The organism is Atlantibacter subterraneus (genome assembly GCF_007570865.1).
Taxonomy (GTDB): Bacteria; Pseudomonadota; Gammaproteobacteria; order Enterobacterales; family Enterobacteriaceae; genus Atlantibacter; species Atlantibacter subterraneus.
On record NZ_VLPS01000011.1, the window covers coordinates 1 to 57671 of the forward strand.

The following is a 57671-nucleotide window of genomic DNA, read 5'->3' on the forward strand; positions in this document are numbered from 1 at the left end:
CCCACACAGATTGTCTGATAAATTGTTAAAGAGCAGTGCCGCTTCGCTTTTTCTCAGCGGCGCGGGGTGCGTATATTACGACTTCCCGCTTCAGAGTCAAGCGTTAATTTTCGCTTTTCCCTGCCGAACTCCCCGGAGGGACTTCGCTGACCGGCCGGCTTATTTGCCGTTGTTCCGTGTCAGTGGTGGCGCATTATAGGGACTTCTCTGACGGTGACAAGCCCTGTTTTCAAAAAATAAATCAACCGTCTCTTTTTTGCCCAAATTGCCTTTAAAGTGGCAGTTTTTCGAGCTTTGCGAAGCCGTATCGTTGCAGAACGGGTAATAATTGCGCAGTTTCCGGGCTGAGCGCCATGCAGTACGCCACATTTTCATCGCAAGATTTTGCATCAGGCGCTTCATGCTCAAGCAACCAGACGGTTCGTCTGGCTATCGCCGCGCCGGAATCCACCAGCCGGGTGCCATCCGGCAGTACGCTGAGCAGCTCATCCTGCAATAAAGGGAAATGGGTGCAACCCAGCACAACCGTATCCGGCGGCTCCGGCATCCGCAGCCAGGGCTTCAGGATGCGACGCAGCTCGTCGAGGGAGACCGGCTCACCATGCAGCTTCGCCTCAGCCAGTTCCACCAGCTCCGCCGATCCCAGCATTTCAATCCGGCATTCGTTAGCAAAGCGGGAAATCAGTTCGTGAGTATAAGGACGGCGCACCGTCGCGCGGGTCGCCAGTAGCCCCACCACGCCGTTCGCCGTTAAGCGCGCAGCGGGTTTAATCGCGGGAACCACGCCCACGACCGGGAACGCGAATTTTTCGCGCAGGGCCGGAAGGGAAACCGTACTGGCGGTATTGCAGGCAATAATGGCAATCGCCAGGGGATAACGCTGCTGAACCGCAGTGACGATGTCTACCACGCGCTCAACGATAAATTCTTCGGTCTTTTCACCGTACGGGAACGCGACATTATCGAACGCGTAGATGTAATGTAGATCCGGCAGCAGTTGCCGGATCTCATCATAGACAGACAGCCCACCGACACCGGAGTCAAAGACCAGTACGGTGGGACGCGCATCAGAAGGTGTAGCTGCCTGACAAGGTGTATTCTCGTCCAGCAGTTTGGTAGCCATAAGCCGTCTCGTAATCTTTATCCAACAGATTACCTATTTTACCACGAACTGTGAGGTGAGACGTTACCGGATATGATGCGGAAATATCGACAGTGCTGTAGCTCGGTAATACCCGCTGCTCAGGATTATATCTTGACGAGCGGTTATCATAGCGGCGGCCAAAGTACTGCCATGCGATATCCATATCCACATCAAACATCGTCCAGTCGAGCTGATACTTTGCCTGGCGTTTAGCGCGGCGCGGCAGCACTTCATCGGTTTCATCGTCACGCGGGTCGATGTACTGCAACGTTACGCGATGAGAGAAGATGCCGGTATCCACATTACCCGTCCACTCCACGCCCTTAATAGTGGCGGAGTTGATGTTGTAATACGCCGTCTGGCTGTAAGTCACCAGATTATCGATCTCATAGCGATACGCGGAGAGACGCCAGTCCACCGGGCCGGTCAGGCCTTCAAGCCCGGCTTCCCACTGTTTCGACTCTTCCGGTTTGAGATTCGGGTTAGAGGCGATACCGAAACGCTCTGCGCCGTACTGCTGCCCCAGAGACGGTGCCAGGAAGCCGGTGCCGTAAGAAACGGTCACGCGATAGTCATCGACAAACTCCCAGCCCGCGGCAGTCTGCCAGGTTCCGTGCCAGCCGAATTCGTCATCATGGTCTTCACGGCCAGACGCTTCCAGGGTCACATCGCCAAACTGCTGCTGACCGGTGAGATACAGGCCGGTGTTTTCACGTTTATACACGTCGCGCGCGTAGTTATCTGAGGAGGTCAGACGCTCCTGCTTCCAGTCAACGCCTGCGCTCACCGAGCCGTGGCCGACCACCACGTTATTGCCCCACTGGATATAACGCTGTTCCATATCGTCCAGCGTGGTGCCGTCGTTATAGCGGCCATAAATGCTGCTGTAGTTGTAATCTTTACTCTTCTGATAATTGGCGATCAGCTGAGAAGAATAGATGCCGGAGTTAAAGCGCAGGCCGGTATCCCAGTTCTGGCTATACAGCTGGCGTTCATCGCCGCCCGCGTCGTAGCCGTAGTTACCCTGATCGTAATCGACGTTATTGGTAAAGCTGTAGCCGCGGAAGAAGCCGTCAAAATTATCATTGAATTTATGTTGCAGGCTGCCCCAGAAGGTTTTGTTGCGATAGCCGTCGCGATCGTCGTCACGCGCCCAGGAAGAGTCCGGCTGAACGTTGAATCCTTTGGTGCTGGTATAGGCACCTGCAACCGTCGCCACCGTATCGCCAAAACGCTGATGCAACGCGCCGTCATAGGTCTGATAGCTGTTAGAACCCACGCTGGCGTTAATCTGCGATTTCTCATCCCCGGTTTGGGTAATGATGTTTACCACGCCGCCAATCGCGCCGGAGCCATACACCGCCGAACGTGGGCCGCGGATAAACTCGATACGCTGCACTAAGGAAAGCGGAAGTTGATTCAGTTCGGGATCGTTAGAAATACCGGAACGCGCCACCGGCACGCCGTCGATCAGCATCAGCAGCTGTTTGGCTTCGGTACCACGCACGTACACGGAGGCGGACTGACCCATTCCGCCGTTCTGCGCGATATCCACGCCAGGGAGACGGCGCAGCACATCCACCACCGTGCGCGCCTGCCATTTGTCGATCTCTGCGCGAGTCACCACGTCGGTGGGAGCAAGTACGGTATTGACGGGCTGTTGGAAACGGTTGGCGGTCACCACCATGGTGTCGGCACTGCTTTGCGCCCAGACGGAAAACGCCGTAACGGAAAGGCCCGTCAGCAGCGCGAGTTTTTTTATCATCATTATATAAAGCATCCAGCTAATAAAAGGATGCCGCACTCACGACCGATAGCACGCGATGATCGTGAAAATTGCGACGTATTCCGGCAGGTCTTCGGGCTTGGAGGCGTTTACTGGACGAAGACTTCCCACTTTATTAAGCAGTGTCTGCACGAATGCGTTCGTCCCACCTGTCTTTACCGCTGCGCGTCAGCTCCAGATTTTCACTGGATTCCCATTTTTATCTTTTCGAACCGGAACGCGAATGCTACCTGCATCGCCATATGGATGTCCAGACTTCCATGCGTAAACAGCCATACAAGGCTGGACATCACGGCTGCAATCCCTACAATCCCCTGCGTAAATTTTTATCACCAGGAACGCATGATGACGCCAGAGCACCTCCCCACCGAACAGTACGACGCGCAGCTGGCCGAGAAGGTAGTCCGTCTGCAGGAAATGATGACGCCTTTTAACGCCCCTGCGCCGGAGGTGTTCCGCTCGCCGCTCAGCCATTACCGGATGCGCGCCGAGTTCCGTATCTGGCACGATGGCGACGACCTGTATCACATCATTTTCGATCAGCAGACTAAACAGCGAATCCGGGTAGATAGCTTCCCTGCCGCCAGCGAGCTGATTAACGCCCTGATGAGCGCGATGATTGACGGCGTGCGCAATAATCCGGTGCTGCGCCATAAGCTGTTCCAGATTGACTATCTCTCCACGCAAAGCGATCAAGCCGTGGTGTCGCTGCTGTATCACAAGAAGCTCGATGAAGAATGGCAGGCGCAGGCCACCGAGCTGCGTGATGCGCTGCTCGCTAAAAATCTCAATGTGCATCTGATTGGCCGCGCGACTAAAACCAAGATCGCACTCGACCAGGATTTCATCGACGAGCGCCTGGTGGTGGACGGCAAAGAGATGATTTACCGCCAGGTAGAGAACAGCTTTACCCAGCCGAATGCCGCCATGAACGTGCAGATGCTGGAGTGGGCGCTGGACGTTACCCGTGGCTCACAGGGCGATTTGCTGGAGCTGTACTGCGGCAACGGTAACTTTTCGCTGGCGCTGGCGCGCAATTTCCGCCGCGTGCTGGCCACGGAAATCGCCAAGCCGTCGGTAGCTGCCGCGCAGTACAACATTGCCGCCAATCATATCGACAACGTGCAAATTATCCGCATGGCGGCGGAAGAGTTTACTCAGGCGATGAACGGCGTGCGTGAATTCAACCGCTTGCAGGGGATCGACTTAAAAAGCTACCAGTGTGAAACGATCTTCGTCGATCCGCCGCGCAGCGGGCTGGATGACGAGACGGTGAAGATGGTGCAGGCGTACCCGCGTATTCTGTACATTTCCTGCAATCCGCAGACGCTGTGCCAGAACCTGGAAACCCTGTCGCAAACCCACAACGTGGAGCGGCTGGCGCTGTTCGATCAGTTCCCTTACACCCACCATATGGAATGCGGCGTACTGCTCAGCGCGAAAAGCCGCTAAAAAGACAAAACCCCAAAACGTGTTTTTGGGGTTTTTTGCATCTGGCCGGATTATTCAGTGACGTGGTTCGGGCGATTACGCAGGCGGTAACCAATCCAGAACAGCAGCGCCACCGCCAGCACGGACGGCAGAAAGTTGGAGCCGATGGCCGGGTATTCCGCACGCACCACCGCGCTGTAAACCAGCACGCCCAGAATGAAGCAACCAGCGGCAAGGCTCGGCAGGCCCACCGGCATGGTGCGATCCTGGTAACGCTGATGCAGGCAATACACCGTCAGAACCAGTGCGATAATCGGGAAGACAGAAAACGGCACTACGGAGCTGAACAGCGCCGCGAATGTGCCATTAACAGAGAGGCCGGCGATTAATGCCAGCAGTAAGGTGCCTTTTTCTTGATATGACGGTTTCATTGCTCGTCCTTCACTAGTCGGAATGTTGCGCTAACTTTTCTTGTTCGCGGCGATACCAGTAATACGCGCCTTTGGAGATCATCCGCAGTTGCAATACCAGCCGCTCTTCGAGTTGACGACGCTGCTCGGGGCCAACGTCGAGGGCTTCCGCGCCGGCGCTGAACACGATGGTGACCATCGCTTCGGCCTGCGCTTCAGTAAAACTTCGCGGCATGTGACTTTCGAGTTCCAGATAGTCGGCAAGTTCCGCAATAAAATGCTGGATTTCCCGGGCCACCGCGGCACGAAACGCCGCCGAAGTACCGGAGCGCTCGCGCAGCAATAAGCGAAACGCGTTAGGGTTGTTGCCGATAAACTCCATGAACGTGGACACAGAGGTGCGGATCACGCTGCCGCCTTTGGCGATGCGCTGGCGCGCCTGGCGCATCAGCTGGCGCAGCATCAAACCGCTTTCATCCACCATGGTCAGCCCCAGTTCATCCACATCTCTGAAATGCCGATAAAAGGAGGTGGGCGCAATACCCGCCTCACGGGCGACTTCACGCAGGCTCAGACTGGCAAAACTTCTTTCAGCGCTCAGTTGGCTGAACGCCGCTTCTACGAGCGACCGCCGGGTACGTTCTTTCTGTTGCGCTCTTACACCCATCACGTTGCCTGAATCCTTCCTGTCGAATGGCACACTGCCAGCCAATAAAATTACCGGGTTTATACTGGATTGTGAATGACTGTTTACGCGAGCTGTCTCGCGTTCCTCAGGAAAAAGCACAGTAACAATTGGGTTATCGTCCCGATAATGTTACCATTCTGTTGTTTTTATGTATAAGAACAGGTCTGCCTTACCATGCCACACACCTACGATTATGACGCAATAGTGATTGGTTCCGGCCCCGGCGGCGAAGGCGCTGCTATGGGACTGGTTAAGCAAGGAGCACGGGTCGCGGTCATTGAGCGCTACCACAACGTCGGCGGCGGTTGTACCCACTGGGGCACCATCCCGTCGAAAGCACTCCGTCATGCCGTCAGCCGCATTATTGAATTTAACCAAAACCCGCTTTACAGCGATCACACCCGATTACTCCGTTCATCCTTTGCCGATATCCTTAACCACGCCGACAGCGTGATTAACCAGCAAACCCGCATGCGACAAGGCTTTTACGAGCGCAACCGCTGCGAGATTTTGCAGGGTGACGCCCATTTTGTGGATGAACACACCCTCGCGCTGGTATGCCATGACGGCACGGTGGAGAACCTGACCGCCGCGCAGTTCGTCATTGCCTGCGGGTCGCGCCCGTATCACCCGGAAGATGTCGATTTCACCCATCCGCGCGTCTACGACAGCGACTCGATCCTCAGCCTGCACCACGAACCTCGCCACGTGATTATTTATGGCGCAGGGGTGATCGGCTGCGAATACGCGTCGATTTTCCGCGGGATGAACGTCAAGGTCGATCTGATTAACACCCGCGACCGGCTGCTGGCGTTCCTCGATCAGGAGATGTCCGATTCGCTCTCCTATCACTTCTGGAACAGCGGCGTGGTGATTCGCCACAACGAAGAGTACGAGCGCATCGAAGGGCTGGACGACGGGGTGATCATGCACCTGAAGTCCGGTAAAAAAGTCAAAGCCGACTGCCTGCTGTATGCCAACGGACGCACCGGGAATACCGATTCGCTGGCGCTGGGTAACATCGGTCTTGAAGCCGACGGGCGCGGGCTGTTGAAGGTCAACAGCATGTACCAGACCGCACTGCCGCACGTGTATGCCGTGGGCGATGTGATCGGTTACCCGAGCCTGGCATCAGCCGCTTACGATCAGGGCCGCATCGCGGCGCAGGCGATGATCAAAGGCGAAGCCAGCGCGCATCTGGTGGAAGATATCCCGACCGGTATTTACACCATCCCGGAGATCAGCTCAGTGGGTAAAACCGAGCAGCAGCTCACCGCGATGAAAGTACCGTATGAAGTGGGCCGGGCGCAGTTTAAGCACCTGGCGCGGGCGCAAATCGTTGGGATGAACGTGGGCACGCTGAAGATCCTCTTCCATCGCGAGACGAAAGAAATTTTGGGTATTCACTGTTTTGGCGAGCGCGCGGCCGAAATTATTCACATCGGCCAGGCGATAATGGAGCAAAAAGGTGGCGGCAACACCATCGAATACTTCGTTAACACCACCTTTAACTACCCGACCATGGCGGAAGCCTATCGGGTAGCGGCACTGAACGGCTTAAACCGCCTGTTTTAACGCCGGGTCGAAATGGCCATCCATTTTTGAGCGGATGGCCTCCGCCAGCTGTTCGTAGCGGTTACGCAACGGCGAGCCTGGACGGTAAACCAGACCCACGGTGCGACGCGGCTCCGGCTTAAAGCATTGCAGATACACCACGCCGTCGCGGCGGCGCTCGTTGGGCACCGCCAGCGCGGGCAGTAAGGTGATCCCGCTGCCCGCCGCAACCATGTTACGCAGCGTTTCCAGGCTGGTTGCCCGGAAGTGGGTATCTTCATCCGCGCCTGCTTCAAAGCAGAAGCCCATCGCCTGGTCGCGCAGGCAGTGGCCGTCTTCCAGCATCAGCAGCTTTTCACCCGCCAGTTCGGACATCGGCACGCGTTCGCGCCCCGCCCACGGATGATCTTCATAGACCGCCAGCAGCATCGGCTCATCAAACAGCGGCACCTCGATAAAGGCTTCGCTCTCTTTCACCAGCGCCAGGATCGCACAGTCGAGCTTGCCGCTATCCAGCTGCGCCAGCAGCTGATGGGTCTGCGCTTCATGCAGGTACATTTCGAGTTTCGGGAAAGTCTGGTGCAACATCGGAATGATGTGCGGCAGCAAGTACGGGCCTACGGTCGGGATTAAGCCAATATGCAGCGGGCCGGACATCGCCTCGCCCTGTTGGCTGGCCATTTCCTTTAGCACTTTGACTTCGCGTAATACGGTGCGCGCCTGATCCACCAGCAGCAAGCCAGCCTGAGTAAACAGGACTTTTCGGCTGGTGCGCTCAAGCAACATCACACCCAGTTCGTCCTCCAGCTTGCGGATTTGTCCGCTTAAGGTCGGCTGGCTGACATGGCACGCATCGGCGGCACGTCGAAAGTGACGGTGCTCGGCCAGTGCGACCAGGTATTCAAGATCACGAATATTCATTAATCATCCTCCGCCGCCACGATAGCCCATGGCGATAGATAGAATAGCAACCAACGATTATCCCTATCAAGCGAAATGACAAATAATAGCCAACAACGAAGCGACACTGCCTTACCCCGCAATGTGAGCTGAAAAACCCTCAACGGAATAACTAAAGCCAACGTAAATTTTTAGCGGACTTGATGTCCGCTTTTTTTTTGCAAAAAAAAGCCTGGCACCACGCCAGGCCGAGTGGAGCAAAATACGATTACGCTAAACGCGCTTTCGCTTCGCTAATTGCGGTTGCGACCTGCTGCGGCGATACGCCGCCTTTTGCCGAGCGCTTATCAAGACAAGATTGCAGCGACAGGATCGGATACACATCGTCGCCAATCACGGTACTAAATTTCTGTAAATCGGCCAGCGGCAGGGCTTCCAGCGCTTTGCCCTGGCGAATGGCTTCTACCACGGTTTCACCCACGATATGGTGCGCTTCGCGGAACGGTACGCCTTTGGCGACCAGGTAATCGGCCAGTTCGGTGGCGTTGGCGTAGCCCTGCTCTGCTGCTTCCTGACAACGCGGGCGTTTCACCTGAATGCCGTCCAGCACCAGGGTTGCCATCTGCAGGCAGTCAAACCAGGTGTCGAGCGCATCAAACAGCCCTTCTTTGTCTTCCTGCATATCTTTGTTGTAGGCCAGCGGCAAGCCTTTCAGGGTCATCATCATGCCGGTTAACGCGCCCTGCACGCGGCCACATTTGCCGCGAATCAGCTCCAGCGCATCCGGGTTTTTCTTCTGCGGCATCAGGGATGAACCCGAAGTCACGCGATCCGACAGCTCAACAAACGCCGCTTCGCCGGTATTGAAGAAAATCAGGTCTTCAGCAAAACGGGAAAGGTGCACCATGCCGATAGAGGCATCGGAAAGCAGTTCCAGCACGTGGTCGCGGTCGGACACGCTGTCCAGACTGTTGCGGGTGGCGGAGGCAAAACCCAGCCAGCCAGCCAGCTGTTCACGGTCGATATCGTAAGCGGTGCCTGCCAGCGCGCCGCAGCCCAACGGGCTGACGTCCAGACGTTTCAGCGTATCCTGCAAGCGGCTTTCATCGCGGGCCAGCATTTCAACGTACGCCAGACACCAGTGAGCAAACGTCACCGGCTGGGCGCGCTGAAGATGGGTGTACCCCGGCATTACCGCGTCCTGGTTACTGGCGGCGGTTTCCACCAGCGCGCGTTGCAGTTCGCGGGTCGCATTCAGCAACTCGCCCACGGTCATCTTGCACCACAGCTTCAGGTCGGTGGCGACCTGATCGTTACGGCTACGCCCGGTGTGCAGCTTTTTACCCAGCTGGCCGACTTTATCGATCAGCTTGCCTTCCACCCAGCTGTGGATATCTTCGGCATCGCTCTCAAGAATTTGCTGCGGGTTCGTCTGCACTTCTTCCAGCAGCGTTTGCAGCGCCTGCTCAAGCTGCACCTGCTCATCGGCAGTGAGAACGCCCACGGTCACCAGCGCTTTAGACCAGGCGACAGAGCCCACAATATCCTGCTCCGCCAGGCGATAGTCGAATCGCAACGAGTCGTTGAACTGTTTAAACCGCTGATCCGCTGCCTGAGTAAAACGCCCACCCCAAAGTGCCATAACCCGCTCCGTAAATGTTAATCCAGTCGATAAAATCAAGGCGGATATCGCTACCCGCCAGGTTTGCTACGTTAACGCTTAAGACAACACGTCTGATTATTTCTTTTGCTCGTTCAGCGCACGGATACGTGAAGAGAGCGAGAACAGACGGATAAAGCCGCCCGCGTGGCTGTGGTCATACACTTCGTCTTCGCCGAAGGTCGCGAACTCTTCGCTGTACAGGCTGTTAGCGGATTTCTTCTGGATCGCCGTCACCTGGCCTTTGTAGAGTTGCAGTACCACTTCACCGTTAACGCCTTCTGCCAGCGATTCTGCCGCTGCCTGCAGGGACTGGCGCAGCGGTGCGAACCAGCGGCCATCGTACACCACGTAAGACATCTCCAGGCCAACCTGCTCGCGCCATTTGAAGCTATCGCGGTCCAGCACCAGTTGCTCAACGCCGCGCAGCGCCGCCATCATGATGGTGCCCCCCGGGGTTTCGTAGCAGCCGCGGGATTTAATGCCCACCAGGCGGTTTTCCACGATATCGATACGGCCCACGCCATGTTTCGCACCGAGTTTGTTCAGCACTTCCAGGCACTGGAACGGGCTCAGGAACTCGCCGTTTACGGCAACCACTTTGCCTTTCTCAACGGTGACGGTGACCTGCTCAGGCGCGTCCGGGGCTTCCTGCGGATCGACGGTCCAGACCCAGCAGTCTTTGTTGGAGGCATTCCATGGGCTTTCCAGCACGCCGCCTTCAGTAGAGATATGCCAGGCGTTCTCATCACGGCTGTAGATTTTTTCCAGCGTCGCGGTGGTCGGGATATCGCGCTCTTTCAGGTAATCCAGCAGCGCTTCACGGGAACGCAGGTTCCACTCGCGCCATGGGGCAATCACTTTCAGGTTCGGGACCAGCGCCGCCCAGGCGGATTCAAAACGCACCTGATCGTTGCCTTTACCGGTCGCGCCGTGGCACAGCGCATCCGCGCCGACTTTCATCGCCACATCCGCCAGCGCCTTCGCGATCAGCGGGCGCGCCATGGACGTCCCCAGCAGATAGCTGCCTTCGTACAGCGCGCCGGTTTGCAGTACCGGATAAACGTAATCTTTGATGAACTCTTCACGCGCATCGACCACATAGCACTCGCTCGCGCCGGTGCGCAGGGCTTTTTGCTCAACGCCTTTCAGATCGTCACGGTCCTGGCCGATATCCACCACGCAGGCCACCACTTCGCAACCTTCATAGTTTTCTTTCAGCCATGGAATGATCGCGGAGGTATCCAGGCCGCCGGAGTAAGCGAGAACAACTTTTTTGATGCCGTGGTTTTGCATTTTCTTTTTCCTTTATGAAGCTTTAATTAGGCTAAGATCCGGGTGCCGATGGCTGTCCCGTTAAACAAAGAGGGTAACTGCTCGGCATGGCGCCAGGAGGCGATATCCACCGGGCGGCCCAGCGTGCGCGCCGCATCCAGCGCCGCATTCACTTTCACCACCATACCATCGGTGATGATGCCCTGGGCAATCAGCTGTTCGGCTTTTGCGGCAGTCATCTCAGCAATGCGCTGCCCTTTGCCGTCCAGAATGCCGCTGACGTCGGAAAGCAGGATCAGATCCGCACCGAGGGTGGCGGCCAGCGCCGTAGCGGCCTGGTCAGCGTTGACGTTCATCAGTTCGCCCGCATCGGTCACGCCGATAGAGCTGACCACCGGCATAAAACCAGCGTCCAGCAGGGTAGTAATCAGTTTTGCGCAGCCCGGTTCGGCTTTGCCGACGTGGCCAAGCGCATCATCCAGCTGGCTCACTTTTACGCTGTCGCCGTCGCCAAGATACAGGCCCACCGCCGGCAGCTGATGTTTCTTCGCCCAGGCCAGCAGCGTTTTGTTGGCGCTGCCCGCCAGCGCGCCGGTGATGATGTCAATCTGATCGGCAGGCGTGACGCGCAGGCCGTTTTTCTTTGTCACCGGCAGATTGAGCTTCTTCATCAGCTCGTCCACCACGCAGCCGCCGCCGTGGACAATCACCAGCGGGCGCTGGTGGGTCTCGCGGTAGTTAACCAGCGCGGTGAACAGACGCTCCAGCGCCTCTTCGCTATCCAGCAGTACGCCACCTAATTTGATAATTAATGGATTCATCATTGCACCGTTAAATAAGTGACTGAGTTTCAGCGAAGCCGAAACGAATATTGGCACACTGCACCGCCTGCGCCGCAGCGCCTTTCAGCAGGTTATCTTCCGTGGCCACCACAATCAGATGCTCGCCCTGAACAGCAAAACCGATATCGCAGAACGGCAAGCCCACCACATTTTTCAGCGCCGGAACGCCCTTCTGATACAGACGCACCAGCGGTTTATCGCCGTAGGCGTCGCTGAACGTCTGCGCCACCTGTTCAGCCGTCACGCCCGGTTTCAGGCGGCAGGTGATGGTTTCTAAAATCCCGCGTGGGAAGTTGCCCAGATGCGGGGTAAAAATCACCTGTGCGCCCAGATGGGTCGCAATTTCCGGCTGATGGCGATGGGTAAATACGCCGTAGGGTTGCAGGCTCACTTCGCAGAAGCTGTTGGACATCGCCGCCTTGCGCCCTGCACCGCTCACGCCGCTGGTGGCGTTGATCACTGGCCACTGGGCCAAATCCAGCAAATTGTTGTCGATCAGCGGCTTAAGCGACAGTTGCGCCGCCGTCGGGTAGCAACCCGGTACGGCAACCAGTTTGGCTTCTTTCAGCGCGTCGCGGCTCCACTCCGCCAGACCGTACACCGCCTGCTCCAGCAGTTGCGGATGCTGATGGGAGAACCCGTAGAATTTTTGGTAAAACGCCGCATCGTTCACCCGGTACGCGCCGGATAAATCGAACACCACGCAGCCTGCGTCGAGGAACTGCGGCGCCAGGTCGTGACTCACTTCGTGCGCCGTGGCCAGAAACACCACGTCAACGCCCTGGGTGAACTCGCTGATATCGGACATCGGCATCAGCGGCAAATCGACAATGCCTTTCAGTTGAGGATGCAAATCGGAGAGTAATTTTCCTGCATCATTGCTTTGCGCTGAGACCGTCAATGCGGTTATGTTCATATGTGGATGGCGATTGACATAGGTCGCGAGCTCTGCGCCGGTATAACCACTGGCACCAACAATCAGCGTATTCAACATCGGGGCTGTTCACCTTCTTTATCGTCACGAGAAATTACCTGGGGCAAAAGCGTCTGCTTTTGCCACGTTAGCGAGCGTTTTCAGGAGGCTGCGCGATGCGGTTCCTTTTTGCTCACCGTTAATGTATTTTTATTCACTTAATTTGCATGAATATTGATACTATCACGACCTAAGGTATGTCAACAGTGAAAATGAAATTACCGCCGTTTATCGAGATTTACCGCGCATTAATCGCGACTCCGTCCATCAGTGCGACCGAAGCCGCGTTAGATCAGAGTAATGCGTCTTTAATCAATTTACTGGCGTCCTGGTTTGGCGATCTGGGTTTTAACGTTGAAGTTCAGCCGGTTCCGGGAACTCGCAACAAATTCAATATGTTGGCGAGTATCGGCCAGGGCGCGGGCGGATTACTGCTGGCAGGCCATACCGACACGGTGCCGTTTGACGACGGGCGCTGGACGCGCGATCCCTTCACCCTGACCGAGCACGACAACAAGCTGTACGGTCTGGGCACCGCCGACATGAAAGGTTTTTTCGCCTTTATTCTTGATGCGCTGCGCGATGTGGACGTGACGCAGCTGAAAAAGCCGCTCTACATTCTGGCGACGGCGGACGAAGAGACCAGCATGGCGGGGGCGCGCTATTTTGCCGAAACCACCCAGCTGCGCCCGGACTGCGCGATTATCGGCGAACCGACCTCTTTGCAGCCGATCCGCGCGCATAAAGGGCATATCTCCAGCGCGATCCGGGTGCTGGGCCAGTCGGGCCACTCCAGCGATCCGGCACGCGGCGTAAACGCCATCGAACTGATGCATGACGCTATTGGCCGTATTCTGGCACTGCGCGATAACCTGAAAGAGCGCTATCACTATGAAGCCTTTACCGTGCCGTATCCGACGCTCAATCTCGGCCACATCCACGGCGGCGATGCGGCCAACCGAATTTGCGCCTGCTGCGAGCTGCATCTGGATATTCGCCCGCTGCCGGGGATGACCCTTAACGATCTTAATGGATTACTGGAAGAAGCCCTGGAACCGGTCAGCAGCCGCTGGCCTGGCCGTCTGAACGTGGCAGAGCTGCACCCGCCAATCCCTGGCTACGAATGCCCGCCGGATCATCAGCTGGTGAAGGTGGTGGAGGAGTTACTCGGCGCGCAAACCGATGTGGTGAACTACTGCACCGAAGCGCCGTTTATTCAGACGCTCTGCCCGACGCTGGTACTTGGCCCCGGCTCCATTAACCAGGCACATCAACCGGACGAATACCTGGAAACCCGGTTTATTAAACCGACCCGTGAACTGATTACCCAGGTTGTTCATCACTTCTGCTGGCACTGATCTGCATCACCCTCCCGTTACGTCGGAGGGTGACTTTTGTCACATTTCCATAAGTAATGCTTATCTGGCGCGAAACGAATTAAATTTCGTAAATTGTCGCGATTTATTCGTTTGCTGAAGCGATTTCGCCGCAATTGACGAATGGTGGTTTACGTGGCTTTATAAAAGAAAAGACGTAGTTCAAGTCCGAAAGATTTCGGGGGCGCTGCCAACGCGGCTGTGGTTCGAAATATTGAGGACATATACATATGAGATGGGGTGTCTGGGTTTTATGAACGAACAATATTCCGCTTTGCGTAGTAATGTCAGTATGCTCGGCAAGCTGCTCGGGGATACCATCAAGGATGCACTCGGAGAGAACATTCTTGACCGCGTAGAAACAATCCGCAAATTGTCGAAGTCCTCACGTGCTGGCAATGAAGCAAATCGGCAAGAACTGCTGACCACGCTGCAAAATCTGTCCAACGATGAGTTACTTCCGGTGGCCCGCGCCTTTAGCCAGTTTCTGAACCTGGCCAATACCGCCGAGCAATACCACAGCATCTCCCCCAAAGGAGAAGCCGCCAGCAACCCGGAAGTGATTGCCCGCACGCTGCGTAAACTCAAAGACCAGCCGAACCTGAGCGAAGCGGCGATTAAACAGGCCGTTGAGTCGCTTTCCCTGGAGCTGGTGCTGACCGCACACCCCACCGAAATTACCCGTCGCACGCTGATCCATAAAATGGGCGAAGTGAATAACTGCCTGCGTCAGCTCGACCATAAAGACATCGCCGACTACGAACGCAACCAGATCACCCGCCGTCTGCGCCAGCTGATTGCCCAGTCCTGGCACACCGATGAAATTCGTAAAAACCGCCCTTCCCCCATCGACGAAGCGAAATGGGGTTTTGCGGTGGTGGAAAACAGCCTGTGGGAAGGCATTCCCAGCTATCTGCGTGAACTGAACGAACAGTTGCAGGAGCACCTGGATTACAAACTGCCGGTGGATTTTGTGCCGGTGCGTTTTACCTCCTGGATGGGCGGCGACCGCGACGGCAACCCGAACGTCACCGCCGATATCACCCGCCACGTGCTGCTGCTGAGCCGCTGGAAAGCCACCGACCTGTTCCTGCGTGATATTCACGTCCTGATTTCCGAACTGTCGATGGTGGAATGTACCGACGAGCTGCGCGAGCGCGTCGGCGAAGCGGGGGCATCTGAGCCGTATCGCTATCTGCTGAAAGGCATTCGCAGCCAGCTCACCGCCACTCAGGCCTGGCTGGAAGCGCGCCTGAAAGGCCAGAAACTGCCGAAGCCGCAAGGTTTGCTGACCCAAAATGAGCAGCTGTGGGAGCCGCTTTACGCCTGCTATCAGTCGCTTCAGGCCTGCGGCATGGGCATTATCGCCAACGGCGAATTGCTTGATACTCTGCGCCGCGTGAAGTGCTTCGGCGTACCGCTGGTGCGTATCGATATCCGCCAGGAAAGCACTCGTCATACTGAAGCGCTGGGTGAACTGACCCGCTACCTCGGCATTGGCGATTACGAAAGCTGGTCAGAAGCCGACAAACAGGCGTTCCTGATCCGCGAACTGAACTCCAAACGTCCGCTGCTGCCGCGCCAGTGGGAGCCGAGCGAAGAAACCCGTGAAGTGCTGGACACCTGCCGGGTGATCGCCGAAGCGCCGCAGGGCTCTATCGCCGCCTACGTAATTTCGATGGCGAAAACCCCGTCCGACGTGCTGGCGGTACATCTGCTGCTTAAAGAAGCGGGCATTGGCTTTGCGCTGCCGGTTGCCCCGCTGTTCGAAACCCTCGACGACCTGAATAACGCTAACGACGTGATGACCCAGTTGCTGAATATCGACTGGTATCGCGGCTTTATCCAGGGCAAGCAGATGGTGATGATTGGCTATTCCGACTCTGCAAAAGACGCAGGCGTGATGGCAGCCTCCTGGGCGCAATACCAGGCACAGGATGCGTTAATCAAAACCTGTGAGAAAGCGGGTATCGCCCTGACGCTGTTCCACGGACGCGGCGGCTCCATTGGTCGCGGCGGCGCGCCTGCCCATGCGGCGCTGCTGTCTCAACCCCCGGGCAGCCTGAAAGGCGGCCTGCGCGTGACCGAACAGGGCGAGATGATCCGCTTTAAATACGGCCTGCCGGAAATCACCATCAGCAGCCTGTCGCTTTATACCGGCGCGATCCTCGAAGCTAACCTGCTGCCACCGCCGGAGCCGAAAGCCGAATGGCGTCACATCATGGACGAGCTGTCGACCATTTCCTGCAACATGTATCGTGGCTACGTGCGTGAAAACGCCGACTTCGTCCCCTATTTCCGCTCCGCAACGCCGGAACTGGAGCTGGGCAAACTGCCGCTGGGTTCGCGCCCGGCGAAACGTCGCCCGAACGGCGGTGTGGAATCCCTGCGCGCCATTCCGTGGATCTTCGCCTGGACGCAAAACCGCCTGATGCTGCCCGCCTGGCTGGGCGCAGGCGCGGCGCTGCAAAAAGTGGTGGAAGACGGTAAGCAGGGCCAGCTGGAAGCCATGTGCCGAGACTGGCCGTTCTTCTCGACCCGCCTCGGCATGCTGGAAATGGTGTTCTCCAAAGCCGACCTGTGGCTGGCGGAATACTACGATCAGCGCCTGGTGAAGAAAGAGCTGTGGCCGCTCGGCAAAGAGCTGCGTGAGCTGCTGGAAGCCGACATCAAAGTGGTGCTGGATATCGCCAACGACTCCCATCTGATGGCGGATCTGCCGTGGATTGCCGAGTCGATCCAGTTGCGCAATATCTACACCGACCCGCTAAACGTTCTCCAGGCCGAGCTGCTGCACCGCTCCCGCCTGACGGAAGAAGCAGGCAAAGAACCGGACCCGCGCGTTGAACAGGCGCTGATGGTCACCATCGCTGGCGTTGCTGCCGGTATGCGTAACACCGGCTAACGCTCCTCCGCCCCGGCATCGTCCGGGGCGTTTATTTCTCGCCGCTGGCGACTCCACACCCCATACGTAGATGCGCCAGAAGCCTTCTTCCATTATTTAACTCATTTGTTGGCGCACCGCTGCATTATCTGGCGGCTCATGATATTTGGGATACGGCTATTGAAAAAGCGCTGGCGGGATATGATGAACGACATGCCCGGCAGCGTTATGCGCCGGGCATGCTTTGAGGAGTTTATACTGTCGGGCGAACGCCCAGGGTATGGCAAATGGCGTAGCTCATTTCCGCGCGGTTCAGGGTATAGAAGTGGAAGTCCTTTACTCCTTCGCGGCTGAGGATTTTCACCATGTCCATGGCGATATTCGCGCCCACCAGCTTGCGGGTTTCCGCATCGTCATCCAGGCCAGAGAACATCTGCGCCATCCACGCCGGAATACGCACGTTGGTCATATCAGCGAATTTTTTCGCCTGCTTGAAGTTAGATACCGGCAGAATGCCCGGAATGATTTCCACATCGATACCGGTCGCCGCGCAGCGGTCGCGAAAGCGCAGGTAGCTTTCCACATCGAAGAAGAACTGGGTGATGGCGCGGTTGGCACCCGCGTCAATTTTGCGCTTCAGATTCAGTAAATCCGCCTGGGCGCTTTTCGCTTCCGGATGCACTTCCGGGTACGCCGCCACGGAAATATCAAAATCCGCCACTTCTTTCAGCAGGCCCACCAGATCGGCGGCATACATGTCCGGCTTTCCGCTGCCCGGCGGTAAATCGCCGCGCAGGGCCACGATGTGGCGAATGCCGTTTTCCCAGTAATCACGAGCGATAGTGCGCAGCTCATCACGGGTGGCGTCGATGCAGGTCAGGTGCGGTGCCGCTTCCAGACCGGTGCGATCTTTAATGCCTTTGATAATGCTATGGGTGCGGTCGCGCTCGCCGGAGTTTGCGCCATAGGTGACGGAAACGAATTTTGGCTTCAAGCTGCTCAAACGATCGATGGAATTCCACAGGGTCTGTTCCATTTCACTGGTGCGCGGCGGGAAAAACTCAAAGGAAACGTTAATACGCCCGGCTACTTCGGCCAGACTCTGATTCAGTGCTTCCCGCTGGTTGGCGTGAAAAAAGCTCATACCCTTACCTCATCACTCGCTTGTCATTATTGGCTGTTGTGTTTTTTTGACTTCTATACGTTTAGACGTCCAGATGTAAAAATGACGGAAAAGCGCCATCGCGTCAACTGAAAAATCACCAGAATGAATTGAGGAATATTCAGCGAACGTGAAAAAAATTCAGGATGAGACGTCACAGAAAGGGAAAGCGCCTTTTGCCAGCGGGGGCGGAAGGCGCATATCAGGTTACAGCAGCTGGGCCAGGCGGTTGAGATCGGACTGAATCGCCCCGGCGGTGACGTCGCGTCCGGCACCCGGGCCACGGATCACCAGCGGGTTATCGCGATACCAGCGGCTTTCGATGGCAAACACGTTGTCGCACGGCAGCAGTGACGCCAGCGGATGCTCAGGACGCACCGCCTCCACGCCGACGCGCGCTTTGCCGTTGGCATCGAAACGCGCCACATAGCGCAGCACCAGGCCCATTTCCCGGGCGGCTTCCAGGCGTTGCACCATCTGGTCGTTCAGCGCATCGCCGTTTTCAAAGAAGTGATCCACCGACCCATCTTCGCAACCCTGCGGCACCAGCGACTCCACGCGCACCTGGTCAGGTTCGATGTCGTAGCCCGCTTCGCGCGCGAGGATGACCAGCTTGCGCATCACGTCTTTCCCGGACAGATCGACGCGCGGGTCCGGCTCGGTTAAGCCCTGCTGCCAGGCCTGATCCACCAGGTCGGTAAACGGCACGCTGCCGTCAAATTGCAGGAACAGCCAGGAGAGCGTCCCGGAAAAAATGCCGCTGATGGCCAGAATCGAATCGCCGCTGTCGCGCAGATCGCGCACGGTATGGTTGACCGGCAGCCCTGCGCCCACGGTGGCGTTGTACAGCCAGTGACGGCCCGTTTTGGCGAACGCATCGCGGATTTGGCGATACTTGTTGCTGGTGCTGGCACCCGCCAGCTTGTTGGCGCTGATCACGTGGAAACCGTGGCTGGCGAAGTCCAGATACTGATCGGCCAACTCTTCGCTTGCCGTGACGTCCAGCACCACCAGATCGTCATACGGATGGTTGCGCATCCACAGGAACAGCGACTCTTCATCGTGATCCTGGGCTTCGTCATTAAAGAAAGCTAAGGCGCGGCTGGCGTCCAGCCCCTGATAACTCAGCAGGCTGCGGCGGCTATCCACCACGCCCGCCAGCACAAATTCAAAACCAGTGCGGGCGGAAAGCGTTTCCTGCTCGCGGGCGAACAGTTCCAGCCAGCGGGAGCCGATATTGCCTTTGCCGAACAGCATCAGGCCGATACGTTTCTCGGCGCGGAACAGCGTCTGGTGCAGGCCCTGAATCAGGCTTTCGGTAGGGCCGACGCGCAGCACGGCCACCAGGCTGATGCCCTCTTCCGATTGCCAGATAAACTCCACCGGCTGATCTTTCAACTGCTGCCAGAAGCGGTGGCTGTGCAGCGGGTTGCGGCACACGCCCGCGCCCACCATCGCCACCAGCGCTAACCCTTCACGCAGGCGCAGTTCGCCCGGCAGCGCGGCGGCTTCCAGGGTACTGAACGCGCTGCCCACGACTTCCGAGGTGTAACACAGTTGCAGTAAACGGCGGTCGGGATGAACGCCAATCGACAGCGGGCGGATCTGCGCACGCTTCAGTACGTTCAGCGTGTCCTGATGCGCCAGTTTGAAATCCTGATCCGGGGCCACCAGCAGTTCAATCAGGCACACATCGTCATGGCTGGTGACAATGCGCGCACCGGTGCCGGAAGCCAGCACACGCTCAATGCGCGTGGAGCCCTGCTCCGGGTTGTAGCTGCAACGCAGCTGCAAATCGATATCGCTGCCGGAAACCGGCTGAAGGGTACGGGCGTGGAGCACCGGGGCGGCAAGGCGCGCCAGTTCGCTGGCTTCATCCAGCCGTAGTAACGGCAGCAGACAGGCGTCTTTCACTTTACGCGGGTCGGCGCTGTATACGCCCGCCACGTCGCTCCATATAGTGACGCGGGAAACACCGCCCAACGCGCCAATTTGGGTTGCAGAATAGTCAGAGCCGTTACGCCCCAGCAGTACGGTTTCACCCGCGTTATTGCGGCAGATAAAGCCCGTCACCACTACGCGTTTGCCGGGATGCTGGACCAGAAGCTGCTGCAATAAAGGATAAGAGAGGCCTTCATCCACCTGCGGCTGCGCGCTGCGCTCGGCGCGTAAAAATTCGCGCGCGTCCAGCCAGGTGGCGTCAATGCCCTGGAGATTCAGCACGGCGGACATCAAACGCGCCGACCAAATCTCGCCGTGGCCCACCACTTCGGCATACACCGCATCGGTAATGGTGCCGTCGAGCAGCGCCGCCAGGCGCTCCAGATCGTGGATAAAGCCGCTAATCAGATCGTCCGCTTTATCGGCGGGCAGCAGCCCGCTAATTAATTCGCTCTGGTAACGGCGCAGCGCCTGCTGAACCTGATGGGCGGACAGGCGATCCGTCTGGCTCAGTTTCAACCAACTGATCAACTGGTTAGTCGTGCTGCCTGCGGCGGAAACCACCATCATGTCGTCCGGCTGCGAATACTCGGCCATAATGCCGGCCACACGCTGGTAACACTTCACATCCGCAAGGCTACTACCACCAAATTTATGCAGCTGACGACCTTTCGCCCCTGCAGGCGCTGAAACACTCATGCTTACCCCTTAGCCGCTGCCCGGAAGCCATTTTCCAGGTCAGCAAGTAAATCTTCACTGTCTTCAATACCGGTCGAGATGCGCAGCAGCGTCTCGGAAATACCTGCGGCGGCGCGCGCTTCAGGTGCCATGCCCGCATGGGTCATGGTCGCGGCATGGGAGATCAGGCTTTCCACCCCGCCGAGCGATTCCGCCAGTGTAAACAGCTCAAGCGCGCCAAGGAAGCGGCGCAGCGTCTCTTCGTCGCCGTCGATTTCAAAGCTGAGCATCGCGCCAAAACCTTTCTGCTGGCGAGCCGCGATCTCATGGCCCTGGTTTTCCGGCAGAGAAGGATGATACAGCTTTTTCACCAGCGGTTGGGTCTTCAGATAGTCGACAATCGCCAGCGCGTTACGCTGCGCGATATCCATACGCGGCACCAGCGTGCGCAGGCCGCGCAGTAATAAATAGCTGTCAAACGCCGCGGCGGTGACGCCAACATTATTCGCCCACCAGGCCAGATTAACGGCGGTCTCTTCATCACGGGAAATCACCACGCCAGCCACCACATCGGAATGGCCGTTGAGGTATTTGGTGCAGGAGTGCAGCACTAAATCGGCACCGAGCGACAGCGGATTTTGCAGCGCCGGGCTCAGGAAAGTATTGTCCACCACGCTTACCGCCCCGGCTTCGCGGGCCAGGCGGCAGATTTTTTCGATATCCACCACGCGCAGCAGCGGGTTGCTCGGCGTTTCGATCAGCACCAGCTTCGGTTTTTCCGCCAGCGCCGCTTTCAATGCCGCGTCATCATTTTGATCGACAAACAGCACCCGGTAGCAACCGCGTTTCGCCAGGCTATCGAACAGGCGGTAGCTGCCGCCGTAGCAGTCGTGCGGCGCAACCAGCAGATCGCCCGGGTTCAGATAAACCGTGGTCACCAGATGGATTGCCGACATCCCGGTATTGGTCAATACCGCCCCTGCGCCGCCTTCAAGTTCCGCCAGTGCGCGCTGGGTCACATCACGCGTCGGGTTACCGCGGCGAGAATAGTCATGGGCGCGCGGCTCGTTAAAGCCGGTGAAGTTATAGGTGCTGGAAAGATGAATGGGCGGGACAACGCAGCCGTACTGTTCGTCATCGTTTAATCCACTGCGTACTGCGATGGTGGCCTGTTTACGTGTCATGTTGAGCGGCTTCCTGGCTGAAGGACTGATCCCGGCCTTTTCGCGGGATAATCGGGAATCGGTTCAAAGTCTGCCCACAGAGTAACCACAGAAGAAATGGACGTCAATACATCTGGACATCTAAACTTCTTTGCGTATAGATTGAGCAAAACCGAATTAGCCGTTAAAATTGTGTGTTTAGAGCAGTCGTGCGACGGAATTCCCTGTGCGCGGCACTATCGCGTTTATGGCTGTGGCCCGCCAGACCGGCCCCGGTCCACTATCAATATTGAGAGGATGAAAGGTATAACATGGCTGAATGGAGCGGCGAATATATCAGCCCATACGCTGAGCACGGTAAGAAGAGTGAGCAAGTAAAAAAAATTACGGTTTCCATTCCTCTGAAGGTGTTAAAAATCCTCACTGATGAACGTACCCGTCGTCAGGTGAACAATCTGCGTCACGCCACCAACAGTGAACTGCTGTGTGAAGCGTTTTTGCATGCTTTTACCGGCCAGCCGCTGCCGAACGATGAAGATCTGCGTAAAGAGCGCAGCGATGAAATCCCGGAAGAGGCGAAAGTGATTATGCGTGAACTGGGTATCGACCCGGAGACGTGGGAATACTGATCGGCAAACAGAGACAAAAAAGGCGCCTTGCGGCGCCTTTTCTTTCCGTGGTGCTTATTTAGCGCCCGGGATGCTGAAACGCTTGTTGAAGCGGTCAACACGGCCACCGGTAGCAACGTCACGCTGTTTGCCGGTGTAGAACGGGTGGCATTTGCCACAAACGTCCAGGTTCAGATCGTGGCCCACAGTTGAGTGAGTCTTGATCACATTACCGCAAGAACAAGTTGCAGTAATTTCTGCGTAATTCGGGTGAATACCTTTTTTCATGGGAAACCTCAGTGAAGGCCGCGTCGCTCTTCCGGCCCTAACGCCAGACACCACGCGAAGTTGATAAATTCTCCGTCTCATGCCGTCCTGCTGGTGTGCTCACTGCAGGGCGACGCGCCGGGGAAATACGTCGATTTGACTGCACGCTTTGTGCATCAAAGGCGGCGAATCATACAGAAATTAATCACTGTATGCAAACTGATCCGCAAATTGTCCTTCTCACAGTGTACACTATGCCGTCATTTTCTCAGCCGGGAGCCCGGATGTCTGTTGCCCATATAGCCCTGGCGGTGCCGCTGCCCCGCACTTTTGATTATCTGCTTCCCTCCGGAATGCAGGTGGCGGCAGGCTGTCGCGTGCGGGTGCCGTTCGGCAAGCAGCAGCGCGTCGGGATTGTGGTTTCCGTTAGCGAACACAGCGAGCTGCCGCGCGAAGAACTGAAATCGGTGCTGGAGTTGCTCGATGACCAGCCGTTGTTTTCCCCTTCATTATGGCAACTGCTGCTCTGGGCGGCGGAGTATTACCACCATCCGATTGGCGATGTGCTGTTTCATGCGCTACCGGTGCTGCTGCGCCAGGGCAAGCCCGCCAGCGGGACGCCGCTCTGGACCTGGTACGCCACAGAAGATGGCCAGACCATCGACATCAATAGCCTGAAACGCGCCCCGAAACAGCAACAGGCGCTGGCGCTGCTGCGCCAGCAGCCGATTCTGCGCCACCAGCTTAGCGAGATGGAGCTGAGTGACGCGCCGTTTCAGACGTTACGCACCAAAGGATTGTGCGATTTACGGGCGCAACTGCCTGAGCAAACCGACTGGCGGCCTGGCTTTAGCGTGTCCGGCGAGCGGCTGCGGCTCAACACCGAGCAGGCCACCGCCGTGGGGGCAATCCACAGCGCGTCCGATCAGTTTTCCGCCTGGCTGCTGGCAGGCGTGACAGGCTCGGGGAAAACCGAGGTTTATCTCAGCGTGCTGGAAAACGTGCTGGCGCAGGGCAAACAGGCGCTGGTGCTGGTGCCGGAAATCGGCCTGACGCCCCAGACCATTGCGCGTTTCAGGGAGCGGTTTAATGCACCGGTGGAAGTGCTGCACTCGGCCCTGAACGACAGCGAACGACTGGCGGCCTGGCTGAAGGCGAAAAGCGGCGAAGCGGCGATTGTCATCGGCACCCGCTCGGCGCTGTTTACGCCGTTTAAACAGCTGGGCGTGATTGTTATCGATGAAGAACACGACAGCTCCTATAAACAGCAGGAAGGCTGGCGCTACCATGCCCGCGACCTGGCGGTGTATCGCGCCCACCGCGAGCAGATCCCGATTATCCTCGGCTCGGCGACGCCCGCGCTGGAAACGTTACACAACGTTCGGGTGAAGAAGTACCGCGAACTGAAACTTACCCGCCGCGCGGGCAATGCGCGTCCGGCGATGCAGCATCTGGTGGATTTGAAGGGCCAGCCGGTGCAGGCGGGCCTCGCCCCGGCGCTGATCGCCCGGATGCGCCAGCATCTTCAGGCCGATAACCAGGTCATCTTATTTCTTAACCGACGCGGTTTCGCCCCGGCGCTACTCTGCCACGACTGCGGCTGGATTGCCGAATGTCCGCGTTGCGACCACTACTACACGCTGCATCAGGCGCAACACCAGCTGCGCTGCCACCACTGTGACAGCCAGCGCCCGGTGCCGCGCCAGTGCCCACAGTGCGGCTCTACCCACACCGTGCCCGTCGGCCTGGGCACCGAACAGCTGGAGCAGGCGTTAAGCCCGCTGTTCCCGGGCGTGCCGCTGTCGCGTATCGACCGTGACACCACCAGCCGCAAAGGGGCGCTGGAGCAGCATCTGGCGGACGTGCATCGCGGCGGCGCGCGCATCCTGATCGGCACCCAAATGCTGGCCAAAGGCCATCACTTCCCCGATGTGACGCTGGTCGCGCTGCTCGACGTAGATGGCGCGCTGTTCTCAGCGGATTTCCGTTCGCCGGAGCGTTTCGCCCAGCTGTATACCCAGGTCGCCGGACGCGCCGGACGTGCGGGTAAACAGGGCGAAGTGATCCTGCAAACCCATCACCCGGAACATCCGCTGCTGCAAACGCTGCTCAGCCAGGGCTATGACGCTTTCGCCGAAGAGGCACTGCGCACCCGCAGCCAGGTCTGGCTTCCGCCTTACAGCAGCCATGTGATGATCCGCGCGGAAGACCACAACAACCAGCAAGCTCCGCTGTTTTTACAACAGCTGCGTAACCTGTTGCAGGCCAGCCCGCTGGCGGATGACAAGCTGTGGATCCTCGGCCCGGTGCCAGCGTTGCAGCCGAAGCGTAGCGGGCGCTTTCGCTGGCAGATCCTGTTGCAGCACCCGTCCCGCCTGAAGCTGCAACATATTCTCAGCCAGAGCCTGGCGCTGGTAAACACGCTGCCCGAGGCGCGCAAAGTCAAATGGACACTGGATGTCGATCCCATCGAAAGCTAAATCTTCAGCACAATGCGGCAGAGATCGAAAAATAAAATATTGATCACATTTCCTATGCAATATTTGTAACCGCAGGCTGTAAATATCTGATAAGAATGATCGGTCAAGCCAGACCACAGGATGTGGTCTGCGCCCGCGATAGTTTGCGAGGAGAAGAAGTTGAACCCGAAGAAACAGGTTGTAGCCGCAACCATGAAAGATGTTGCCGAGCGGGCAAATGTCTCAACCGCCACGGTATCCCGAGCATTAATGAATCCTGAAAAAGTCTCTCAGGCTACCCGTAACAAGGTAGAGCAAGCCGCCATTGACGTGGGTTATTTGCCTGGCTCTTTGAACCGCAATTTAAAACGTAACGAGTCGCGCACCATTCTGGTGATTGTCCCGGATATCTGCGATCCCTTTTTCAGTGAAATTATTCGCGGTATTGAAATCACCGCTGCCGACCAGGGGTATCTGGTGCTGATTGGCGATTGTGCGCACCAGAATCAGCAGGAAAAAACCTTTATTGACCTGATTATCACCAAGCAGATCGACGGCATGTTGCTGCTCGGCTCGCGCCTGCCTTTCGATGCCAGCAAAGAAGAGCAGCGCAATCTGCCGCCGATGGTGATGGCTAACGAATTTGCGCCGGAGCTGGAACTGCCGACGGTGCATATCGATAACCTGACCGCCGCCTTCAACGCCGTGAACTACCTTCACGAACTGGGGCACGACCAGATCGCCTGTATCGCCGGGCCAGAAGAGATGCCGCTGTGCCATTACCGGCTGCAGGGCTACGTCCAGGCGTTGCGCCGCAGCGGGATGCAAGTCGACCCGCACTATATCGCCCGGGGTGATTTCACCTTTAACGCTGGCGCACAGGCGCTGGATCAGCTGCTGAATCTGCCCAATCCGCCGACGGCGATCTTCTGCCACAGCGACGTGATGGCGCTGGGCGCGCTCTCTCAGGCCAAGCGACGTGGCTATCGGGTGCCGGAGGATTTGTCGATTGTCGGCTTCGATAACATCGCGCTCGCGGAGTTCTGCGACCCGCCGTTAACCACCATTTCGCAGCCGCGCTTTGAAATTGGCCGCGAAGCTATGCTGCTGCTGCTCGATCAGCTTCAGGGCCAGGTCGTGAGCAGCGGTTCACGTCTGCTGGATTGCGAGCTGAAGGTACGCGGCTCCACCCGCGCCCGCAAGGCGGCAAAATAGTTTCGATTAGGACTCACCTTACTGGTCAAAAGCCCGTCCCTTAAGTAACATGACGGGCTGATAAACGAATAAATACAGCGAAACGATAGTGGCACAACGAGATTATGTACGCCGCGGACAGCCGAGCCCCGCGCGGCGGAAGAAACCGACTACCCGCAAAAAGCAACGTAACCTGCCTGCTGTTTCCCCGGCCATGGTCGCTATCGCAGCGGCTGTTCTGGTGACCTTTATCGGTGGCCTGTACTTTATTACCCATCATAAGTCTGAAGAAGCCGAGGTCATCCCGGGTCACAAAGTGACGGGAAATGGCTTACCGCCGAAGCCTGAAGAGCGCTGGCGCTATATTAAAGAGCTGGAAAATCGCCAGCCGGGCGTGCGTACCCCAACTGAGCCCTCCGCCGGTGGGGAGATCATGAATCAGGATCAGCTGACTAACGAACAGCGTCAGTTACTGGCGCAAATGCAGGCGGATATGCGCCAGCAGCCCACGCAGCTCAACGAAGTGCCGTGGAACGAGCAAACGCCTGCCCAGCGCCAGCAAACGCTGCAGCGCCAGAAACAACTCCAACAGCAGGATACCGTTGCGCAGCAACAGCGTACCCCGCCGCGCGTCGAACAGCCGTACCAGCAAACCCAGCCGGTGCGCGCCGCCACGGTCCAGGAGCAGCCGGTACGCAGCGCGCAAACGCAGAAGCCTGCCGCGCAGCAGACCAACCGGACAACCACCAGCCAGCAGCCTTATCAGGATCTGCTGCAAACGCCGCCGCACACCGCGCAGCGTGAGCCCGCGCAGCCGAAGGCCACCGCCCAGGCCGCGCCGGTCACCCGCGAAACCGTGCCGGAAAAACCAGCCGCCGAGAAAAAAGATGAACGCCGCTGGATGGTGCAGTGCGGTTCATTTAAAGGTGCTGAGCAGGCGGAAACCGTGCGTGCACAGCTGGCGTTTGAGGGCTTTGATTCACGCATTACCGCCAATAACGGCTGGAACCGCGTGGTGATCGGCCCGGTGAAAGGCAAAGAAAACGCCGACGGCACCCTTACCCGCCTGAAGCTCGCCGGTCACACTAACTGCATTCGTCTCGCCGCTGGGGGTTGAAACCCCCAAAACACCCCCCATCTATAATTGCATTCTGCCCCGCGCCTGGCGCGGGGCCTGTATTCAGCTATCGAAAAGGGGTCTGTCAGTGACAACAATAGTAAGCGTACGCCGCAACGGACAGGTGGTGATTGGTGGCGATGGACAGGCCACACTGGGCAACACCGTAATGAAAGGCAACGTCAAAAAAGTGCGTCGTCTTTACAACGATAAAGTCATTGCGGGTTTCGCGGGCGGTACGGCGGACGCCTTCACGCTGTTTGAACTCTTCGAACGCAAACTGGAAATGCATCAGGGCCATCTGGTGAAAGCGGCGGTTGAGCTTGCCAAAGACTGGCGTACCGACCGGATGCTGCGCCGTCTTGAAGCGCTGCTGGCGGTGGCGGATGAAACCGCATCCCTGATCATCACCGGTAACGGCGATGTAATCCAGCCGGAAAACGACCTGATCGCGATTGGTTCCGGTGGCCCGTATGCCCAGGCCGCAGCGCGCGCGCTGCTGGAAAACACCGAACTGAACGCTCGTGAAATTGTTGAGAAGTCGCTGGGGATTGCAGGTGATATTTGCATCTACACCAACCACTTCCTGACCATCGAAGAACTCTCCTCTAAAGCGTAAGGATTTCCCATGTCTGAAATGACCCCACGCGAAATTGTCAGCGAACTCGACAAACATATTATCGGCCAGGACGCAGCGAAGCGTTCTGTGGCTATCGCGCTGCGTAACCGCTGGCGCCGTATGCAGCTTGATGAAGAGCTGCGTCACGAAGTGACACCGAAAAACATTCTGATGATCGGCCCGACCGGCGTGGGTAAAACCGAAATCGCCCGTCGTCTGGCAAAACTGGCCCATGCGCCGTTCATCAAAGTCGAAGCCACGAAATTCACCGAAGTGGGTTATGTCGGTAAAGAAGTGGATTCCATCATCCGCGATCTGACCGATGCCGCCATTAAAATGGTGCGCATGCAGTCCATCGAAAAAAACCGCTATCGCGCCGAAGAAATGGCGGAAGAACGTATTCTCGACGTGCTGATCCCACCGGCTAAAAATAACTGGGGCCAGGCGGAGCAGGCGCAGGAGCCTTCCGCGGCGCGTCAGTCCTTCCGCAAGAAGCTGCGCGAAGGCCAGTTGGATGATAAAGAGATTGAAATCAATCTCGCCGCTGCGCCGATGGGCGTAGAAATCATGGCACCTCCGGGCATGGAAGAGATGACTAACCAGCTGCAGTCCATGTTCCAGAACCTGGGTGGACAAAAGCAGAAGCCGCGTAAGCTGAAAATCAAAGACGCGATGAAGCTGCTGGTGGAAGAAGAAGCCGCCAAGCTGGTGAACCCGGAAGAGCTGAAGCAAGACGCGATTGATGCGGTTGAACAGCACGGCATCGTGTTTATCGATGAGATCGATAAAATCTGTAAGCGCGGCGGCAACGTGTCCGGCCCGGACGTGTCCCGTGAAGGCGTGCAGCGCGACCTGCTGCCGCTGGTGGAAGGCTGTACGGTCTCCACCAAGCACGGCATGGTGAAAACCGACCATATCCTGTTTATCGCTTCCGGCGCGTTCCAGGTGGCCAGCCCGTCTGACCTGATCCCGGAACTACAGGGACGTCTGCCGATCCGCGTGGAGCTTCAGGCGCTGACCGCAGAAGACTTTGAGCGCATCCTGACCGAGCCGAACGCGTCTGTCACCGTTCAGTACAAAGCGCTGATGGCGACCGAAGGCGTGAATATCAACTTCACTGACGATGGCATCAAGCGCATCGCCCAGGCGGCGTGGCAGGTTAACGAAAGCACCGAAAACATCGGCGCGCGTCGTCTGCATACCGTACTGGAACGTCTGATGGAAGAGATCTCCTACGACGCCAGCGATCTCAACGGCCAGACCATCATCATTGATGCGGAATACGTTGGTAAGCATCTGGATGAGCTGGTTGCGGATGAAGATTTGAGCCGCTTCATTCTGTAATTGCCTGTTTGTTGGCGGTATACCCAAAAGAGGTAGGTCGCACGCCTCGCTTAACAGAGTTCGGCGACACCTCTGCAACTTAGTGGTTGTTGTGGTTATAATCGCGCTCAGTGCAATTTCATCCTTTACGATGGGGGCAATACGCCCCCATTTTTTATTGGTTCGCTTACTATGACTGACTCACAATCACTGAGCCGTACGCAAGCCTGGCTGGAAAGCCTGCGCCCACGTACTCTTCCCCTCGCGTTCGCCTCCATTGTGGTGGGTAGCGCGCTTGCCTGGTGGCAGGGCGTCTTCGATCCGGTAGTCGCTTTCCTTGCGTTACTCACGGCGGGCCTGCTGCAAATCCTGTCCAACCTCGCCAATGACTATGGCGATGCGGTAAAAGGCAGCGATAAGCCGGACCGCATCGGGCCGCTGCGTGGGATGCAAAAGGGCGTGATCACCCAGGCTCAGATGAAACGTGCGTTAATCATCACCGTGGCGCTGATCTGCCTGTCCGGCCTGGCGCTGGTGTGGGTCGCCTGTCGCACCTTCAGCGACTTTTTAGGATTTTTGCTGCTGGGGTTGCTGTCGATCATCGCCGCCATCACCTATACGGTAGGCACTCGCCCTTACGGCTATCTCGGCCTTGGGGATATTTCGGTACTGATTTTCTTCGGCTGGCTGAGCGTGATGGGCACCTGGTATTTGCAGGCGCATACGCTGATCCCGGCGATTTTCCTGCCCGCCACCGCCTGTGGCCTGCTGGCTACCGCCGTGTTGAACATCAACAACCTGCGCGATATCGACAGCGACCGAATCAACGGTAAAAACACCCTGGCGGTACGGCTTGGCCCGGAGCGCGCCCGCCGCTATCACGCATTTTTGCTGATCGGCACGCTGGTGTGCCTGGCGCTGTTTAACCTGTTTTCACTGCAAAGCCCATGGGGCTGGCTGTTCATTCTGGCGGCACCGATGCTGGTCAGACAGGCGCAATATGTGGTGCGGGAACGCGATCCGCTGGCGATGCGTCCGATGCTGGAACGTACGGTTAAGGGCGCACTGCTCACTAACCTGTTGTTTGCAATAGGCGTTATTTTGAGTCAGGCCCATTTTTAACTGACAAATATCAATTAACAATTGATGATTTTGCCAACAATCGCCTGAAAGCGATATACTGAAAATTCTCGCAGCAACGAAACCTTAAGCCTATGAAATACGATACTTCTGAGCTTTGTGACATTTATCATGAAGAAGTCAATGTGGTGGAGCCGCTGTTCTCCAACTTCGGTGGGCGCTCATCTTTTGGCGGACAGATCATTACCGTGAAATGTTTCGAGGACAACGGGTTGCTGTACGAGCTACTCGAGCAAAATGGCCGCGGACGCATTTTACTGGTGGACGGCGGCGGTTCCGTTCGTCGCGCATTGCTTGACGCCGAACTGGCGCGTCTGGCGGTGCAAAACGAATGGGAAGGCGTGGTCATCTACGGTGCGGTGCGTCAGGTGGACGATCTGGAAGAGCTGGACCTCGGCATTCAAGCCCTGGCCGCCATTCCGGTTGGCGCATCCGGCGAAGGCATTGGTGAAAGCGACGTGCGCGTCAATTTCGGCGGTGTGACCTTCTTCTCCGGCGACCACTTGTATGCCGATAACACCGGTATGATCCTTTCCGAAGATCCGCTCGATATCGAATAATCCTCATTCAGGCCATCCCGTAGCGGATGGCCTGATTGTTTCTGTTACCAGCCAGGCACCGCCCCGCCGTTAAAGATTTTCTCCGCCGCTTGCGCCACTTCCGGCGACTGATACGACTGAATAAACTTCTTCACGTTTTCCGCGTCTTTATTATCTTCACGCGTCACGATGATGTTCACGTACGGCGAGTTTTTATCTTCGATAAACACGCTGTCATGCACCGGCGACAGGTTCAGCTGCTGAATGTAGGTGGTGCTGATGATCGCCACGTCGACTTTCGGGTCGTCCAGCACGCGCGGCAGCTGTGCGCCTTCCAGCTCCATGATTTTCAGATGGCGCGGGTTATCGGTAATATCCAGCGCCGTCGGCAGCAGGCCGGTATCCGGCTTGAGGGTAATCAACTTCTCTTTCTGTAACAGCAGCAGCGCGCGGCCCAGGTTAGTTGGGTCGTTAGGGATCGCAACGGTTGCGCCCTCTTTTAATTCATCAACCGATTTAATCTGGCGGGAATAACCGGCCATCGGGAAGACAAAGGTATTGCCCACCGCCACCAGTTTGTAGTTGTGCGCGTTGTTGTCCTGTTCGAGGAAGGGACGATGCTGAAACACGTTAGCATCCAGTTCGCCCTGATTGGTGGCATCGTTCGGTAGCAGCGACCCGCTGAAGCCCACCAGCTCTACATCCAGATCGTATTTTTCTTTCGCGACCTTTTTGGCCACTTCCGCCACATCCTGTTCCGCGCCGTTAATCACACCGACTTTAATGTGTTTGGCGCTATCGCTTTGTTGGTCGCAACCTGCCAGCAGCAGGCCGGTCAGCAGTACCGCAGCGGCCATCCGGCCACGAGACATCCCCAGTTTCATTTTTGTTATCCTTGTTTACGCATCAATTCCGCCAGAAAACGACTATAGCGAGATTAGCGAAGCGGGATAAAAAACGAAAAGGAATGGGCAAGAAGAAAAAAGCATAAGCGGGATGAAACAACAAAAAAGGCACCGAAACGGTGCCTTTTATGCGGGAGAGGTAATTACACTTCTTCCATGCGGCCCAGCAGCGCCTGCAGACGTTCCTGCCACACGTGCTGTTGCTCTTTCAGCTGGTGGTTTTCACGCTCCAGCTCTTCACGGCTGCCCTGCGCGTGTTGAACTTCCTGCGCCAGGCTGTTGTTCTTTTCTTTCAGCTCTTCGATTTCCATCTGTAACAGGGTGATGGTATCAACAGCCTGCTGTACTTTTGCTTCCAGTTTCTCAAACACTTCAAATGACATCGTCATACCTCTCCAGAATTGCAAGGCGTTGATAGAATGCTATCCCTACCGTCTCCGGTGACGCCTTATTAATACGTGCGCACCACATGAGTCCGATTGTATGGAGCGTTGCCGCCAGTGTCCAGCAGCACACCATGCTGTTTGCGAAATGCAACACTTTTCAGCTTATGCCGAATGCGTTACAACCCTCTCCCCGGCAAATGTTAACAAATGACGCCAGATGACGAGGTGGAATTTCGTGCGCGCCCCCAGCAAAATTCGCGCGAAAACGCGCGTTTTATTGACGCGCTACACACATTTTAATTTCGATATTTCTCGTTTTTGCTCGTTAACGATAAATTAACACCATGTCTACAGGACATAACGGGTGATATCGCACCCGGAATAACAATAATCATCACTTTTACCTTCAGGACCCGATTATGAGTCAAACATCAACCTTAAAAGGCCAGTGCATCGCCGAGTTCCTCGGTACCGGGTTGTTGATTTTCTTTGGTGTGGGCTGCGTCGCCGCGTTGAAAGTGGCGGGTGCCAGCTTCGGCCAGTGGGAAATCAGCGTGATTTGGGGGTTAGGGGTAGCCATGGCTATTTACCTGACCGCGGGCGTATCCGGCGCTCACCTCAACCCTGCCGTCACGCTTGCGCTGTGGCTATTTGCTTGCTTTGATAAACGTAAAGTCGTCCCCTACATTGTGTCTCAATTTGCAGGTGCCTTTTGCGCCGCCGCGTTGGTTTACGGGCTTTATTACAATCTTTTCTACGATTACGAACAGACTCACAATATGGTGCGCGGCAGCGTTGAAAGCCTTGATTTGGCTGGCGTGTTCTCAACCTATCCTAACCCGCACATCAACTTCTTCCAGGCCTTTGCCGTCGAGATGGTGATCACGGCAATTCTGATGGGACTGATCCTGGCGCTCACGGATGACGGTAACGGCATTCCGCGCGGCCCGCTCGGCCCGTTGTTGATCGGCCTGCTGATCGCCGTGATCGGCGCATCCATGGGGCCGCTGACCGGCTTCGCGATGAACCCGGCGCGTGATATCGGACCGAAAGCCTTCGCCTGGCTCGCCGGCTGGGGCAACGTCGCCTTTACCGGCGCGAAAGATATTCCTTACTTCCTGGTGCCGCTGCTTGGCCCGGTGGCAGGTGCAGCATTTGGTGCCTTCGGTTATCGTAAACTGATTGGCCGCCACTTACCTTGCGATGTCTGCGCTGTGGAAGATGACAAAGATTCGGCAACCTCCAGCGCGCAACAAAAAGCTACGCTGTAATAAGACTGAAGGGACAAGAAACATGACTGAGAAAAAATATATCGTTGCGCTCGACCAGGGCACCACCAGCTCCCGCGCCGTGGTCATGGACCACAGTGCGAACATCGTGAGCGTGTCACAGCGTGAATTTCAGCAGATCTACCCGAAAGCCGGCTGGGTTGAGCATGACCCGATGGAAATCTGGGCTACCCAAAGCTCGGTATTAGTCGAAGTGCTGGCGAAAGCCGATATCAGCTCTGATGAAATCGCCGGCATTGGTATCACCAACCAGCGTGAAACCGCCATTGTCTGGGAGCGCGAAACCGGCAAGCCGATTTATAACGCCATCGTCTGGCAGTGCCGCCGTACAGCGGACATTTGCGAGCAGCTCAAGCGCGACGGCATGGAAGAGTACATCCGCAAAAACACCGGCCTGGTGGTGGACCCGTACTTCTCCGGCACCAAAGTGAAGTGGATTCTGGATCACGTTGAAGGCTCCCGCGAGCGCGCCCGCCGTGGCGAACTGCTGTTCGGCACCGTAGATACCTGGCTTATCTGGAAAATGACCCAGGGACGCGTTCACGTCACCGATTACACCAACGCCTCCCGTACCATGCTGTTCAACATCCACAACCTGGACTGGGACGACCGCATGCTGGAAGTGCTGGATATCCCGCGCGCCATGCTGCCGGAAGTGCGTAAATCCTCTGAAGTTTACGGCCAGACCAACATCGGCGGTAAAGGCGGTACCCGTATTCCTATCGCCGGTATCGCGGGCGACCAGCAGGCGGCGCTGTTCGGCCAGCTGTGCGTTAAAGAAGGCATGGCGAAAAACACCTACGGCACCGGCTGCTTTATGCTGATGAATACCGGCGAAAAAGCCGTGGCATCGGAAAACGGCCTGCTGACCACTATCGCCTGCGGTCCGAGCGGCGAAGTAAACTATGCGCTGGAAGGCGCGGTGTTTATGGCGGGGGCGTCCATCCAGTGGCTGCGCGACGAGATGAAACTGATCAACGACGCGTTCGACTCTGAATACTTCGCTAACAAAGTGAAAGACACCAACGGCGTCTACGTGGTTCCGGCGTTCACCGGGCTCGGCGCGCCGTACTGGGACCCGTATGCCCGTGGCGCGATTTTCGGCCTGACGCGCGGCGTCAACTCCTGCCACATCATCCGCGCGACCCTGGAATCTATCGCCTTCCAGACCCGCGATGTACTGGAAGCAATGCAGGCAGACTCCGGCATTCGTCTGCACGCCCTGCGCGTGGACGGCGGCGCGGTCGCCAACAACTTCCTGATGCAGTTCCAGTCCGACATTCTGGGCACCCGCGTTGAGCGCCCGGAAGTGCGTGAAGTCACCGCGCTGGGCGCGGCGTACCTCGCCGGTCTGGCGGTCGGCTTCTGGCAGAATCTGGACGAGTTGCAGGAAAAAGCGGTCATTGAACGCGAATTCCGTCCGGGTATCGAAACCACCGAGCGTAACTTCCGCTACGCGGGCTGGAAAAAAGCCGTTAAACGCGCGCTGGCGTGGGAAGAGCACGACTAACCCCTCCTCAGGGACGCCGCTGGCGTCCCTTTTTCTTTCCCTTCCGCGCGCAAATTTCAGCCTTATCCCCCCTGTGCTACACTCCGCAACAATTTCATTTGTCAATGAGTGAGCTATGAGACGAGAACTTGCCATCGAATTTTCCCGCGTAACCGAAGCCGCCGCCCTGGCGGGTTATAAATGGTTAGGCCGTGGAGATAAAAACACCGCTGACGGCGCGGCGGTCCACGCCATGCGCATTATGCTCAACCAGGTCAATATCGACGGGCAGATTGTGATCGGCGAAGGGGAAATCGACGAAGCGCCAATGCTGTATATCGGCGAACGCGTGGGCACCGGCCAGGGCGACGCGGTGGATATCGCGGTCGACCCGATTGAAGGCACGCGCATGACGGCGATGGGCCAGGCCAACGCGCTGGCGGTGCTGGCGGTGGGCGATAAAGGCACATTTCTTAACGCCCCGGATATGTACATGGAAAAGCTGATTGTCGGGCCGGGCGCAAAAGGCGTTATCGACCTCAACCTGCCGCTCGCCACTAACCTGCAAAACATCGCTCAGGCGCTGAATAAGCCGCTCAGCGAGCTGACCGTCACCATTCTGGCGAAACCGCGTCACGATGACACCATCGCGCAGATGCAGCAGCTTGGCGTGCGCGTTTTCGCTATTCCAGACGGCGACGTGGCGGCCTCGATTTTAACCTGCATGCCCGATAGCGAAGTGGACGTGCTGTACGGCATCGGCGGCGCGCCGGAAGGCGTGGTTTCCGCAGCGGTGATCCGCGCGCTGGATGGCGATATGCATGGCCGTCTGCTGGCGCGTCATCAGGTGAAAGGCGACAGCGAAGAAAATCGCCGCATCGGCGAACAGGAGCTTGAGCGCTGTAAAGCGATGGGCATTGAAGCCAATAGCGTGCTGCGCCTCGACGATATGGCGCGTAGCGATAATGTGATTTTTTCAGCGACCGGTATCACCAAGGGCGACCTGCTGGACGGCATCAGCCGTAAAGGGAATATCGCCACCACGGAAACCCTGCTGATCCGCGGTAAATCGCGCACCATTCGCCGCATTAAATCCATTCATTATCTCGATCGCAAAGACGCCAACGTACAGGCGCATATACTGTAATCGTTTGTCTGAATGAGCTTTCCGGCCCGTCAGGGCTGGAAATCTGCGGCTTATCTCAGCAAGATTAACGGGTATTCATCGGTGGAGTAAATCATGGCGGAATGGGTAAAAGGCAAAGTCACACAGGTACAACACTGGACTGACGCACTGTTTAGTCTCACCATCGACGCACCGGTCGCCCCGTTTACGGCCGGGCAGTTCGCCAAGCTGGGGCTGGAGATCGACGGCGAACGGGTACAGCGCGCCTATTCCTACGTGAATGCGCCCGATAACCCGGCGCTGGAGTTTTATCTGGTCAACGTGCCAGAAGGTAAACTCAGCCCGCGTCTGCACGTCATGCAGCCTGGCGATGAAATCAATATCGTCAGCGACGCGGCGGGGTTTTTCGTGCTGGAAGAAGTGCCAGACTGCGACACGCTGTGGATGCTGGCCACCGGCACCGCCATCGGCCCTTATCTGTCGATTCTCCAGTACGGCAAAGATCTGGAGCGCTTTAACCACATCGTTCTGGTACACGCCGCGCGTTACGCTGCCGATTTAAGCTATCTGCCGCTGATGCAGGAGCTTGAGCGGCGTTATGAAGGGAAACTGCGGATCCAGACCGTGGTCAGCCGGGAGACCGTGCCAGGCTCGCTGACCGGGCGCGTTCCGGCGCTGATCGACAGCGGCGAGCTGGAAAACGCGGTGGGCCTGACGATGCGGCCCGAAAACAGCCATGTAATGCTGTGCGGTAATCCACAGATGGTGCGGGATACCCAGCAATTGCTGAAAGAGACCCGGCAGATGACCAAACACCTGCGTCGCCGCCCGGGCCATATGACGGCAGAGCACTACTGGTAACTCAGCGGTACTTCACGTCCAGGGTGTCTTTACCGTATTTATTCTCGCCGGGGGTGCCGATAAACGCCCCCAGGTCGAGCAGCAGCATCACCAGAATCAGCGTGGGAACAAATCGCCCCACTACCCACTGCCACATGCCGCCCAGCACCGCCCAATTCCCGGCCAGCAGCATCCACGCCAGAATCATAAACAGAGCCCACAGGCCGGATTTCCCGCGATCGTGCAGGCGTTTCACCACCACGGCAGAGGTCGGCCACAGCAGGCACACCAGCACGAACGCGCCGGTTTGCGCGTCCAGAATGCCGTTGGCGACCAGAATAAACAGCAGCGCCATCGCAACTATCCATAAACCAATCCAGATCCAGAAATCGCGACGCCCGATGCGCCCCTTAAATGAGAACAGCCATTGCTGTAGGGTCATAAATTATCCTTATCATCATCATGCCGCGTAGTTTACCCTGAACCTGGTCAATTTTGACAAGCCGCCTCGTTATCGTTTTAATCGCTGTAACCAGTTATCGGGAGCCAGGTTTGATAAAGTCACTGTTCGCCATTGTTTTACTTTGCCTGCCGCTTGCAGCAGGCCTTGCCGCGCCGGAAAACGACGAGGCGAATCAGCCGGGAAAAGCGCCTTATCTGCTGCCTGGTGCGCCCTCTTTCGACCTGACGATTACCCAGTTCCGCGAGAAATTTAATCAGGATAGCGCCCCGCTGGCGCTCAGCGAGTTCCGCGCCATTACTTCAAGCCAGGATAAAGACGCCATTACCCGCGCCGCCACCAAGATCAATGAGAATCTGTACGCCTCCAGCGCCCTGGAGCGCGGGACGCTGAAGATAAAATCCATGCAAATCACCTGGCTGCCAATTCAGGGGCCGGAACAAAAAGCCGCCAAAGCCAAAGCGCTGGAGTACATGGCGGCGGTGATGCGCGTTTTTGCCCCTTTCAGTAAAGCGCAAAGCCAAAAAAAGGTAACAACGCTGCTGACTGCCGCGAAAAACAAACGTTACTATCAGCAGACTGAAGGGGCCATTCGCTATGTGGTAGCAGATAACGGCGAAAAGGGGCTAACTTTCGCCATTGAACCGATTAAGCTGGCGTTATCTGAAAGCCTGGAAGGAAACAATAAATGACAAAAAGCAAAGCCATTCCAGGCGTGAATCTCTATACTGTTTGACAGACCGCGCTGCCGGAATGGCAGCAATCTTCCTTAATTCGCTTGACCGCGTGGAGAATTGAAATGCGACATCCATTAGTGATGGGTAACTGGAAACTGAACGGCAGCCGCCATATGGTAAACGAGCTGATCGCCAACCTGCGTAAAGAGCTTTCTGGCGTGGACGGCTGCGGTGTGGCGATTGCCCCGCCGGCAATCTATCTGGATCAGGCTAAACACGCCGTATCCGGCAGCCACATTGCCCTCGGCGCGCAAAACGTTGACGTTAACCTGTCTGGCGCATTCACCGGCGAAACTTCTGCCGAAATGCTGAAAGACATCGGCGCGAAATACATCATCATCGGTCACTCTGAGCGTCGTACTTATCACGCTGAATCCGACGAATTCATCGCTAAAAAATTCGCTGTGCTGAAAGAGCAGGGTCTGATCCCGGTTCTGTGCATTGGTGAAACCGAAGCGGAGAACGAAGCGGGCAAAACTGAAGAAGTGTGCGCACGTCAGATCGACGCGGTGCTGAAAACCCAGGGCGCGAGCGCGTTCGAAGGCGTGGTTATCGCTTATGAGCCAGTATGGGCTATCGGTACCGGCAAATCTGCGACCCCGGCGCAGGCGCAGGCGGTTCACAAATTCATCCGTGACCATATCGCGAAAGTTGACGCTGACATCGCTAACCAGGTGATCATTCAGTACGGCGGCTCCGTTAACGCGGCGAACGCGGCAGAACTGTTCACCCAGCCGGACATCGACGGCGCGCTGGTTGGCGGCGCATCCCTGAAAGCAGACGCTTTCGCGGTGATCGTCAAAGCCGCTGCTGAAGCGAAAAAAGCGTAAGTAAGCTGCCATAAAAAAACCCTGCCGCGGCAGGGTTTTTTGTTTCAGAGCTGATGCAATAGCCGGAACCAGGCGTAATCCAGCGGCAGTAAAATCAGGAACGTGACCACCGCCAACGCCAGACACAGCTTGATCCCCGCCCTGGCAGGCACTTTACCCAACGCCATCGCCACCACGATGGGCGACGCCTGATACGGCAGCAGCGGCGTCGAATAGCCCAGCACCTGAATCATAATCACCGACAGCAGCGGGAATCCCGTGGCTTGCGAGAAACTCTGCGCCAGGGTGGTAAACAGCGCCGGGACGCCGTTGGCGGTCATAATGAAATTCAGCGCCGAGGTGATGCCGGTCAGCGCCACAAAGCTGGTAAAGGGCCGTTCCGGATCAAGCGGCATCACCTTCAGCAAGGATTCGCCTACCACGCGCCCCAGGCCGGTTTCCGTCACGGTGATCGCCAGCCCGAGGATGCCGGCGACGTAGATACAGGTACGGAAGTTCACTCCGCTGGCAAACTCATCGCCATTGATAAAACCCACGCGCGGCAGCAGCGTAATCACCGCCGCCGCCAGCCCGGTCCAGGCTGGCCCTACGCCGTGCCAGCTTTCGGTGACCCACAGCGTCAGCACCACCAGCAGCATCCAGGCCAGGCGTTTTTCCGCGCCGCTCATCGGCCCCATTGGCGCGAGGGTTTTCGGTGGCGTCGGCTTGCCGGGGAACATCCAGCAAATCAGCACGATCAGTAAAAAGCCCTTCAGCAGGCCGAGCACCGGCGTATGCAGCAGCAGATAGGGCAGGTAGTTTAAATGAATGCCGTATGAGCCTTCCGCCGCGCCGCTCATCACCAGATTCGGCACGTTAGCGGGCAGAATCGTGGCGGAAAGCTGGAAAGTGCCGAAACCGACCGCCAGCGCCAGCCCGTACCAACTGCGGGTGCCGTCTTCGATACCAAAGCGTTTCGCCATCGCCGCCACAACAGGCATCAACAGCGCGATGCGGCCCATGTTCGACGGCATCACAAACGCCAGCGCATAGCTGAGCAGCACTACGCTTGCCACCATCAGCCACCAGGAATCATTAAGCCGCGCCGACAGCGCCCGCGCGACCCGGTCTGCCAGGCCGGTTTTGCGGATCGCCACGCCCAGCACAAAGCCGCTGAATACCAGCCAGAACGCCGACGAGGCGAAGCCGCCAAATAGCGTGTCTGCCGGGGCGATTTTCGCCACCATCGCCACGGTGAAAAACAGCAATGCGGTAATAAACTCCGGCAGCAGCGAGGTGGCCCAGAGCACAATGGTGACGCCAATCACCAGTGAAGGAAGGAATAACGGGTGGGAAAGCCAGAGCGACATACCTGTCTCCTGTCGTATTTTGCAGCAAGTCTACGGTCACGTCGGCGTTAAGTAAATCGCACCGCCCCCACCAGAACCGGCAGGTTAATGATAATGAATCTCACCGAAATAGTCAGACAGGACGTAATAGCGACAGTATTCAAAAGGCCGTTCCTGGCCCGCCAGAAAGGTTTGCCGCGCCACGGAGAGCAGCGGTTTATTTTCCGGGATTTGCAGCTTTTCACACAAATCGGGGGTGGGAAGAATGGCATCGACTTTTTCCGTCGCAGAATCGCTGCTGACATTCAACAAACTGTAGAGCGACTTATTAGCCAGATCGTCCGCAGTGAGGCTGAGTCCCGGAAAGAACGACAGATCCAGATAGATTTTTTCGTGGTTGAACGGGCGCTGGTTCAGGTAACGAATACGGGAAATAAACAGAAAGTGATGGTGCGACGGCAGGCTCAGTCCATCCGCCAGCGCATCCCTGGCGCGACGCGGGCCGATATCAAGAATGCGGTTTTCGATTGCCACGCTGGCATCGCGTAAGTCGCTGGTAATACCGCGAAACGTATGACCGTAGCTAACGCCTTCCGGTACGGCGCTGACGACCGAACCGCTACCGCGCTGGGAAGTGATCACCCCGGCGTTGATCAGTTCGCTCCAGGCCTGTTTCACCACGATTAGCGAGACGTTATAGGTGCGGGCAATCTCTTTCTGGGTCGGAAGCTGGCTGCCTAAAGCCCAGGTTCCATCCTGAATATGCTGGCAGATGATGTAGAACAGCTGCTTGTAGAGCGGTGTAAAACTTGCCTTATCGACCTGCAACCTGTTTACCTCGAATTTCCGCCAGCAGGGGGACGGTTAACCCGTCCCCGGCAAGGTAAACGCGTGGCTACCCCGCAATCTGCCTGGCAAGCTCAGCCAAATCGAAATTATTCATTCGATTGATGGTCGTTAAATAGTCGTCAGGGAAGGCATTCGCGCCATGGAATGCGCCGGAAAGTGCCCCAACCATGGTGGCAACGGTATCGGTGTCATTGCCGATATTAACGGCGGAAATGATAGCATCAACCGCAGAATCGGGACAACACGCGAACAGGCCAAAGGCGGCGGGCACCGCTTCGCTGACGTGCAGACCGGTACCGATGATATCGCTGATTTCCACAATTGCGGTTTCCCAGCTGGCGTGCCGTTTACCAATAGCCACCGCGAGTTCGATACGCCGCGCTACCGACGGACCGGCGACCATCATTGCCCCCTGCTGCTGGGCCAGTGTGTAGCCGCGATCGGCCCCGTAAATGCCCGCCGCAATAATGCTGTCAGCACTGGTAGTTTCGCGCAGCGCTTCGCTGGTCGCCGCCGCCATCGCCGCAGCGCCGGACATCGCCAGCACGTTGTTATGGGTGAAGCGGGTGATCTTCAGCGCTGCATCGATCGCCTGTTCCAGATCGCCTGGATGCAGCACCGCCGCTGGCCAGATTTTCATCGCCGCGCCGTTGGTGGCCTCGGCGTTGCCCTTGTTGACGATCTGCACTGACTGCTTTTCGCCTTCCAGCTCGCCCTGCAACGAGGCGCGATTATCGTTGAACAGCGCCTTCATGGCCGCCCGGGTCGTCGGGCCGGTGAAATTGGCGTAGAACGGATAGGCCAGCCAGCGGGTAAAGGCTTCGCGCATCACCTCGTTGGTGACCTGGCGCTGGTGGCTCAACAGCGCGTCCATAATGTATTTCGCCTGGATAAAGTCATCGGTGCACATTCCCGCGTCGTTGCAGCGGCCAAAGGTATCCGCAGGCGGTTTCTGGAAGGTAGTCACCCAGCCGCCGAAATAGTCTTTAATCTGCTGTTGGGTTCTGACTTCTGTCGCTGCGCCCATGGCATCAGCGGCGGCGGCACCAATTAAACAGCCCAAAATTTTGTTGTGATCGACGTGCATGAATAACTCCTTTACGAATGAACAGGGTCTGCGCCGCACGGATGCGCGGCGAGAAAGTCGGTTAGCTGATGAGGGTACGGCAGCGCGGTCATTGCCCCTTTGGCAGTAACTACCAGCGCGCCGCAGGCGTTGGCGTGGCGGATGGCTCCGGACAGTTCTGCCATTCCCCAGCGTTCATATTGGGAAAGATGGAACAGCAGCCCGCCGACAAACGCGTCGCCCGCGCCGGTGGTGTCGATGACGGGAACCTGCGGTGCCGGGAAATGCTGTTCGCCCTGCGGGCAAACCAGAGATGCGCCCGCCGCGCCAAGGGAAATCACCGTGGTGTCGCAGCCCATGTCCCGCAGCAGGTAGCGCGCGTCCTGCCAGTGAGCCACATTGCCCAGACGGCACAGCTCATCGGCGGAGACTTTGCAAATGCTGGCCAGCGCCACGGACTGCGCCATGAGCGCCGGGATTTCGCTGACGTCACGCCACATGCTCTCCCGCAGATTGACGTCAAACATCACCTGGCCGCCTGCGGCGCGCATACGCTGCGCGCCTTCCAGGCAGGCTTCCCGGGCGGGAGAATCCGTGAGCCCAATGGAGCTGAAGTAGAACCATTCGCCGGGCTGGAAAATCGGTAAATCGGCAACGGAGACAAAGGTATCGGCGCTGGGCTTCACCAGATAGGTGAAGCTGCGCTCGCCATCAGGCGTTAAATTGACGATCAGCACCGCGCTGGTAAGGTGCGCATCAAGCCGCAGTTGCGTGACGTCTGCGCCCTCTTTTTGCAGCACATTTTTAAGAAATCGCCCGGCATCATCGTCGCCCAGGCGACCAATAAATCCGCAGTTTCCACCCTGGCGCGCGATACAGGCCGTCACGTTCGCCGACGCGCCACCAGGGCATTTCAGATAGGTGTTGTCGGTGTCCGGCACTAAATCCACCGAGGCATCGCCAATAATCCAGACTTTTTTAGCGGGTTGCATGTGCCCCTCCTTACACCGCTCGCTGGGTAAGCTCAGCGCGGATTTCCCGGTAATAGTCGTTGTTGATCAGGTACTTTTTCATCAGCAGGCCAATCACCAGATGGAACACCGCCGGGATCAGGGTCATCATCAATGCGATACCCATCAGCGCCCGGTCGCTCTGCACGGCATCCGCCTGATAGCCGAAATAGCTCAGCAAGAAGCCGAGGATGCCGCCCGCGATGCCCATCCCAAATTTCTGGAAGAACAGGATGCCGCCAAATGCCAGGCCAGAGACCCGCAGGCCGTTCTTTTTCTCGCCGTAATCCACCGCTTCGGCAATCGACGACCAGAACACCGGCATTTGCATGTCGCAAAAGAAGTTGATCAGGAAATAAAAGACAAAAGCGAGGATCAGGTTTTCATGCCCCACCACGAAATACATGGCGATACTCAGCGCGAAGGTGATCAGCTGGGTATAACGGAACATTTTGATTTTGTCGTAAAACTTTGTGACCCAGGTGGTGACGATCATCGCCAGTATCGAAGCCACCACGCCTACGGTCAGGAACGGAGAGATCAGGCTGTCACCGCCGCCGAGATAGTATTTTGCATAGTAGGCCGCAACCGAACCGCGGATCACATAGCCGCACATCAGCAGCAGAATAACCACGCCGAGGATAATCCACTGGTCGTTACGCAGCAGGTAGGTGAACTGGGTTTTCAGCGACATGGACGGGATTTCCGGTTCGCTGCGCTCGCGGGTAGTGAAAAAACAGAACACGAACAGCAGTGCGCCCATAATGCCCATCAGCCCCATCGAGAGCTGATAGCCCAGCGCCTTGTTCCCTTGCCCCAACCATACCGCCAACATCGGCACGACGATGGTCACCAGGAAGGCGGCGATTTTGGTCATCACGAAGCGATAGCCATTGGCGCTCAGGCGCTCTACCGGATCGTCGGTGATCACGCCGATCAGCGAGATGTAGGGAATGGTGATGGCGGTATAGACCAGCGTCATCAGAATGTACGTGAAGTAGGCCCACGCCAGTTTGGCGGTGTAAGCCACATCGGGCGTGATAAACATTAAATAGACCGCAAAGCCGAACGGAATGGCGAACCAGATCATCCACGGGCGGTAGCGGCCCCAGCGGGTGGTAAATTTATCGGTCAGAATGCCCATGGCCGGATCGATAATCGCGTCGATCATGCGCACGACAACAAACAGCACGCCGACATCCGCCGCCCGCAGGCCGTAGATGTCGGTATAGAAGTAGGCGAGCAGGAGCTGCATGGCGATGATGACGACATTAATCGCCATATCCCCTGCGCCAAAACCTATTTTTTCCACGATAGAAAGTTTCATGACGGTATCCCTGGTGAGCCCGGCCCGTAGACGCGCGACTGTGGGTTTTATTTAACTACCTGAAAGTGAAACGGTTAGAGTTGCCTGGTGATGGGCAGTGCGCCGTTTATTTGCGGCACACTGTCAGTGTAGGGATCGTTTAAAAGATATAAAGGTATACCTTTATATCTTTTGATCGGTTTCACAATAAATATCACTCAGGCGAATTTCTCCGGCCTGAGTATGGGATCTCACTGGCAAAAAATAGGGCGTGCCACGGTTACTCGCGGCACACGGCAGAAGGTAAAAAACTAGTGTGAATTGAGCAGCGCGCAGTCGTGGTCCTGCAACTGTTCGGCATTGGCAAGATTGAGGTTAAGCAGATTACGTTCGGTCGCCAGTAACACAAAAGAGCCGTCTGGCTGCTGGGCCATTGCCAGCGCGAAGCGCCCCATGTGTGCACGCGCGCCGGGCACTTCCTGCGCCAGCATAATAAAAGGACTGCGCCGTGCCAGTTCAGCCTCGCTGACCCGACGCACCAGATACGGCGTGTTGTCGATACCGCCGGGCAGCGGCAGCCACTGGCTGCTGATCCGCGCGGCCTCGCGATTAAGCTTTTCACGCACGTCCGGGCGCAGGCAGGAAATATGAATATGCAGGTGGTTCTGGGTGCGACCCAGTTTCGAGTTTAAGGTCAGTGAGACCACGTTATTCGGCACCGCCTCGCCGTTCCGCTCGCTCATTACGCGCCGCGCCTGCCAGGCTTGCCAGAAGTAGTTCGGGGTTTTGGGATGCAGCAGCATCGGGCTTTCGATGCCGTTAATGCGCCATGTGGGCATCAGCAAATACTGCAACGGGCCGTTGCGATCTTTGAAAATCACCAACCCGGCATCCAGCTTTACTTCGGCACAGGGGGCGGGATTGTCATGCCGCTGCTGATTGGGCACGCACTGATGAAATACGATATCGCGCAGGGCGTCTGGCTGGCCTTTAAAGTAAAGCCACAGGCCACCGGCTATCGCGGCGATTATCAGCAGGAGACAGACCACAACGGTCAGCGCTTTTTTCATCTTCATGCCTTTTACACTTATGAAGATGAAGTCTGGCACAAAAACGGCCCCGAAGGGCCGTCAGAATTAGCGTTTGCTAATTTGGTCGAAGGTGCCGCCGTTGGCGAAGTGCTCTTTCTGGGCTTTGGTCCAGCCGCTAAACACCTCGTCAATGGTGAACAGTTTCAGTTTCGGGAACTCGCCTTCGTATTTCTTCGCTACCTGCTCATCACGCGGGCGGTAGAAGTTTTTCGCGGCGATCTCCTGGCCTTCCGGCGTGTAGAGATATTTCAGATAGGCTTCGGCAACGGCCTGAGTGCCCTTCTTCTCAACCACTTTATCGACCACCGACACGGTCGGCTCTGCCAGAATAGATTCGCTCGGGGTAACGATCTCGAATTTGTCTTTGCCTAATTCATTGGTCGCCAGCAGCGCTTCGTTTTCCCAGGCAATCAGCACATCGCCGATACCGCGTTCAACAAAAGTGTTGGTTGAACCACGTGCGCCAGAGTCCAGCACTTCAACGTTTTTGAACAGCGCCTTAACGAAATCCTGGGCTTTAGCCTGATCGCCGTTGTTCTGATGGAGCGCGTAGCCCCATGCCGCCAGATAGTTCCAGCGCGCGCCACCGGAGCTTTTCGGGTTTGGCGTGATCACGGAAACGCCCGGCTTCACCAGATCGTTCCAGTCTTTAATTTGTTTCGGATTGCCTTTGCGCACCAGGAAAACGATGGTGGAAGTGTACGGCGCGGAGTTGTCCGGCAGGCGTTTGATCCAGTTTTTATCAATGCGGCCACGCTCAGCGATGGCGTCTACGTCATAGGCCAGCGCCAGGGTCACCACGTCGGCTTCAATACCGTTAATCACGGAAGTCGCCTGTTTGCCGGAGCCCCCGTGAGACTGACGGATCACCACATTATCGCCGGTCTCTTTTTTCCAGTGCTCGCTGAAGGCTTTGTTATATTGGTCATACAGTTCACGTGTCGGGTCATAAGACACGTTAAGTAATTGAATATCCTTCGCCAGTACGCTGGTTGATGCCAGAAGCAACGTTAATCCCACGCCAAACTTATTCATCGCACGCTCTCTTCTAAATTGTGTGTATGAAAATAGCCTGCCAGAAATGCGTGAGATGATTAAAGAATAAAAAAAGATTGGCTATAACTTTGAGGAATATCATCAGACAGTAAAAAGCCGGGCGAACCCGGCTTTTTGATCAGTACAGCTTTTTGGCGCACTCCAGCCAGTCGCCTTTGAAGGTACGCTTCATATTTTCGATAGCGTCGATGATGTCGTGATGCACCATCTTCTCGTTCTGAATGCCCACGCAACGGCCACCGTGGCCCTGCAGCAGCAGTTCAATGGAGTATGCGCCCATACGGGAAGCCAGAATACGGTCATAAGGCACCGGAGAACCGCCACGCTGAATGTGGCCCAGTACCGTAGCGCGGGTTTCACGCTCGGTTTCTGCCTCAATGTAGCGCGCCAGCTCATCGATATCGCAGATGTGCTCGGTGATCGCCACGATAGCGTGTTTTTTACCCTTCGCGATACCGGCTTTAATTTCCGCCACCAGATCGTCGCGGTTGAACTCGACTTCCGGCAGCACGATGAATTCACAACCACCCGCAATCGCCGCCGCCAGGGTCAGGTCGCCGCAGTAGCGGCCCATCACTTCGACGATAGAGATACGTTGGTGAGAGGTAGAGGTATCACGCAGGCGGTCGATGGCTTCAACCACGGTGCTCAGCGCGGTAAAGTAACCGATGGTGTAGTCAGTACCGGCAACGTCGTTATCAATGGTGCCCGGCAGGCCGATGCACGGGAAGCCCATTTCGGTCAGACGTTTAGCGCCCATATAGGAGCCGTCACCGCCGATCACGACCAGCGCATCCAGACCGCGTTTTTTCATGTTTTCGATAGCCACCGCGCGGATATGCTCTTCGCGGAACTCAGGAAAACGAGCGGAACCCAGGAATGTGCCGCCACGGTTGATCATGTCAGACACGCTGTAGCGGTCGAGCTGCACCATACGGTCTTCATACAGGCCGAGATAGCCGTCATAAATACCAAAAACTTCCAGACCTTCTGTCAGCGCGGCGCGCACTACGCCGCGAATGGCGGCGTTCATGCCTGGCGCATCACCGCCACTCGTCAATACCCCGATTTTCTTAATCATGACTACCTCTGAACGTAGAATACAATATTGAATCCTGTTGCCGGAAACGCCTGCATCATCAGGCGATGGACTAATGATGCAGATAGTATATCAATAGCTTCCAGCTGAATTGATTCAGGTCAGACCGAACGGCGGTAAAGTATACAAAAAAAGCCGTTTGGTACACTTTTCACGCCTTTGTTAAAGCGGGAAGTTTCCCTGTTTCCCCTGCGGCACAACAGAGCAGGGATCCTGATGAATAATTACGTCCGAACCCGGAAAACGCCCCAGGATCGCTTGCTCCACTTGCTCAGCCACAATATGCGCCTGAACCAGCGGTAAGTTGTCGTCCATTTCCAGATGAATTTGAATAAAGCGGGTCGGCCCTGACTGCCGCGTGCGAAGATCGTGGGCACCTCTGACGCCGGGCCACGATGAAACAATGTCGATGATGATTTGATGCTCATCATCCGGTAACGCGCGGTCCAGTAAGGACTGGACGGCTTCATAGCCCATTCGTAATGCGCTATATAATATATAGATGCCAATACCCAGCGCAAACAAGGCATCAGCACGATGCCAGCCATACCAGGAAAGCGCAAGCGCCACCAGAATAGCGCCGTTCATCATAACATCAGATTGATAATGAAGCATATCTGCCCGCACCGCCTGGCTTTTGGTCTTACGCACCACCCAACGCTGAAACGTCACCAGTACCAATGTGCTGATCAGGGCGATAACGGTAACGCCGATACCAATCTGCGGCGATTCCATCGGCGCGGGATTCGCCAGCCGCTCGAAACCGGTCAGGAACAGAAACAGCGCCGATCCGGAGATAAACATGCTTTGCGCCAGTGCGGCCAGCGACTCGGCTTTGCCATGGCCGAACGCGTGTTCGTCATCGGCAGGCTGTAAGGAGTAACGCACCACCAGAAGGTTGGTCAGCGAAGCGGCAATATCCACCAGCGAGTCCACCAGCGCGGCGAGAATACTCACCGAGCCGGTCTTCCACCAGGCAAAGATTTTAACGAGCAGCAGCAGCGACGCCATGACCGTGGCGGCAATGGCGGCGCGGCTGACCAGACGCCCATAAGATTGATTCATAAAGACTCCCGCGTATCGATTGGCAAAGTATAACGAATCACGCGCTAAACTCAGACTGGCAGGAGCGGAATACCGGGCAAAAAAAACCCCTCCGTTTAAGGAGGGGAAGACAGGGATGGTGTCTATGGCAAGGAAAACAGGGTTGTTACTGGTTACTACGGGTACTGCTACTAAACACATTTGCCGAGGAGGACCGTTGCATCTGCGAGACTTCTCGCAACTGAAGCATGCGATACTGGTGCTTCTCGTTTAAAACCGCTTGCTGTTCCGGCGTTAACAGTCGGTACATTTGGTTGCGCACTTTCGCCATCTCGACCTGGCGCGCGACCTGCTCTTGTGCCATCTTTTCGGCCTGAGCCCGCACAGCGGTTTCATCAAAATTTTCTGCGGTGACCAGGCGATGCATGGTCTCCATTTCGCTAACATTAACAGGCGGCTGTTCATGCTTCGCCTGCTGCATGAGGTCGCGCATCTGTTGACGTTGCTTTTCGGTTAATCGAATGCCGTCAAACATATGGCTCTGCACACTGTTTCGTTGCGCCAGCCCTTCTGCGGGGTGCCAGTTATCGCCTGTAACGACTTCAGCAGCCTGGCTTGCGAACGTACTGATCGCCAGTGTTGAGGCCATGACGGCAGCGGTAACTTTGCGCATCACTGACTCCTGGAAACTTGGGTGCTGCGATTCAACGAGGACCAGTTTACGATTCAGGCTGCAAACATGCGTCAGGGGGTGTAAAACAACGTAAAGTCATGGATTACCGGGCCTTGATGACGTAATTTTTGCCTCGGAGGTATTAACAATGAATAAAATTCTGTTAGTTGATGATGATCGTGAACTCACTTCCCTTTTGAAAGAGCTTCTCGACATGGAAGGTTTTAATGTGCAGGTCGCCCACGATGGCGAGCAGGCGCTTAATCTTCTGGATGACAGCATCGACCTGCTTTTGCTCGACGTGATGATGCCGAAGAAAAACGGCATCGATACGCTTAAAGAGCTACGTCAGACTCACCAGACACCCGTAATCATGCTGACCGCGCGCGGTAGCGAACTGGACCGCGTTTTAGGCCTTGAACTGGGCGCGGATGACTATTTACCCAAACCGTTCAACGACCGTGAACTGGTGGCGCGTATTCGCGCTATTCTGCGCCGTTCCCACTGGAGCGAGCAGCAGCAAAACAGCGATAACGGTTCGCCGAACCTGGAAGTTGACGCCCTTAGCCTGAACCCAGGCCGCCAGGAAGCCAGTTTCGACGGCACCGCGCTGGAGCTTACCGGCACCGAGTTTACGCTGCTGTATCTGCTGGCCCAGCATTTAGGCCAGGTAGTATCCAGAGAACATCTCAGCCAGGAAGTCCTTGGCAAGCGCCTGACGCCGTTCGATCGCGCTATTGATATGCATATTTCCAACCTACGTCGCAAACTGCCGGATCGTAAAGACGGGCATCCGTGGTTTAAAACCTTACGTGGACGGGGTTACCTGATGGTATCCGCTTCATGATTGGTAGCCTGACCGCGCGAATATTTGCGATTTTTTGGCTGACCCTGGCCCTGGTTTTGATGCTGGTATTGATGTTGCCGAAGCTCGATTCACGTCAAATGACCGAGCTGTTGGAAAGCGAGCAACGCCAGGGCGTGATGATAGAACAGCATGTCGAAGCTGAACTGGCTAACGATCCGCCCAACGATTTAATGTGGTGGCGCAGGCTATTCCGCGCCATTGACAAATGGGCACCGCCGGGGCAACGCCTGGTGCTGGTTACCAGCGAAGGGCGCGTGATCGGCGCAGAACGCAGTGAGATGCAGATCATTCGCAACTTTATCGGCCAGGCTGACAATTCCGATCATCCGCAAAAGAAAAAGTACGGTCGTCTGGAAATGGTCGGCCCCTTTTCCGTGCGTGACGGTGAAGACAACTATCAGCTTTACCTGATCCGCCCGGCCAGCAACTCGCAATCCGATTTCATTAACCTGCTGTTCGACCGCCCGTTATTGCTGCTTATCGTAACGATGCTGGTCAGTTCGCCGTTGCTGTTATGGCTCGCCTGGAGCCTGGCGAAACCGGCGCGTAAGCTGAAAAACGCCGCCGATGAAGTGGCGCAGGGCAATTTGCGCCAGCATCCTGAACTGGAAGCCGGGCCGCAGGAGTTTCTCGCGGCGGGTGCCAGTTTTAACCAGATGGTGACGGCGCTGGAACGCATGATGACCACCCAGCAGCGGCTGCTTTCTGATATCTCCCATGAACTGCGCACGCCGCTCACGCGTCTCCAGCTCGGTACCGCGCTGTTGCGCCGCCGGTCTGGCGAAAGCAAAGAGCTGGAGCGGATTGAAACCGAGGCCCACCGGCTGGACAGCATGATCAACGATCTGCTGGTGATGTCGCGCAATCAGCAAAAGAATGCGCTGGTCAGCGAAACCATGAAGGCCAACCAGTTGTGGCGCGAAGTGCTGGATAACGCCGCCTTTGAAGCCGAGCAAATGGGTAAATCTTTTGAAGTCGCCTACCCGCCCGGCCCGTGGCTGTTGTACGGCAACCCGAATGCGCTGGAAAGCGCGCTGGAAAACATTGTCCGCAATGCCCTGCGCTATTCGCATACCCAAATCTGCGTCAGCTTCTCGGTGGATAAAGAAGGCATTACCGTAACCGTGGACGACGATGGCCCCGGCGTCAGCCCGGAAGATCGGGAACAGATTTTCCGGCCTTTCTACCGCACCGATGAGGCGCGCGACCGGGAATCCGGCGGCACCGGCCTTGGTCTGGCGATTGTCGAAACCGCTATTCAGCAGCATCGCGGCTGGGTTAAAGCCGACGACAGCCCGCTGGGCGGCCTGCGGCTGGTGATCTGGCTGCCGCTGTATCGCCGCACCTGATAACCGCGTCTCTCTGCATAACGGAGAGACGCGTTTTTCTCCCCGCTCACTTCTGCTATTCTGCGCCCCTTGCTGATGGGGGCCTTATGCTTAATATCGTACTTTTCGAACCTGAAATTCCGCCAAACACGGGCAACATTATCCGCCTGTGCGCTAACACCGGTTTTAAACTGCATATCATCGAGCCAATGGGGTTTACCTGGGATGATAAGCGCCTGCGCCGGGCAGGGCTGGATTATCACGAATTCGCCGCCGTCACCCGTCACGCCAGCTACGAGGCCTTTCTGGACGCGCAAAAGCCGGAGCGCCTGTTTGCGTTAACCACCAAAGGCACGCCCGCCCACAGTGCGGTCAGCTATGCCGCTGGCGATTATTTAGTGTTTGGCCCCGAGACGCGCGGATTGCCTGCGAGCGTGCTGGATGCCCTGCCCGCTCAGCAAAAAATTCGTATTCCGATGATGCCGGACAGCCGCAGTATGAACTTATCTAATGCGGTGTCGGTGGTGGTGTATGAAGCGTGGCGCCAGCTTGATTATGCGGGCGCCGTACTGCGCAGTTAAATGCCGTCGCCGTATTCGAAGCCGTTATTCACGCCGTTGAAATGCTGATCCATATCCATGGCGGGTTTATCGCTTTCCGGCTTGCCGACGATGCGTGCCGGAACGCCTGCGGCGGTGGTATGCGGGGGAACCGGCTGTAATACCACCGAGCCCGCGCCAATTTTCGCGCCGCGCCCGACTTCGATATTGCCGAGAATTTTCGCTCCCGCGCCAATCATCACCCCTTCACGAATTTTCGGATGGCGATCGCCGCTGGTTTTACCGGTACCGCCCAGGGTCACCGATTGCAGAATGGAAACGTCGTTTTCCACCACGGCGGTTTCACCAATCACAATGCCGGTGGCGTGGTCGAGCATAATGCCGCGGCCAATTTTCGCCGCCGGGTGAATGTCTACCTGAAAAGACACCGACACCTGGTTTTGCAGGAAAATCGCCAGCGCGCGACGGCCCTGATTCCACAGCCAGTGGCCGATGCGGTGTGCCTGTAGCGCGTGGAATCCCTTCAGATACAGCAGCGGCGTGGAGTATTTATCAACTGCCGGGTCGCGGGTGCGCACGGCCTGAATATCGCAGGCGGCGGATTCAATCATCTGCGGGTCGGCGGCATAGGCCTCTTCCACCACTTCACGAATCGCGATGGCGGGCATAATCGGCGACGCCAGTTTGTTCGCCAGCATATAGCTCAGCGCGCTTCCGAGATTTTCATGTTTTAGCAACGTAGCATGGTAAAAACTGGCAAGCATTGGCTCGCAGTCGGCGAGCGCCCTCGCTTCGGCTTTTATGTTATTCCATACCAAATCCAGTTCTTCACACGGCATTGCTCTCTCCAGAAAAACAAGCAGCGCCCGGTAAATCATCTTACCGGTGCGCAATAAAGGTAACAGGGGGTTCCATTAATGACTGCTTTTCTCGTCCTTGCGTGCTCGCCCGAGCAATGTTAATGCTGCCTCGCGCGCATTTTTTCCGCAATACAATACTTGATAAATTTCCTCGGTTATTGGCATTTCCACCCCAAAGCGCGCCGCGAGTTCACGCACTTCTTTGGTGTTGCGATAACCTTCCACCACCTGACCGATGGTCTGCTGGGCGGTCGTGACGTCCATGCCTTGTCCAAGCATCATGCCAAAACGGCGGTTGCGGGACTGATTATCGGTACAGGTCAGCACCAGGTCGCCCAGGCCCGCCATACCCATAAAGGTAGTGGGATCGGCACCCAATGCGGCACCAAGACGCGTCATCTCGGTGAGCCCGCGGGTGATTAACGCGGTGCGCGCATTCGCGCCAAAGCCGATACCGTCAGACATCCCGGCACCAATCGCGATCACGTTTTTCACCGCGCCGCCTAACTGGACGCCGATGAAATCCGGATTGCTGTAGACGCGGAAGCTTTTACCGCAGTGCAGCAGTTGCTGGAGATCTTCAGTAAAGGTTTCGTCGGTAGACGCCAGCGAAATCGCCGTCGGCAGGCCTGCCGCCAGCTCTTTGGCGAACGTCGGGCCGGAGATCACCGCCAGCGGGATATCCTCGCCCAGCGCTTCCCGGGCCACATCCTGCAACAGACGCCCGGTTTCCGCTTCCAGCCCTTTGGTGGCCCAGACTACGCGCGCATCACTGCGCATCAGCGGTTTAATCTGGCGCAGCACTTCGCCGAACACATGGCTGGGCACCACCACCAGAATATTGCGGCTGGCCGCCAGCGCGGTGGCAAGGTCGCTTTCAAGATGGAGTGAGTCGGGAAAAGGCACATCCGGGAGAAACGCGGCGTTGCAGCGGTCTGCTTCTAACGTCGCGATATGTTTGGGATCGTGGCCCCAGAGAACAACCTGGTGGCCGTTTCTCGCCAGGGTGATGGCAAGAGCGGTGCCGTAAGAGCCGGCACCGATGACTGTCATTGAAGCAGTAGTGTTATTCATCAGGCATCCTGATGGTCTTGCGCACCTTCGCCGGACTGCTGTTGCAGATAGTTCATGAACAACGCGTCGAAGTTAACCGGCGCAAGGTTCAGCTGCGGGAACGTGCCGCGGGAAACCAGGCTAGTGATACATTCACGCGCATACGGGAACAGGATGTTCGGGCAGTATGCGCCCAGGCAATGCGCCAGTTGCGTGCCTTCAATGCCGCCAACGGAGAAAATGCCCGCTTGCTGTACTTCGCACAGGAACGCGGTGTCGTTTTCCAGCGTTGCGGTAACGGTCACGCGCAGAACCACTTCATAAACGTCGTCCGCTAACTGGTTGGATGCCGTATCCAGGTCCAGTTTGACTTCCGGCTGCCAGTCTTTCTGAAACACATGCGGCGCATTCGGTGCTTCAAAAGAGATATCCTTGGTGTAAACGCGTTGGATCTGAAAGGTCATTTCAGTGTTGTTTTGTTCTGACATGTGTAAACCCTTTATTGTTTGTCCTTCAAAGTGCCTTACGGCGAAGCAGCGCTAGCGCAACAGGGGATCGAGTCCACCACGCGCATCCAGCGCATACAAGTCGTCACAACCGCCAATGTGCTGTGCATCAATAAAAATTTGCGGCACCGTGGTGCGGCCACTGCGCTTAATCATCTCTTCCCGTTTAGCAGCGTCCCCGTCAATGGGTAGCTCTTCAAACGCGACGCCTTTGCTCGCCAGCAACGCTTTTGCGCGATGGCAGTAAGGGCAGGTCACTTTGGTATAGATTTCGATATTGGCCATGGCGATACCTTAGCGTGAGTTATTTTCCGCGCACCAGTGGAAGGTTTTCACCGCTCCAGCCTGCTACACCGTCTTTCAGCACAAATACACGCTCGAAACCGGCTTTCATCAGCGCATTAGCGGATTCCTGGGCTGACATACCGTTGCCATCAACCACAATAATCGGCTGCGCTTTATGTTTATCCAGCTCGCCCGTGTTATTGGCTTTGATTTCATTGGGCAGAACGTTCAGGGCGCTGGCGATATGGCCTTTGCGGAAATCGTCACGCTGACGAATATCCACCACCACCGCGTCTTCTTTGTTGATTAAACGCGTCGCTTCACCACGCGAAATTACCTTCACTTTAGAAGTAAGGCTTTTGAATGTGGTAAAGAGCACCGCCCCCAGTAACGCGACCCAGGCGATACTAAGTATGGGGTGACGGCTAACGAATTGCATAATTTCTTGCATGGGGGGTAAAGGCTCCCGACTAAGTGAAAAAAACCAGGTGAGGAGTATACCTTTGCATTGGTCCAATTACAGCCAGCGCGAGACAGGTAATGCATATTCTGCGGGCTGTTACGGAAAAAATGACGAAAAGCGCCAAAAGGCACAGACTACCCGCCCGCTTTTTTTGATCTTCTGCGGCTATTTGTGTCAATAAGTTGTAGTAAAATTACGCAAATTTTTTATCTTTGAGCAATGAGGTTATCGCAATGTCGGTTTCTAAAAAACCTATGGTCCTGATGATTCTGGACGGCTACGGCTACCGTGAAGACCAACAGGACAACGCTATTTTCAGCGCCAAAACCCCGGTAATGGACAGCCTGTGGGCAAAACGTCCGCATACGCTGATTGACGCGTCCGGCCTGGAAGTGGGTCTGCCGGACCGCCAGATGGGCAACTCCGAAGTGGGTCACGTTAACCTGGGTGCAGGCCGCATCGTGTATCAGGATCTGACCCGTCTGGACGTTGAAATTAAAGAACGTACTTTCTTCTCCAACCCGGTACTCACCCGCGCGGTAGATACCGCCGTGGCTGCGGGCAAAGCCGTGCATATCATGGGCCTGCTCTCCGCAGGCGGCGTACACAGCCATGAAGATCACATCCTGGCGATGGTGGAACTGGCCGCAGAACGCGGCGCGGAAAAAATCTACCTGCACGCTTTCCTGGACGGCCGAGATACGCCGCCGCGCAGCGCCGAGTCTAGCCTGAAACGCTTTGAAGAGACCTTCGCCGCGCTGGGCAAAGGCCGTATCGCCACCATTATTGGCCGTTACTATGCCATGGACCGCGACAACCGTTGGGATCGCGTAGAACTGGCTTACGATTTGATGACGCTGGCGCAGGGCGAATACCAGGCAGACAGCGCCGTTGCCGCACTGGAAGCCGCATACGCCCGTGATGAGAACGACGAATTCGTTAAACCGACCGTGATCCGCGCCGAAGGCCAGCCTGACGCCGCAATGGAAGACGGCGACGCGCTGATTTTCATGAACTTCCGCGCTGACCGCGCCCGTCAGATTACCCGCGCCTTCGTTAACGCTGATTTCGACGGTTTCGCCCGTAAGAAAGTGGTGAAGTTCTCTAACTTCGTGATGCTGACCGAATACGCCGCCAACATCGACACCGCCTGCGCTTACCCGCCAAGCTCGCTGGTTAACACCTTCGGCGAGTGGATGGCGAAAAACGACAAAACCCAGCTGCGTATTTCTGAAACCGAAAAATACGCCCACGTTACGTTCTTCTTTAACGGCGGCGTGGAAGATTCCTTCGCGGGCGAAGATCGCATTCTGATCAATTCTCCGAAAGTGGCGACTTACGACCTGCAGCCGGAAATGAGCTCTGCAGAATTAACTGAAAAATTAACTGCCGCGATCCGCAGCGGGAAATACGACGCCATCATCTGCAACTACCCGAACGGCGACATGGTCGGCCATACTGGCGTGTTTGACGCAGCGGTAAAAGCGGTAGAAGCATTAGACAACTGCATCGCGCAAGTGACTGAAGTTGTTGAGTCCGTTGGCGGCCAGCTGCTGATTACCGCTGACCACGGCAACGCCGAACAGATGCGCGATCCGTTTACCGGCCAGGCGCATACTGCGCATACCAACCTGCCGGTTCCGCTGATCTATGTGGGCGAAAAGCAGGTAAAAGCGGTAGAAGGCGGCAAATTATCGGATATCGCGCCGACAATGCTCTCCCTGATGGGCATGGACATCCCGCAAGAGATGACTGGTAAGCCGCTGTTCATCGTGGAATAATCCCTCCCCATGAGGGGAAAGGCGATCTTTTCAATACGGGGCATAAAACCGCAGCGGTTTTACTTAATGCCCCTGCTATACGCCAGCGTGTTTAGCGCTGGCGTATTGTTATACCCAATTTCCGCCACGGCGGATGAGCGCGATCAGCTCAAATCCATTCAACAGGATATCGCCGCTAAAGAGCGCGCGGTACGCCAACAGCAACAGCAACGCAGCACCCTTCTGGCACAGTTAAAAGCCCAGGAACAGG

General features: G+C 56.7%; 54 protein-coding genes and 1 riboswitch (1 of these 55 running past the window's edge). Of the genes, 23 read left to right on the forward strand and 31 right to left on the reverse strand.

Features of this window, described 5'->3' with window-relative positions; all coding sequences use genetic code 11:
• Positions 1-271: 271 nt before the first annotated feature.
• Positions 272-1123, reverse strand: coding sequence for a glutamate racemase (gene murI / locus FND52_RS20200; protein ID WP_125294921.1), 852 nt, complete (start codon positions 1121-1123; stop codon positions 272-274).
• The gene (gene btuB, locus FND52_RS20205; RefSeq protein WP_144133077.1) at positions 1068-2909 is read right to left on the reverse strand and encodes a TonB-dependent vitamin B12 receptor BtuB; all 1842 of its coding nucleotides are present in this window, start codon (positions 2907-2909) and stop codon (positions 1068-1070) included. Before btuB ends, murI begins: the two co-directional genes overlap by 56 nt.
• Positions 2910-2977: 68 nt before the next feature.
• A riboswitch (cobalamin riboswitch) is annotated at positions 2978-3162 on the reverse strand.
• Positions 3163-3275: 113 nt separating this feature from the next.
• Between btuB and trmA the strand changes: the two genes are divergently transcribed.
• Positions 3276-4382, forward strand: coding sequence for a tRNA (uridine(54)-C5)-methyltransferase TrmA (trmA, locus tag FND52_RS20210; protein ID WP_144132952.1), 1107 nt, complete (start codon positions 3276-3278; stop codon positions 4380-4382).
• Positions 4383-4432: 50 nt separating this feature from the next.
• Here trmA and FND52_RS20215 read toward each other — a convergent pair whose 3' ends face one another.
• Both FND52_RS20215 and fabR read right to left on the reverse strand, forming a co-directional pair.
• Positions 4433-4792 carry a YijD family membrane protein gene (locus FND52_RS20215; protein ID WP_125294923.1) on the reverse strand — a complete coding sequence of 120 codons (360 nt, stop codon included), beginning with the start codon at positions 4790-4792 and terminating at the stop codon, positions 4433-4435.
• A 13-nt stretch (positions 4793-4805) separates the two neighbouring features.
• Positions 4806-5441, reverse strand: a complete 636-nt coding sequence (gene fabR, locus FND52_RS20220; protein ID WP_040460042.1) for an HTH-type transcriptional repressor FabR — start codon at positions 5439-5441, stop codon at positions 4806-4808.
• A gap of 192 nt (positions 5442-5633) precedes the next feature.
• On the opposite strand from fabR, the gene sthA reads away from it, so the two are divergent.
• Positions 5634-7034, forward strand: coding sequence for a Si-specific NAD(P)(+) transhydrogenase (gene sthA / locus FND52_RS20225; RefSeq protein WP_125294924.1), 1401 nt, complete (start codon positions 5634-5636; stop codon positions 7032-7034).
• Here sthA and oxyR read toward each other — a convergent pair.
• From oxyR to argC, 5 genes are all read right to left on the reverse strand, one after another.
• Positions 7017-7934, reverse strand: coding sequence for a DNA-binding transcriptional regulator OxyR (gene oxyR / locus FND52_RS20230; RefSeq protein WP_125294925.1), 918 nt, complete (start codon positions 7932-7934; stop codon positions 7017-7019). The genes sthA and oxyR overlap by 18 nt on opposite strands.
• A 247-nt stretch (positions 7935-8181) precedes the next feature.
• Positions 8182-9555 (reverse strand): argininosuccinate lyase, encoded by a 1374-nt coding sequence (gene argH, locus FND52_RS20235; RefSeq protein ID WP_125294926.1) that lies wholly within the window; start codon positions 9553-9555, stop codon positions 8182-8184.
• 96 nt (positions 9556-9651) lie between these two features.
• Positions 9652-10869, reverse strand: a complete 1218-nt coding sequence (locus FND52_RS20240) for an argininosuccinate synthase (protein ID WP_144132954.1) — start codon at positions 10867-10869, stop codon at positions 9652-9654.
• Positions 10870-10895: 26 nt separating this feature from the next.
• Positions 10896-11672 (reverse strand): acetylglutamate kinase, encoded by a 777-nt coding sequence (argB, locus tag FND52_RS20245; protein WP_144132956.1) that lies wholly within the window; start codon positions 11670-11672, stop codon positions 10896-10898.
• 7 nt (positions 11673-11679) lie between these two features.
• A complete protein-coding gene (gene argC, locus FND52_RS20250) occupies positions 11680-12684 on the reverse strand; it encodes an N-acetyl-gamma-glutamyl-phosphate reductase (protein ID WP_144132958.1) in 1005 nt (334 codons plus the stop codon).
• 185 nt (positions 12685-12869) lie between these two features.
• Here argC and argE point away from each other — a divergent pair, with 185 nt between their 5' ends.
• Together argE and ppc are read left to right on the forward strand one after the other, a co-directional pair.
• Positions 12870-14021 carry an acetylornithine deacetylase gene (gene argE, locus FND52_RS20255; RefSeq protein ID WP_144132960.1) on the forward strand — a complete coding sequence of 384 codons (1152 nt, stop codon included), beginning with the start codon at positions 12870-12872 and terminating at the stop codon, positions 14019-14021.
• A gap of 271 nt (positions 14022-14292) precedes the next feature.
• Complete coding sequence (gene ppc, locus FND52_RS20260; protein WP_125294931.1) at positions 14293-16944, forward strand: phosphoenolpyruvate carboxylase; 2652 nt, start codon at positions 14293-14295, stop codon at positions 16942-16944.
• Between the two features lie 232 nt (positions 16945-17176).
• On the opposite strand, the gene metF is transcribed toward ppc, so the two are convergent.
• The 3 genes from metF to metB all read right to left on the reverse strand — a co-directional run bounded on the left by metF (position 17177) and on the right by metB (position 21888).
• Positions 17177-18067: a methylenetetrahydrofolate reductase gene (gene metF, locus FND52_RS20265; RefSeq protein ID WP_125294932.1), complete on the reverse strand. Its 891-nt coding sequence runs from the start codon at positions 18065-18067 to the stop codon at positions 17177-17179.
• 225 nt (positions 18068-18292) lie between these two features.
• Positions 18293-20725, reverse strand: coding sequence for a bifunctional aspartate kinase/homoserine dehydrogenase II (locus tag FND52_RS20270; protein WP_125294933.1), 2433 nt, complete (start codon positions 20723-20725; stop codon positions 18293-18295).
• Between the two features lie 2 nt (positions 20726-20727).
• The gene (metB, locus tag FND52_RS20275) at positions 20728-21888 is read right to left on the reverse strand and encodes a cystathionine gamma-synthase (protein ID WP_144132962.1); all 1161 of its coding nucleotides are present in this window, start codon (positions 21886-21888) and stop codon (positions 20728-20730) included.
• A 290-nt stretch (positions 21889-22178) separates the two neighbouring features.
• On the opposite strand from metB, the gene metJ reads away from it, so the two are divergent.
• Positions 22179-22496, forward strand: a complete 318-nt coding sequence (gene metJ, locus FND52_RS20285; protein WP_015966498.1) for a met regulon transcriptional regulator MetJ — start codon at positions 22179-22181, stop codon at positions 22494-22496.
• A gap of 54 nt (positions 22497-22550) precedes the next feature.
• Here metJ and rpmE read toward each other — a convergent pair whose 3' ends face one another.
• A complete protein-coding gene (rpmE, locus tag FND52_RS20290; RefSeq protein ID WP_125294936.1) occupies positions 22551-22763 on the reverse strand; it encodes a 50S ribosomal protein L31 in 213 nt (70 codons plus the stop codon).
• 263 nt (positions 22764-23026) lie between these two features.
• Here rpmE and priA point away from each other — a divergent pair, with 263 nt between their 5' ends.
• The 7 genes from priA (at position 23027) to rraA (ending at position 31154) form a co-directional block, all read left to right on the forward strand.
• Positions 23027-25222: a primosomal protein N' gene (gene priA, locus FND52_RS20295; protein ID WP_125294937.1), complete on the forward strand. Its 2196-nt coding sequence runs from the start codon at positions 23027-23029 to the stop codon at positions 25220-25222.
• 159 nt (positions 25223-25381) lie between these two features.
• Entirely contained in the window at positions 25382-26416 is a 1035-nt protein-coding gene (gene cytR / locus FND52_RS20300) for a DNA-binding transcriptional regulator CytR (protein ID WP_125294938.1), read from the forward strand.
• An 88-nt stretch (positions 26417-26504) separates the two neighbouring features.
• Positions 26505-27512 (forward strand): cell division protein FtsN, encoded by a 1008-nt coding sequence (gene ftsN / locus FND52_RS20305; protein WP_144132964.1) that lies wholly within the window; start codon positions 26505-26507, stop codon positions 27510-27512.
• 88 nt (positions 27513-27600) lie between these two features.
• Entirely contained in the window at positions 27601-28131 is a 531-nt protein-coding gene (gene hslV / locus FND52_RS20310; protein WP_002436777.1) for an ATP-dependent protease subunit HslV, read from the forward strand.
• Positions 28132-28140: 9 nt separating this feature from the next.
• Positions 28141-29475, forward strand: coding sequence for an HslU--HslV peptidase ATPase subunit (hslU, locus tag FND52_RS20315; RefSeq protein WP_144132966.1), 1335 nt, complete (start codon positions 28141-28143; stop codon positions 29473-29475).
• A 171-nt stretch (positions 29476-29646) separates the two neighbouring features.
• Positions 29647-30576: a 1,4-dihydroxy-2-naphthoate polyprenyltransferase gene (gene menA / locus FND52_RS20320; RefSeq protein WP_125294942.1), complete on the forward strand. Its 930-nt coding sequence runs from the start codon at positions 29647-29649 to the stop codon at positions 30574-30576.
• A 92-nt stretch (positions 30577-30668) separates the two neighbouring features.
• On the forward strand, positions 30669-31154 hold the full coding sequence (rraA, locus tag FND52_RS20325; RefSeq protein ID WP_125294943.1) for a ribonuclease E activity regulator RraA: 486 nt from the start codon (positions 30669-30671) through the stop codon (positions 31152-31154).
• Between the two features lie 44 nt (positions 31155-31198).
• Here rraA and nlpA read toward each other — a convergent pair whose 3' ends face one another.
• Entirely contained in the window at positions 31199-32017 is an 819-nt protein-coding gene (gene nlpA / locus FND52_RS20330; RefSeq protein ID WP_144132968.1) for a lipoprotein NlpA, read from the reverse strand.
• Positions 32018-32181: 164 nt separating this feature from the next.
• Positions 32182-32427 carry a septal ring assembly protein ZapB gene (gene zapB / locus FND52_RS20335; RefSeq protein ID WP_125294945.1) on the reverse strand — a complete coding sequence of 82 codons (246 nt, stop codon included), beginning with the start codon at positions 32425-32427 and terminating at the stop codon, positions 32182-32184.
• A gap of 416 nt (positions 32428-32843) precedes the next feature.
• Between zapB and FND52_RS20340 the strand changes: the two genes are divergently transcribed.
• The 4 genes from FND52_RS20340 (at position 32844) to fpr (ending at position 37189) form a co-directional block, all read left to right on the forward strand.
• On the forward strand, positions 32844-33695 hold the full coding sequence (locus FND52_RS20340; RefSeq protein ID WP_125294946.1) for an MIP/aquaporin family protein: 852 nt from the start codon (positions 32844-32846) through the stop codon (positions 33693-33695).
• A 22-nt stretch (positions 33696-33717) separates the two neighbouring features.
• Positions 33718-35223, forward strand: coding sequence for a glycerol kinase GlpK (glpK, locus tag FND52_RS20345; RefSeq protein WP_125294947.1), 1506 nt, complete (start codon positions 33718-33720; stop codon positions 35221-35223).
• Positions 35224-35338: 115 nt separating this feature from the next.
• Positions 35339-36349 carry a class II fructose-bisphosphatase gene (gene glpX, locus FND52_RS20350; RefSeq protein WP_125294948.1) on the forward strand — a complete coding sequence of 337 codons (1011 nt, stop codon included), beginning with the start codon at positions 35339-35341 and terminating at the stop codon, positions 36347-36349.
• A gap of 93 nt (positions 36350-36442) precedes the next feature.
• Positions 36443-37189: a ferredoxin--NADP(+) reductase gene (gene fpr / locus FND52_RS20355; protein WP_125294949.1), complete on the forward strand. Its 747-nt coding sequence runs from the start codon at positions 36443-36445 to the stop codon at positions 37187-37189.
• 1 nt (position 37190) lies between these two features.
• On the opposite strand, the gene FND52_RS20360 is transcribed toward fpr, so the two are convergent.
• Positions 37191-37610 carry a DUF805 domain-containing protein gene (locus tag FND52_RS20360; protein WP_125294951.1) on the reverse strand — a complete coding sequence of 140 codons (420 nt, stop codon included), beginning with the start codon at positions 37608-37610 and terminating at the stop codon, positions 37191-37193.
• A 113-nt stretch (positions 37611-37723) separates the two neighbouring features.
• Here FND52_RS20360 and FND52_RS20365 point away from each other — a divergent pair, with 113 nt between their 5' ends.
• Positions 37724-38320, forward strand: coding sequence for a DUF1454 family protein (locus FND52_RS20365; RefSeq protein WP_144133079.1), 597 nt, complete (start codon positions 37724-37726; stop codon positions 38318-38320).
• Positions 38321-38427: 107 nt separating this feature from the next.
• Entirely contained in the window at positions 38428-39195 is a 768-nt protein-coding gene (tpiA, locus tag FND52_RS20370) for a triose-phosphate isomerase (protein ID WP_002436761.1), read from the forward strand.
• Positions 39196-39239: 44 nt separating this feature from the next.
• Here tpiA and FND52_RS20375 read toward each other — a convergent pair whose 3' ends face one another.
• The 10 genes from FND52_RS20375 to cpxP form a co-directional block, all read right to left on the reverse strand.
• A complete protein-coding gene (locus FND52_RS20375; protein WP_125294952.1) occupies positions 39240-40544 on the reverse strand; it encodes an SLC13 family permease in 1305 nt (434 codons plus the stop codon).
• Between the two features lie 84 nt (positions 40545-40628).
• Positions 40629-41351: a GntR family transcriptional regulator gene (locus FND52_RS20380; protein WP_144132970.1), complete on the reverse strand. Its 723-nt coding sequence runs from the start codon at positions 41349-41351 to the stop codon at positions 40629-40631.
• Positions 41352-41418: 67 nt separating this feature from the next.
• The gene (locus FND52_RS20385) at positions 41419-42459 is read right to left on the reverse strand and encodes an ADP-ribosylglycohydrolase family protein (protein WP_144132972.1); all 1041 of its coding nucleotides are present in this window, start codon (positions 42457-42459) and stop codon (positions 41419-41421) included.
• A gap of 11 nt (positions 42460-42470) precedes the next feature.
• Complete coding sequence (locus FND52_RS20390; protein ID WP_144132974.1) at positions 42471-43430, reverse strand: aminoimidazole riboside kinase; 960 nt, start codon at positions 43428-43430, stop codon at positions 42471-42473.
• Positions 43431-43440: 10 nt separating this feature from the next.
• Positions 43441-44775, reverse strand: a complete 1335-nt coding sequence (locus FND52_RS20395; RefSeq protein WP_125294960.1) for an MFS transporter — start codon at positions 44773-44775, stop codon at positions 43441-43443.
• A gap of 290 nt (positions 44776-45065) precedes the next feature.
• The gene (locus tag FND52_RS20400) at positions 45066-45830 is read right to left on the reverse strand and encodes a CDP-diacylglycerol diphosphatase (RefSeq protein ID WP_396335751.1); all 765 of its coding nucleotides are present in this window, start codon (positions 45828-45830) and stop codon (positions 45066-45068) included.
• 60 nt (positions 45831-45890) lie between these two features.
• Positions 45891-46880 carry a sulfate ABC transporter substrate-binding protein gene (locus FND52_RS20405; protein WP_144132978.1) on the reverse strand — a complete coding sequence of 330 codons (990 nt, stop codon included), beginning with the start codon at positions 46878-46880 and terminating at the stop codon, positions 45891-45893.
• 139 nt (positions 46881-47019) lie between these two features.
• Positions 47020-47982 (reverse strand): 6-phosphofructokinase, encoded by a 963-nt coding sequence (pfkA, locus tag FND52_RS20410; RefSeq protein ID WP_125294965.1) that lies wholly within the window; start codon positions 47980-47982, stop codon positions 47020-47022.
• A gap of 180 nt (positions 47983-48162) precedes the next feature.
• The gene (gene fieF / locus FND52_RS20415) at positions 48163-49065 is read right to left on the reverse strand and encodes a CDF family cation-efflux transporter FieF (protein ID WP_144132980.1); all 903 of its coding nucleotides are present in this window, start codon (positions 49063-49065) and stop codon (positions 48163-48165) included.
• Between the two features lie 145 nt (positions 49066-49210).
• The gene (gene cpxP / locus FND52_RS20420; protein ID WP_125294968.1) at positions 49211-49717 is read right to left on the reverse strand and encodes a cell-envelope stress modulator CpxP; all 507 of its coding nucleotides are present in this window, start codon (positions 49715-49717) and stop codon (positions 49211-49213) included.
• 148 nt (positions 49718-49865) lie between these two features.
• Here cpxP and cpxR point away from each other — a divergent pair, with 148 nt between their 5' ends.
• The 3 genes from cpxR (at position 49866) to trmL (ending at position 52494) form a co-directional block, all read left to right on the forward strand.
• Complete coding sequence (cpxR, locus tag FND52_RS20425) at positions 49866-50564, forward strand: envelope stress response regulator transcription factor CpxR (protein WP_125294970.1); 699 nt, start codon at positions 49866-49868, stop codon at positions 50562-50564.
• Complete coding sequence (gene cpxA, locus FND52_RS20430) at positions 50561-51934, forward strand: envelope stress sensor histidine kinase CpxA (protein WP_125294972.1); 1374 nt, start codon at positions 50561-50563, stop codon at positions 51932-51934. The genes cpxR and cpxA overlap by 4 nt, the downstream gene beginning before the upstream one ends.
• Positions 51935-52020: 86 nt before the next feature.
• Positions 52021-52494: a tRNA (uridine(34)/cytosine(34)/5-carboxymethylaminomethyluridine(34)-2'-O)-methyltransferase TrmL gene (gene trmL / locus FND52_RS20435; RefSeq protein ID WP_125294974.1), complete on the forward strand. Its 474-nt coding sequence runs from the start codon at positions 52021-52023 to the stop codon at positions 52492-52494.
• Here trmL and cysE read toward each other — a convergent pair.
• The 5 genes from cysE to FND52_RS20460 form a co-directional block, all read right to left on the reverse strand.
• A complete protein-coding gene (cysE, locus tag FND52_RS20440; protein ID WP_125294975.1) occupies positions 52491-53312 on the reverse strand; it encodes a serine O-acetyltransferase in 822 nt (273 codons plus the stop codon). The genes trmL and cysE overlap by 4 nt on opposite strands.
• A gap of 75 nt (positions 53313-53387) precedes the next feature.
• Positions 53388-54407, reverse strand: a complete 1020-nt coding sequence (gene gpsA / locus FND52_RS20445) for an NAD(P)H-dependent glycerol-3-phosphate dehydrogenase (RefSeq protein WP_125294977.1) — start codon at positions 54405-54407, stop codon at positions 53388-53390.
• On the reverse strand, positions 54407-54874 hold the full coding sequence (secB, locus tag FND52_RS20450; protein WP_002436726.1) for a protein-export chaperone SecB: 468 nt from the start codon (positions 54872-54874) through the stop codon (positions 54407-54409). The genes gpsA and secB overlap by 1 nt, the downstream gene beginning before the upstream one ends.
• Before the next feature lie 51 nt (positions 54875-54925).
• Positions 54926-55177, reverse strand: a complete 252-nt coding sequence (gene grxC / locus FND52_RS20455) for a glutaredoxin 3 (RefSeq protein WP_125294979.1) — start codon at positions 55175-55177, stop codon at positions 54926-54928.
• A gap of 19 nt (positions 55178-55196) precedes the next feature.
• Positions 55197-55628: a rhodanese-like domain-containing protein gene (locus tag FND52_RS20460; RefSeq protein ID WP_125294981.1), complete on the reverse strand. Its 432-nt coding sequence runs from the start codon at positions 55626-55628 to the stop codon at positions 55197-55199.
• A gap of 245 nt (positions 55629-55873) precedes the next feature.
• Between FND52_RS20460 and gpmM the strand changes: the two genes are divergently transcribed.
• On the forward strand, positions 55874-57421 hold the full coding sequence (gene gpmM / locus FND52_RS20465) for a 2,3-bisphosphoglycerate-independent phosphoglycerate mutase (RefSeq protein ID WP_144132981.1): 1548 nt from the start codon (positions 55874-55876) through the stop codon (positions 57419-57421).
• Positions 57422-57430: 9 nt separating this feature from the next.
• Positions 57431-57671: the 5' end (the start) of a murein hydrolase activator EnvC gene (envC, locus tag FND52_RS20470; protein ID WP_144132983.1), read on the forward strand. Its footprint extends 1040 nt past the window's final position; the window shows 241 of its 1281 coding nt (coding positions 1-241); the start codon lies at positions 57431-57433; its stop codon lies beyond the right edge, outside the window.

Excerpts from the sequence above, each read along its gene's own strand:
- murI (WP_125294921.1), bottom strand. The coding sequence starts at position 1,123 with ATGGCTACCAAACTGCTGGACGAGAATACACCTTGTCAGGCAGCTACA.
- btuB (WP_144133077.1), bottom strand. The coding sequence starts at position 2,909 with ATGATAAAAAAACTCGCGCTGCTGACGGGCCTTTCCGTTACGGCGTTT.
- trmA (WP_144132952.1), top strand. The coding sequence starts at position 3,276 with ATGACGCCAGAGCACCTCCCCACCGAACAGTACGACGCGCAGCTGGCC.
- FND52_RS20215 (WP_125294923.1), bottom strand. The coding sequence starts at position 4,792 with ATGAAACCGTCATATCAAGAAAAAGGCACCTTACTGCTGGCATTAATC.
- sthA (WP_125294924.1), top strand. The coding sequence starts at position 5,634 with ATGCCACACACCTACGATTATGACGCAATAGTGATTGGTTCCGGCCCC.
- oxyR (WP_125294925.1), bottom strand. The coding sequence starts at position 7,934 with ATGAATATTCGTGATCTTGAATACCTGGTCGCACTGGCCGAGCACCGT.
- argH (WP_125294926.1), bottom strand. The coding sequence starts at position 9,555 with ATGGCACTTTGGGGTGGGCGTTTTACTCAGGCAGCGGATCAGCGGTTT.
- FND52_RS20240 (WP_144132954.1), bottom strand. The coding sequence starts at position 10,869 with ATGCAAAACCACGGCATCAAAAAAGTTGTTCTCGCTTACTCCGGCGGC.
- argB (WP_144132956.1), bottom strand. The coding sequence starts at position 11,672 with ATGATGAATCCATTAATTATCAAATTAGGTGGCGTACTGCTGGATAGC.
- argC (WP_144132958.1), bottom strand. The coding sequence starts at position 12,684 with ATGTTGAATACGCTGATTGTTGGTGCCAGTGGTTATACCGGCGCAGAG.
- ppc (WP_125294931.1), top strand. The coding sequence starts at position 14,293 with ATGAACGAACAATATTCCGCTTTGCGTAGTAATGTCAGTATGCTCGGC.
- metF (WP_125294932.1), bottom strand. The coding sequence starts at position 18,067 with ATGAGCTTTTTTCACGCCAACCAGCGGGAAGCACTGAATCAGAGTCTG.
- FND52_RS20270 (WP_125294933.1), bottom strand. The coding sequence starts at position 20,725 with ATGAGTGTTTCAGCGCCTGCAGGGGCGAAAGGTCGTCAGCTGCATAAA.
- metB (WP_144132962.1), bottom strand. The coding sequence starts at position 21,888 with ATGACACGTAAACAGGCCACCATCGCAGTACGCAGTGGATTAAACGAT.
- metJ (WP_015966498.1), top strand. The coding sequence starts at position 22,179 with ATGGCTGAATGGAGCGGCGAATATATCAGCCCATACGCTGAGCACGGT.
- rpmE (WP_125294936.1), bottom strand. The coding sequence starts at position 22,763 with ATGAAAAAAGGTATTCACCCGAATTACGCAGAAATTACTGCAACTTGT.
- priA (WP_125294937.1), top strand. The coding sequence starts at position 23,027 with ATGTCTGTTGCCCATATAGCCCTGGCGGTGCCGCTGCCCCGCACTTTT.
- hslU (WP_144132966.1), top strand. The coding sequence starts at position 28,141 with ATGTCTGAAATGACCCCACGCGAAATTGTCAGCGAACTCGACAAACAT.
- menA (WP_125294942.1), top strand. The coding sequence starts at position 29,647 with ATGACTGACTCACAATCACTGAGCCGTACGCAAGCCTGGCTGGAAAGC.
- rraA (WP_125294943.1), top strand. The coding sequence starts at position 30,669 with ATGAAATACGATACTTCTGAGCTTTGTGACATTTATCATGAAGAAGTC.
- nlpA (WP_144132968.1), bottom strand. The coding sequence starts at position 32,017 with ATGAAACTGGGGATGTCTCGTGGCCGGATGGCCGCTGCGGTACTGCTG.
- zapB (WP_125294945.1), bottom strand. The coding sequence starts at position 32,427 with ATGACGATGTCATTTGAAGTGTTTGAGAAACTGGAAGCAAAAGTACAG.
- FND52_RS20340 (WP_125294946.1), top strand. The coding sequence starts at position 32,844 with ATGAGTCAAACATCAACCTTAAAAGGCCAGTGCATCGCCGAGTTCCTC.
- glpK (WP_125294947.1), top strand. The coding sequence starts at position 33,718 with ATGACTGAGAAAAAATATATCGTTGCGCTCGACCAGGGCACCACCAGC.
- glpX (WP_125294948.1), top strand. The coding sequence starts at position 35,339 with ATGAGACGAGAACTTGCCATCGAATTTTCCCGCGTAACCGAAGCCGCC.
- fpr (WP_125294949.1), top strand. The coding sequence starts at position 36,443 with ATGGCGGAATGGGTAAAAGGCAAAGTCACACAGGTACAACACTGGACT.
- FND52_RS20360 (WP_125294951.1), bottom strand. The coding sequence starts at position 37,610 with ATGACCCTACAGCAATGGCTGTTCTCATTTAAGGGGCGCATCGGGCGT.
- tpiA (WP_002436761.1), top strand. The coding sequence starts at position 38,428 with ATGCGACATCCATTAGTGATGGGTAACTGGAAACTGAACGGCAGCCGC.
- FND52_RS20375 (WP_125294952.1), bottom strand. The coding sequence starts at position 40,544 with ATGTCGCTCTGGCTTTCCCACCCGTTATTCCTTCCTTCACTGGTGATT.
- FND52_RS20385 (WP_144132972.1), bottom strand. The coding sequence starts at position 42,459 with ATGCACGTCGATCACAACAAAATTTTGGGCTGTTTAATTGGTGCCGCC.
- FND52_RS20390 (WP_144132974.1), bottom strand. The coding sequence starts at position 43,430 with ATGCAACCCGCTAAAAAAGTCTGGATTATTGGCGATGCCTCGGTGGAT.
- FND52_RS20395 (WP_125294960.1), bottom strand. The coding sequence starts at position 44,775 with ATGAAACTTTCTATCGTGGAAAAAATAGGTTTTGGCGCAGGGGATATG.
- FND52_RS20400 (WP_396335751.1), bottom strand. The coding sequence starts at position 45,830 with ATGAAGATGAAAAAAGCGCTGACCGTTGTGGTCTGTCTCCTGCTGATA.
- FND52_RS20405 (WP_144132978.1), bottom strand. The coding sequence starts at position 46,880 with ATGAATAAGTTTGGCGTGGGATTAACGTTGCTTCTGGCATCAACCAGC.
- pfkA (WP_125294965.1), bottom strand. The coding sequence starts at position 47,982 with ATGATTAAGAAAATCGGGGTATTGACGAGTGGCGGTGATGCGCCAGGC.
- fieF (WP_144132980.1), bottom strand. The coding sequence starts at position 49,065 with ATGAATCAATCTTATGGGCGTCTGGTCAGCCGCGCCGCCATTGCCGCC.
- cpxP (WP_125294968.1), bottom strand. The coding sequence starts at position 49,717 with ATGCGCAAAGTTACCGCTGCCGTCATGGCCTCAACACTGGCGATCAGT.
- cpxR (WP_125294970.1), top strand. The coding sequence starts at position 49,866 with ATGAATAAAATTCTGTTAGTTGATGATGATCGTGAACTCACTTCCCTT.
- cpxA (WP_125294972.1), top strand. The coding sequence starts at position 50,561 with ATGATTGGTAGCCTGACCGCGCGAATATTTGCGATTTTTTGGCTGACC.
- trmL (WP_125294974.1), top strand. The coding sequence starts at position 52,021 with ATGCTTAATATCGTACTTTTCGAACCTGAAATTCCGCCAAACACGGGC.
- cysE (WP_125294975.1), bottom strand. The coding sequence starts at position 53,312 with ATGCCGTGTGAAGAACTGGATTTGGTATGGAATAACATAAAAGCCGAA.
- gpsA (WP_125294977.1), bottom strand. The coding sequence starts at position 54,407 with ATGAATAACACTACTGCTTCAATGACAGTCATCGGTGCCGGCTCTTAC.
- secB (WP_002436726.1), bottom strand. The coding sequence starts at position 54,874 with ATGTCAGAACAAAACAACACTGAAATGACCTTTCAGATCCAACGCGTT.
- grxC (WP_125294979.1), bottom strand. The coding sequence starts at position 55,177 with ATGGCCAATATCGAAATCTATACCAAAGTGACCTGCCCTTACTGCCAT.
- FND52_RS20460 (WP_125294981.1), bottom strand. The coding sequence starts at position 55,628 with ATGCAAGAAATTATGCAATTCGTTAGCCGTCACCCCATACTTAGTATC.
- gpmM (WP_144132981.1), top strand. The coding sequence starts at position 55,874 with ATGTCGGTTTCTAAAAAACCTATGGTCCTGATGATTCTGGACGGCTAC.